Origin of the sequence: Candidatus Binatus sp., from assembly GCF_030646925.1 — a bacterium.
Taxonomy (GTDB): Bacteria; Desulfobacterota; Binatia; order Binatales; family Binataceae; genus Binatus.
The window spans coordinates 1-47,704 of record NZ_JAUSKL010000036.1 but is presented as its reverse complement, the minus strand read 5'-3'; the positions used below and the strand labels follow the sequence as shown (position 1 = coordinate 47,704).

The 47,704-nt window shown below is 60.3% G+C and carries 46 protein-coding genes and 1 tRNA gene; 22 read left to right on the top strand and 25 right to left on the bottom strand.

The features are described 5' to 3' along the window. Positions 1 to 200: 200 nt before the first annotated feature. Entirely contained in the window at positions 201 to 581 is a 381-nt protein-coding gene (locus tag Q7S58_RS06155; protein WP_304822085.1) for a hypothetical protein, read from the top strand. Here the strand turns inward: Q7S58_RS06155 and Q7S58_RS06150 are convergent. Beyond that, complete coding sequence (locus tag Q7S58_RS06150) at positions 578 to 1,366, bottom strand: hypothetical protein (protein ID WP_304822082.1); 789 nt, start codon at positions 1,364 to 1,366, stop codon at positions 578 to 580. The two genes, Q7S58_RS06155 and Q7S58_RS06150, sit on opposite strands and share 4 nt — an antisense overlap. 113 nt (positions 1,367 to 1,479) lie before the next feature. Continuing rightward, on the bottom strand, positions 1,480 to 2,292 hold the full coding sequence (locus tag Q7S58_RS06145) for an enoyl-CoA hydratase (RefSeq protein ID WP_304822078.1): 813 nt from the start codon (positions 2,290 to 2,292) through the stop codon (positions 1,480 to 1,482). Between the two features lie 124 nt (positions 2,293 to 2,416). Between Q7S58_RS06145 and Q7S58_RS06140 the strand changes: the two genes are divergently transcribed. Next, positions 2,417 to 3,154, top strand: coding sequence for a ZIP family metal transporter (locus Q7S58_RS06140; RefSeq protein WP_304822075.1), 738 nt, complete (start codon positions 2,417 to 2,419; stop codon positions 3,152 to 3,154). Positions 3,155 to 3,176: 22 nt separating this feature from the next. Here the strand turns inward: Q7S58_RS06140 and Q7S58_RS06135 are convergent, their stop codons facing one another. Both Q7S58_RS06135 and Q7S58_RS06130 read right to left on the bottom strand, forming a co-directional pair. Next, the gene (locus Q7S58_RS06135) at positions 3,177 to 4,001 is read right to left on the bottom strand and encodes an alpha/beta fold hydrolase (protein ID WP_304822072.1); all 825 of its coding nucleotides are present in this window, start codon (positions 3,999 to 4,001) and stop codon (positions 3,177 to 3,179) included. Between the two features lie 3 nt (positions 4,002 to 4,004). Continuing rightward, the gene (locus Q7S58_RS06130; protein WP_304822069.1) at positions 4,005 to 5,282 is read right to left on the bottom strand and encodes an NAD(P)/FAD-dependent oxidoreductase; all 1,278 of its coding nucleotides are present in this window, start codon (positions 5,280 to 5,282) and stop codon (positions 4,005 to 4,007) included. Between the two features lie 565 nt (positions 5,283 to 5,847). Between Q7S58_RS06130 and Q7S58_RS06125 the strand changes: the two genes are divergently transcribed. After that, the gene (locus tag Q7S58_RS06125; protein WP_304822066.1) at positions 5,848 to 6,144 is read left to right on the top strand and encodes a septum formation initiator family protein; all 297 of its coding nucleotides are present in this window, start codon (positions 5,848 to 5,850) and stop codon (positions 6,142 to 6,144) included. Here the strand turns inward: Q7S58_RS06125 and Q7S58_RS06120 are convergent. Continuing rightward, positions 6,133 to 6,492, bottom strand: a complete 360-nt coding sequence (locus Q7S58_RS06120; RefSeq protein WP_304822062.1) for a hypothetical protein — start codon at positions 6,490 to 6,492, stop codon at positions 6,133 to 6,135. The genes Q7S58_RS06125 and Q7S58_RS06120 overlap by 12 nt on opposite strands. A 112-nt stretch (positions 6,493 to 6,604) precedes the next feature. Between Q7S58_RS06120 and Q7S58_RS06115 the strand changes: the two genes are divergently transcribed. Next, on the top strand, positions 6,605 to 7,819 hold the full coding sequence (locus Q7S58_RS06115; RefSeq protein WP_304822059.1) for an MFS transporter: 1,215 nt from the start codon (positions 6,605 to 6,607) through the stop codon (positions 7,817 to 7,819). Positions 7,820 to 7,828: 9 nt separating this feature from the next. Then, on the top strand, positions 7,829 to 8,254 hold the full coding sequence (locus Q7S58_RS06110) for a CopD family protein (RefSeq protein WP_304822056.1): 426 nt from the start codon (positions 7,829 to 7,831) through the stop codon (positions 8,252 to 8,254). Between the two features lie 10 nt (positions 8,255 to 8,264). Here Q7S58_RS06110 and Q7S58_RS06105 read toward each other — a convergent pair whose 3' ends face one another. From Q7S58_RS06105 to Q7S58_RS06090, 4 genes are all read right to left on the bottom strand, one after another. Continuing rightward, entirely contained in the window at positions 8,265 to 8,657 is a 393-nt protein-coding gene (locus Q7S58_RS06105) for a nuclear transport factor 2 family protein (RefSeq protein WP_304822053.1), read from the bottom strand. Between the two features lie 19 nt (positions 8,658 to 8,676). Then, entirely contained in the window at positions 8,677 to 9,453 is a 777-nt protein-coding gene (gene gloB / locus Q7S58_RS06100; protein ID WP_304822050.1) for a hydroxyacylglutathione hydrolase, read from the bottom strand. Between the two features lie 61 nt (positions 9,454 to 9,514). Continuing rightward, positions 9,515 to 10,288 carry an enoyl-ACP reductase gene (locus Q7S58_RS06095; RefSeq protein ID WP_304822047.1) on the bottom strand — a complete coding sequence of 258 codons (774 nt, stop codon included), beginning with the start codon at positions 10,286 to 10,288 and terminating at the stop codon, positions 9,515 to 9,517. A gap of 60 nt (positions 10,289 to 10,348) precedes the next feature. Continuing rightward, a complete protein-coding gene (locus Q7S58_RS06090) occupies positions 10,349 to 11,122 on the bottom strand; it encodes an MBL fold metallo-hydrolase (protein WP_304822044.1) in 774 nt (257 codons plus the stop codon). A 60-nt stretch (positions 11,123 to 11,182) separates the two neighbouring features. Here Q7S58_RS06090 and Q7S58_RS06085 point away from each other — a divergent pair, with 60 nt between their 5' ends. Genes Q7S58_RS06085 through Q7S58_RS06075 form a run of 3 tightly spaced genes read left to right on the top strand, consistent with a single transcriptional unit; the run spans position 11,183 to position 13,344 of the window. Next, positions 11,183 to 12,136: an LLM class flavin-dependent oxidoreductase gene (locus Q7S58_RS06085; RefSeq protein ID WP_304822041.1), complete on the top strand. Its 954-nt coding sequence runs from the start codon at positions 11,183 to 11,185 to the stop codon at positions 12,134 to 12,136. Next, positions 12,126 to 12,713: a hypothetical protein gene (locus Q7S58_RS06080; protein WP_304822038.1), complete on the top strand. Its 588-nt coding sequence runs from the start codon at positions 12,126 to 12,128 to the stop codon at positions 12,711 to 12,713. Before Q7S58_RS06085 ends, Q7S58_RS06080 begins: the two co-directional genes overlap by 11 nt. Positions 12,714 to 12,720: 7 nt before the next feature. After that, the gene (locus tag Q7S58_RS06075; protein ID WP_304822036.1) at positions 12,721 to 13,344 is read left to right on the top strand and encodes a hypothetical protein; all 624 of its coding nucleotides are present in this window, start codon (positions 12,721 to 12,723) and stop codon (positions 13,342 to 13,344) included. Positions 13,345 to 13,423: 79 nt separating this feature from the next. Here the strand turns inward: Q7S58_RS06075 and Q7S58_RS06070 are convergent, their stop codons facing one another. The 3 genes from Q7S58_RS06070 to pstS form a co-directional block, all read right to left on the bottom strand. Beyond that, a complete protein-coding gene (locus Q7S58_RS06070; RefSeq protein WP_304822033.1) occupies positions 13,424 to 15,427 on the bottom strand; it encodes an ATP-dependent helicase in 2,004 nt (667 codons plus the stop codon). A gap of 112 nt (positions 15,428 to 15,539) precedes the next feature. After that, positions 15,540 to 17,135: a cell envelope integrity protein TolA gene (locus Q7S58_RS06065; protein ID WP_304822030.1), complete on the bottom strand. Its 1,596-nt coding sequence runs from the start codon at positions 17,133 to 17,135 to the stop codon at positions 15,540 to 15,542. 167 nt (positions 17,136 to 17,302) lie between these two features. Then, positions 17,303 to 18,340 (bottom strand): phosphate ABC transporter substrate-binding protein PstS, encoded by a 1,038-nt coding sequence (gene pstS, locus Q7S58_RS06060; protein ID WP_304822027.1) that lies wholly within the window; start codon positions 18,338 to 18,340, stop codon positions 17,303 to 17,305. Between the two features lie 240 nt (positions 18,341 to 18,580). Here pstS and Q7S58_RS06055 point away from each other — a divergent pair, with 240 nt between their 5' ends. The 6 genes from Q7S58_RS06055 (at position 18,581) to Q7S58_RS06030 (ending at position 24,302) form a co-directional block, all read left to right on the top strand. Continuing rightward, complete coding sequence (locus Q7S58_RS06055) at positions 18,581 to 20,896, top strand: CaiB/BaiF CoA-transferase family protein (RefSeq protein WP_304822024.1); 2,316 nt, start codon at positions 18,581 to 18,583, stop codon at positions 20,894 to 20,896. Between the two features lie 16 nt (positions 20,897 to 20,912). Continuing rightward, positions 20,913 to 21,473 carry a hypothetical protein gene (locus Q7S58_RS06050; RefSeq protein ID WP_304822021.1) on the top strand — a complete coding sequence of 187 codons (561 nt, stop codon included), beginning with the start codon at positions 20,913 to 20,915 and terminating at the stop codon, positions 21,471 to 21,473. Positions 21,474 to 21,559: 86 nt separating this feature from the next. After that, positions 21,560 to 21,778, top strand: a complete 219-nt coding sequence (locus Q7S58_RS06045; RefSeq protein ID WP_304822018.1) for a hypothetical protein — start codon at positions 21,560 to 21,562, stop codon at positions 21,776 to 21,778. A gap of 28 nt (positions 21,779 to 21,806) precedes the next feature. Next, on the top strand, positions 21,807 to 23,228 hold the full coding sequence (locus Q7S58_RS06040; RefSeq protein ID WP_304822014.1) for an amidase: 1,422 nt from the start codon (positions 21,807 to 21,809) through the stop codon (positions 23,226 to 23,228). A 217-nt stretch (positions 23,229 to 23,445) separates the two neighbouring features. After that, complete coding sequence (locus tag Q7S58_RS06035; RefSeq protein ID WP_304822011.1) at positions 23,446 to 23,889, top strand: Panacea domain-containing protein; 444 nt, start codon at positions 23,446 to 23,448, stop codon at positions 23,887 to 23,889. Further along, a complete protein-coding gene (locus tag Q7S58_RS06030; protein WP_304822008.1) occupies positions 23,886 to 24,302 on the top strand; it encodes a hypothetical protein in 417 nt (138 codons plus the stop codon). Before Q7S58_RS06035 ends, Q7S58_RS06030 begins: the two co-directional genes overlap by 4 nt. 108 nt (positions 24,303 to 24,410) lie before the next feature. On the opposite strand, the gene Q7S58_RS06025 is transcribed toward Q7S58_RS06030, so the two are convergent. The 6 genes from Q7S58_RS06025 to Q7S58_RS06000 all read right to left on the bottom strand — a co-directional run bounded on the left by Q7S58_RS06025 (position 24,411) and on the right by Q7S58_RS06000 (position 30,786). Next, positions 24,411 to 25,406, bottom strand: coding sequence for an IS1595 family transposase (locus Q7S58_RS06025; protein WP_304822005.1), 996 nt, complete (start codon positions 25,404 to 25,406; stop codon positions 24,411 to 24,413). Between the two features lie 81 nt (positions 25,407 to 25,487). Then, positions 25,488 to 25,585: transfer RNA gene (locus Q7S58_RS06020), tRNA-Pro, on the bottom strand. A 150-nt stretch (positions 25,586 to 25,735) separates the two neighbouring features. Next, positions 25,736 to 26,131, bottom strand: coding sequence for a hypothetical protein (locus Q7S58_RS06015; RefSeq protein ID WP_304822002.1), 396 nt, complete (start codon positions 26,129 to 26,131; stop codon positions 25,736 to 25,738). A 432-nt stretch (positions 26,132 to 26,563) separates the two neighbouring features. Further along, on the bottom strand, positions 26,564 to 27,658 hold the full coding sequence (locus Q7S58_RS06010; RefSeq protein ID WP_304821999.1) for a glycoside hydrolase family 172 protein: 1,095 nt from the start codon (positions 27,656 to 27,658) through the stop codon (positions 26,564 to 26,566). A gap of 77 nt (positions 27,659 to 27,735) precedes the next feature. Further along, a complete protein-coding gene (locus tag Q7S58_RS06005; protein ID WP_304821996.1) occupies positions 27,736 to 28,689 on the bottom strand; it encodes an endonuclease/exonuclease/phosphatase family protein in 954 nt (317 codons plus the stop codon). 9 nt (positions 28,690 to 28,698) lie between these two features. Then, a complete protein-coding gene (locus tag Q7S58_RS06000) occupies positions 28,699 to 30,786 on the bottom strand; it encodes a thioredoxin domain-containing protein (RefSeq protein ID WP_304821992.1) in 2,088 nt (695 codons plus the stop codon). A 232-nt stretch (positions 30,787 to 31,018) separates the two neighbouring features. Between Q7S58_RS06000 and Q7S58_RS05995 the strand changes: the two genes are divergently transcribed. Then, positions 31,019 to 32,797 (top strand): glycosyltransferase family 39 protein, encoded by a 1,779-nt coding sequence (locus tag Q7S58_RS05995; protein WP_304821989.1) that lies wholly within the window; start codon positions 31,019 to 31,021, stop codon positions 32,795 to 32,797. Between the two features lie 266 nt (positions 32,798 to 33,063). Next, positions 33,064 to 34,077, top strand: coding sequence for a DUF4331 family protein (locus Q7S58_RS05990; RefSeq protein ID WP_304821986.1), 1,014 nt, complete (start codon positions 33,064 to 33,066; stop codon positions 34,075 to 34,077). Positions 34,078 to 34,473: 396 nt separating this feature from the next. On the opposite strand, the gene dnaN is transcribed toward Q7S58_RS05990, so the two are convergent. Genes dnaN through dnaA form a run of 3 tightly spaced genes read right to left on the bottom strand, consistent with a single transcriptional unit; the run spans position 34,474 to position 37,267 of the window. After that, the gene (gene dnaN / locus Q7S58_RS05985; RefSeq protein WP_304821983.1) at positions 34,474 to 35,613 is read right to left on the bottom strand and encodes a DNA polymerase III subunit beta; all 1,140 of its coding nucleotides are present in this window, start codon (positions 35,611 to 35,613) and stop codon (positions 34,474 to 34,476) included. Positions 35,614 to 35,661: 48 nt separating this feature from the next. Beyond that, positions 35,662 to 35,853, bottom strand: coding sequence for a hypothetical protein (locus Q7S58_RS05980; protein ID WP_304821980.1), 192 nt, complete (start codon positions 35,851 to 35,853; stop codon positions 35,662 to 35,664). Between the two features lie 4 nt (positions 35,854 to 35,857). Next, positions 35,858 to 37,267 carry a chromosomal replication initiator protein DnaA gene (gene dnaA, locus Q7S58_RS05975; RefSeq protein WP_304821977.1) on the bottom strand — a complete coding sequence of 470 codons (1,410 nt, stop codon included), beginning with the start codon at positions 37,265 to 37,267 and terminating at the stop codon, positions 35,858 to 35,860. A 587-nt stretch (positions 37,268 to 37,854) separates the two neighbouring features. On the opposite strand from dnaA, the gene hemL reads away from it, so the two are divergent. The 5 genes from hemL to atpE all read left to right on the top strand — a co-directional run bounded on the left by hemL (position 37,855) and on the right by atpE (position 40,980). Further along, positions 37,855 to 39,156, top strand: coding sequence for a glutamate-1-semialdehyde 2,1-aminomutase (gene hemL / locus Q7S58_RS05970; protein ID WP_304821974.1), 1,302 nt, complete (start codon positions 37,855 to 37,857; stop codon positions 39,154 to 39,156). 6 nt (positions 39,157 to 39,162) lie between these two features. Beyond that, a complete protein-coding gene (locus Q7S58_RS05965) occupies positions 39,163 to 39,387 on the top strand; it encodes an AtpZ/AtpI family protein (protein ID WP_304821971.1) in 225 nt (74 codons plus the stop codon). 3 nt (positions 39,388 to 39,390) lie between these two features. Next, positions 39,391 to 39,789: a hypothetical protein gene (locus tag Q7S58_RS05960; RefSeq protein ID WP_304821967.1), complete on the top strand. Its 399-nt coding sequence runs from the start codon at positions 39,391 to 39,393 to the stop codon at positions 39,787 to 39,789. Positions 39,790 to 39,813: 24 nt separating this feature from the next. Continuing rightward, on the top strand, positions 39,814 to 40,509 hold the full coding sequence (atpB, locus tag Q7S58_RS05955; RefSeq protein WP_304821964.1) for a F0F1 ATP synthase subunit A: 696 nt from the start codon (positions 39,814 to 39,816) through the stop codon (positions 40,507 to 40,509). Positions 40,510 to 40,644: 135 nt separating this feature from the next. Next, entirely contained in the window at positions 40,645 to 40,980 is a 336-nt protein-coding gene (atpE, locus tag Q7S58_RS05950; protein ID WP_304821962.1) for an ATP synthase F0 subunit C, read from the top strand. Between the two features lie 104 nt (positions 40,981 to 41,084). On the opposite strand, the gene Q7S58_RS05945 is transcribed toward atpE, so the two are convergent. After that, positions 41,085 to 42,041: an STM4504/CBY_0614 family protein gene (locus Q7S58_RS05945; RefSeq protein WP_304821960.1), complete on the bottom strand. Its 957-nt coding sequence runs from the start codon at positions 42,039 to 42,041 to the stop codon at positions 41,085 to 41,087. A gap of 179 nt (positions 42,042 to 42,220) precedes the next feature. Further along, positions 42,221 to 43,036: a Smr/MutS family protein gene (locus Q7S58_RS05940; protein ID WP_304821958.1), complete on the bottom strand. Its 816-nt coding sequence runs from the start codon at positions 43,034 to 43,036 to the stop codon at positions 42,221 to 42,223. A gap of 172 nt (positions 43,037 to 43,208) precedes the next feature. On the opposite strand from Q7S58_RS05940, the gene Q7S58_RS05935 reads away from it, so the two are divergent. Further along, complete coding sequence (locus Q7S58_RS05935) at positions 43,209 to 46,595, top strand: AsmA-like C-terminal region-containing protein (protein ID WP_304821956.1); 3,387 nt, start codon at positions 43,209 to 43,211, stop codon at positions 46,593 to 46,595. Between the two features lie 43 nt (positions 46,596 to 46,638). Here Q7S58_RS05935 and Q7S58_RS05930 read toward each other — a convergent pair whose 3' ends face one another. After that, positions 46,639 to 46,938, bottom strand: coding sequence for a HigA family addiction module antitoxin (locus Q7S58_RS05930; protein ID WP_304821955.1), 300 nt, complete (start codon positions 46,936 to 46,938; stop codon positions 46,639 to 46,641). A 42-nt stretch (positions 46,939 to 46,980) separates the two neighbouring features. Then, a partial coding sequence (locus Q7S58_RS05925; protein WP_304821951.1) for a Smr/MutS family protein occupies positions 46,981 to 47,704 on the bottom strand: 724 nt, incomplete at its 5' end.

Here is a 47,704-nt window from a genome sequence, read left to right as displayed (position 1 = left end):
ATCCCTTAGCAGGATGTTGATTAAAGGGTGAATTTGGAAAATTCGCCTCCAATCGCGAAGCGTACAAGCCTCTTGAGATCATTCGAGATCAGTAAGTGTGTAGCTAAATCCAACAATTTGTATTTTTCAACAGCCTGCTAGAGCGGCGATACCAGGCAAGAGTCGATGCAACGACTTCGCATCTATTTTGAGGAAGTAAAATGGCGGACGACTCGACCCCTGTCAGGGCAAGAAAATTCAGAATCGAAGGAACGGGACGGATGCTTGAGGCGCTGGCTCGCGCGATCAATTCGGCGCTCAAAGAGGCTCGTGCAACTCCGTATAGAATGGGCTTGGGCAGTGTCGCAACGGATGATCTGACAATCGAGATCGAAGCGATCCCCGGCGAGGACAACCTAAGATACATCCCGACTAGTATCGACGAAGCTGCGGAAGTGACATCGGGATGGGCGGAGAAAAAACGTTGCGACGAATGTCAGGAGCTAGTGGCTTTGCTCCTCGACGACGCATATCTCGAAACTGGCGACGGAGGAGTAATCTGTTGCGAATGTTATCGGCGCATCGAGGATGGCCGTCGCTAAGCTTCGACCAGGAAATTGCTTATCGCTCTTGACCAGTCTCTTTGAGAATCAAGAGTGCGAGAAAGGTCTTTCCTTTCCATCCAACTGGTTCTGACGTACCGATTTGGCCGCTCACGAATCGTCTTGTTGTCGAAAGCAGCGATGTTAGCGGGATCAGAGAAGACCACTTGGAAAACGATGCCTATGTGGCGCGCCGCACGTTGATCTTCTGAGCTGTGGACAATTCCGACCGGGTCCAGCCGAGGCAAATCTTCCAACGAAAGCTCTTCGTGTAGTTCTCGTCTTAGTCCCGCCAAGACGCTGTCCCATTTTGACTTCGCGTGATCCAGATCCTGCTTTCTTACATGGCCCCCAGCCCAATTCCCAAGCGCGTCATGCAGCGACTCTCCTGGTTCGTGCCGCACGTTAGTGAGAAAACGGTCACCGTTTCGTATGATGCAGACTGGAACGACCTGCAGAAGGTCATCAGAGGACTCCGCGACCGATCGAGCAACATATGTTCCACGTCGATTGACAAGTTTGGAAACCGCTTTCCAACTCGGCGTCACCATCTTCCTTTCGGAGAGCTTAATCTGTCCTTCAAGAGACTTCCGCGGAACGCAGAGCACCTCTTCGTCCGCAAATAACCCTAGCCATTTCAGAACAGTCTTTGCGACTTCGGTGGCCGTCTTCATTTCGGTGCCTCGGCTGTTTTCAACAACAGTGATCGATTTGAACTCGCTTTTGTAACGGTCGGCGGCTTCCAAGTAATGCCGTCTGAGCTGTCCGAGGGTGGCAATATTCATATAGCCCCATGGCGGAGCGTGATTTGCTTTGCGTGTTTGGCCTGCACCCCGAAAACTCAGCCGAGATGCGTCCTCGTGCCGTCGACGCGACCTTCTAGCTTATCAAGATTCCCTCACTTCCCACTCCAGACGGGTTTGCGTTTCTGCAGAAATGCGCCGATGCCTTCCTGCGCGTCGGGCGCGATCGCGTTGCGGCTCATCACTTCCTTCGTGTAGTCGTAGGCGCCGGCCGTATCGAGATCGATTTGCGCGTAAAATGCCTGCTTGCCAGTCGCGACGGTCGCGGAACTCGCCTCGACGATTTGCATCGCAAGCTTGCGCGTCTCTGCAATCAGCTCGGAATCTGGCACGACGCGATTGACGAGACCCCACTCGGCTGCGGTGCGCGCATTGATCGGTTGTCCGGTCAGCAGCATCTCCATCGCATGCTTGCGTCCGACCGCGCGCGTCAGCGCGACCATCGGGGTCGAGCAGAAGAGCCCGATCTTCACGCCGGGGGTGGCGAAGCTCGCGCTCTCACCCGCGACGACGAGATCGCAGGTCGCCGCGAGTTGGCATCCGGCGGCGGTCGCGATCGCATGGACGCGCGCGATCACCGGTTGCGGAATCGCCTGGACGGTTTGCATCAGTTGCGCGCAGAGATCGAATTCGTAGCGGTAGAATTCCAGATCCCGTTTGGCAAGCTCGCTCAGATCGTGGCCGGCCGAGAAGGCCGGGCCGTTGCCTGCGATTATCACGGCGCGCGTCTCGCGACTGTCGCCGGCGGCACGCAGCTCCGCCATCAGGTCGGCCATCATCGCAGTGGAGAGCGCGTTGCGCTTCTCGGGGCGGCTCATCGTGATGGTGACGAGGCCGCCGTCGCGCTCGACGATCAGATTTTGCTGCACATTGTGCTGCGAATTGTTTTGCATTGCTTTTTCCGCCATCGAATTGTTCTCCCGATCTGGACTCTAGTGCGATTTCGCGGATCAACCATAGGCCCTTGTCATGGGCCCGCTTGTGACGCCTGAACGGCTATGTTAGCGAGACTCACACCCGAGACTGCTATCGATGTCACCCGGCTTTCTTCTATACCTCGCGGCGATCGCGATTGGATCGCTGGCCGGCGGATTGCTGCCGCTATTCGGCAACTGGTCGCGGCGATCGCTGCTGGTGCCGGTCGCGTTCTCGGGCGGAATCCTGCTCGGCGCCGCGTTCTTCGACATGATCCCCGAGAGCGTCGAACTCTTGCACGGCGCGCTCGGATGGCCGCTGCTGGCGGGCTTTCTCACCATCTTCATCATGGAGCGGTTCGTGCTCGTGCATCCGTATCCCGAGCATGCGGCAGAGCATGGACGCGCGCATCATATTCATCTCGGCTTGACCGCGTATGTCGGGCTTTCGTTTCACAGCCTGCTCGATGGGCTCGCGATCAGCTCGACCTACAATCGCCCCGAACTCGGCGGCGTGGTGCTGCTCGCGGTGATCTTTCACAAGATTCCGGACGCGTTTGCGCTGACCAGTTTACTGTTGCTCGATCGATGGTCGCCGCAGCCGATCATCGGCTGGATGACAGTCTTCGCGCTTTCGACGCCGCTCGGCGCGATGCTCACCTACTTCGCGCTGGCGAATGCGAGCAGCAAAGTCGCCGGCGCGGCGATCGCGATCTCGGCGGGGACGTTCCTCGCCGTCGCGACGTCGGACATCCTGCCGCAGATTCGTCACGAGAATAAACAGCGGATGTGGCCGCTGGTCGCGCTATTCGTTGGGCTGATCGTGAGTTGGCTAGGACGGATGCTGGCGGGCTAGCGCTATTCCTTATCGGCTAAATTTATTCCTGGGGTTCGTTTTTCCATTCCTCGGGATAGAGCAGGAGCAAATCCTGGCCGAGCGCGCGGACCAGAAAGCGCTGGGTCTGATGGATAGCGCGTTCGATCGCGCGGCCACCGATCAGCCAATGGCCGCGGCCGGCGATCTTGACGATGCTCGCGCCGATTGATTCCGCAAATTTCGACGCGCGATCGAACGGCGCGAAAATATCGGACTCGCCGGCGACGATCAGCCGCGGCCGCGGAGGATTCGTCGGCGTGAAATCGATCGCGCTGCGGACGACGTCGCTCGCAAGCGCGCCCGAATCGGGACGCATCGATTTGATCAGCGCCTCGCGCGCGAACGGCTCGAGATCGGCGACCAGTTCGAACAGCATCCGGCCGCGCGGCGGATTGATAGGACGGCCAAGCATCGCGGCGATTCGATTCGCGATTCCGCCGATCAGCGGCGTGCGGAATCCCGGTATCAGCGGGGCGAATGCGACCGACGCTTTGACTTGTCGATGCGCGCTGAGTTTGAGCGCGGCCAAACCGCCGACGCCGTGGCCGATGACGACGACTTCGCGGCCGATCGCATCGATCGCTTCGGTGCTCATCGCGATCAGATCTTTGAAATCAAATTTCGCGAGGCGCGACGAGTCGCCGATCGCGGCGCGCAAATCGGGCACATAGACTTCCCATCCGATGGTCGTGAGATAGCCGAGCAGAATCGCGAGTTGCGGCGGCGTCGCGAACAGTTCCGGCAGCAGCACGACCGGCCACGCGAATTTGATCGGCTCGGGAACTTCGTGCTGCGCCTTGATTCGTCCGAGATCGGCGAGGTCCATGACTCAAGCGGCGCGCGACGCTTTCGCCATCAGGCGCGCAAAGCGGAACGACGGAAACGAGCCGCGCGGCGTCAGCATCTGGGCAAATCGAATCATCTCGTCGGCCGCCCATTGCTCGCTCGCGGCGGCGCGATGAGCCATGCGGGTGCCCTTATCGAGCGCGAGTTCGCGCGAGACGCGCACGCTGGCTTTGTAAAATGGCATCAACTCGGCGTCGCGCCGGCGCGTGAATTCGGCGAGTGCGATCGCGGGAATTGTTTCGCCCCGCGATGCATCAAACCATTGCGGCGCAAGGTCGCCAACGATCGCTGCGCTCATCAGCGCGAGCGAATGTCCCTGCCCGAACAGCGGATCGACGTGCAGGCCGGCGTCGCCGAGCAGCAGCGCGCCGGCGGCAGCGGGATCGCGACAGGTGTTGCTTAGCAGGCCGGACGAAAAAACTTTGCCGGCGAGAGTCGCGCCTTCGAGTATGCGGCCGACGGCGAACGAGCGATCGAGATAACGGCGCAGATTGCCCTCGAGATCGATGCGAAACGAGTGCAATTCGACCGCGTCGAATGCGGTTGCCGCAACGATGCGCCCCTGTTCGCATCGACAAACCAGGTTGCCGGCGCCAGGACTCGATTCGAACTCCGTGACCAGCTCGTCGCCAAGCCGCGATTCATCGACGCCATCGAAGTATGCGTAGTAGTAGGCGCGCGCGCAGGGCACGTCGATGCGCGGGAATGCGCCGAGCTTTTCTTCGCCGCGCCGCGCGATCGTGCTGCGCATCCCGTCGGCGCCGATCGTGAGCGGCGCGCGGAATTCGTGGCGGTCGGTCGAGTCTTCGGCGCGGATGCCGGCGATCGCGCGATTCTCGATGATCAGATCGGTCACGCGCAGGCGGTCGCGAAACTGAATCGATTCGAAACTCCGCGCCGCCTCGATCATCTTTGCATCCATGATGATTCGCGACAGGCAAAGGCCGCGCTCGTCGAGGCCGTCGTGCACGAGATCGCCGCGGTAGTCGAAATCCGGACCGATCGAGCGCATGCGAGAGAATCGCACGGCGCCGGATTGTTCGAGCATCTCAAGCACGCCCAATTGTCCGAGCACGCGAGCGCCGCCGCTTAACACGATGTGCGTGGAGATCGTGTCGGAGGGGAACGACGCTTTGTCGATCAGTAATACGCGCCGATGCTGGCGCGCGAGGAAAATCGCGGCGGCGGTGCCGGCCACGCGAGCGCCGACGATAATCGCATCAAAATTCTGCGCGTCGAAATGTTGGCGAGACTCAGGCATCGAAAATCCACGACCTCGAACTTATCACGCAATCACACGCGCATGCGCGAGCGCCGACAAAGAAAGAGCCCCCTCTTGCAAGGGGGCTCTCCCGTGTTGCGAGGCCTCACCGCCTCGGCTTATTCCAGCAGCAATCCTGGCAGCCTTAGCCAGCCCCCGGGGGTACTGCCCCCGGAGGTAAACTCGTTAAGTGGTTACTTCTTTTTGGTCTTTTTGACCGGCTTCTTTTTCGCCATTTTGCTCTTCATCATGGGTTTGGACTTGGTGGCCTTTTTGGCCTTCTTCATAACTGGCATAGGTACCTCCTGTCTCCTAGGCTGCTGCTGGACAAGCACCCTTTTCTAATGAGTGAGGGTCCATCCCTCACATTGACTGCCGCGATTATAGAAATGTGTTATTCTCAAATCAAGAGATGCGAAGAGATTTATAAACAAATTTTAAAGCGAGAAGATGGCCGACGAACAATCGGTTATCCGGCCTTTAAAATGGTGTTGCCGAGCCGCGAAGCTTGCAACACCTCATACGCTCGACTAATCTCGGCGGGATGACGAGGTTAAGTTTCTTAATGCGCCGCGAATGGCTCAGCCTAATCTTCGGCGCGGTCCTCGTCCTGCTCACGGTCAACGTTTTGGTGGAGCCGTCGGGTCCGTCGGACCTGCTGGCGCTCCAGCGGCATCGCGCTGAACTGGAAGCCCGGCAGGCGAATCTGGCCGCCGAGAACGCTACATTCAGAACGAACGTTCAGAAGCTTCGTTCAGACGATCGGTACCTGCAAACATTGATTCGGCGGGAGCTTGGATATGCGCGCCCCGACGAGTTGGTGTACAAGTTCACCGGCAATCGCGATAGTTCATCGCGCTGATTTCGGCGCTCGAATCCGCCGGGAAAAATCACCGCAGTTTTTTCGATCAAGAATTTTTTCAACGCTCAGAAAATCGCGCGCGATAGAAGATTGTACTCGCGCGCCTGGCGCTCGAGCGCGTCGCGAAAATCCGGATGCGCGATCGATATCAGCGCACGAGCGCATCGCGAGGCAGCCGCGAATTTTGATGCGCTCGAGATGCGCAACCCGCTCTGCCAGTGCGCGATCGAACGCGTTGGGTTGTCCGAGGCCGAAGCCGTATTCGACCCAGTCACCCGACCTTACTTTGGCCGCGGCTTCTTCTGCGCCGATCTTTTTGCGTTTAAGCTCGCCGTCGTAAATCGCCATCGAGGTCAATTTCTCCCGGTGCGGATCATTCGCTTAAAGGCGCGAATCGCGTAGGATTTGCTGGTTTCGCGCGCGCAAAACCGACCGCGCATTTTTCATCGCAACTCGATCAATGGCAAGTATCGAATCACTCAAGCAAGGCCCCGACCATGTCGAGGCGGGCCGCGCGCCGCGGCTGATTTTATTTCTGACGGTGTTCATCGATCTGCTCGGTTTCGGAATCGTGATTCCGTTTTTGCCGATGTTCGCCGAGCGGATGGGAATCGGCGCCGCGGGCATCGGGCTGATTTTTTCGAGCTACTCGCTGATGCAATTTATTTTCGCGCCGATCCTCGGACGAATGTCGGATCGCTTCGGGCGCAAACCGATCATCATGCTCGGCTTGATTGGATCGTCGCTCGGCTACCTGGTTTATGGATTCGCCGATTCATTTTTCTGGCTGCTGGCGGCGCGCGCGATTCACGGCGCATGCGCCGCGACGATTTCGACCGCGCAGGCATACGTCGCCGATACGACCGACGAGCGCGATCGCGCGAAGGGGATGGGGCTGATTGGCGCGGCGTTCGGGCTGGGATTCGTGCTGGGGCCGGCGGTCGGCGGGATACTCGGACATACGAGTTTGCGCGCGCCGGTTTTTTTCGCGAGCGCGCTGACCTTCGGCAATTTTCTGTTCGCCGCGTTCCGGCTGCCTGAATCGCATTATCCAGATCGTTCGAGGCGGCTCGATTTGCGCCATTTCATCGCACCGGTGCTGGCGATTCCGCGCGAGCTGGTACAACATCGATTGGCGCGGATGTTCGCGATCGCATTTCTGCTGACCTTCTCGTTCGCCACGCTCGAGGCGACGTTCGCGCTGATGGTGCCCGCGATTTACGGCTACGGCGCGTTCGGCATCGGCGTCCTGCTCGCGTTCACCGGATTGATGCAGGCAGTCGCGCAGGGTTATCTGCTCGGCGTGATCGTGCACAAAGTTGGCGAGGCACGCCTGGTGCGGCTCGGTCTCGTCGCGATGGCGATAGGGCTCGCACCGATGGGAACGATCGCATCGCGCGATGCGCTGCTCGCGATGCTCGCGATAATCGCCGTGGGTTACGGACTCGCGAGTCCGTCGATTGCTAGCCTCATCTCGCGCAATACGGAGCGGCACCTGCAAGGCGAAGTGCTCGGCGTGAATCAATCGGCGTTGTCGCTCGCGCGAATTTGCGGTCCGATCGCGGGCGGCATTCTATATCAATTGATGGGGCCGTCGGCGCCATACTTCGGCGGCGCCGCGATCGCGCTGCTGGCGTTCGCGCTCTGCAATGGAATCGAAACCGGCGGCGTCTAGGGGGACACGATGGGGGCACGCGGCTTCATAACCGCATTGCACATTTTCGGCGTTATTTACTGGCTCGGCGGCCTGTTGATGATCGCGAGCCTGCTCGCGCGGGTGCCCGAGGAAGTCGGCCTGACGAAGGAACGGTTGCTGGGCGCCGCGCGCAGCCTGTTCGAGATCGGCACCAATGTTGGCGCCGCGATCACGATCGCGCTGGGCATCCTGTTGGTGCTGATGGAGCCGTCGGTGCTGCGGCAGGGATGGCTGCATCTGAAGCTGTTGATGGTCGCGGTGTTGCTCTTTTATCACGTGCGCTTTTATCGCCGGATCATGTTTCTCGAAGACAATCCAAGTCAGGCGACGCATCGCGAGTTCAGCATCATCCACGGCGCAGTCAGCCTGTTGCTGATCGCGATTCTGCTGCTGACGGTGCTGAAGCCGTTCTAGCTCGCCGCGATTACATCGTGGTGCTGGCGATCGACGCGTGGATGTGCGCGATGCGCCAACCAGACGCGCCGCGGCGCATCATGAAAGTGCGGCGATGGAGCGGTCCCGCATTGGGCTGCAAATGAAACGTGATCAGCGCGACATCGCCGTGCTCGCGGATGTTCAAATCGCGCGGCTCGATCTTGAGCGGCTCAGGCGCCTGCCTTACGAAGTCGGCGATCGCTTTGAACTGGGCCATGATGGCGGCGCGGCCGTCGAGTCTTGCGGGAAAGGCTCCGAGTGGCGAGAACATCTGCGCGTCCTCCTCGAAGAACGGCGCGACGCTCTCGAGCTGCAACGACTCGACCGATCGAAAAAAACTGTTCAGCGTTTCCGCAACACTGGCATTGGACGACGCGGCCATAACGTCACCTCGCAAAGAGTTAGAAGTTGTCTTTTAGTTCGCGGGCCTTGGCAAAGATCGCGACCGGATCGTCAGGAATCGAGGGGTCGCGTTTTTTCAAGTTGGTGCGCAACTCGGGACTCGAGGTCCTGAGAAACGGATTGGTCTTTTTTTCATCGCCGATAGTCGACGGCACGGTGAATTTGTTCGCCGCCCGAGTCTTGAGGCTCCATTCGTGACGCGCCCGCAATGCCTGATTGCCGGGTTCGAGCGTCAGCGCGAAGCGCAGATTTTTTTCCGTGTACTCGTGGCCGCAATATACTTCGGTCGAGTCGGGCAGGCTGGTGAGCTTGCCGAGCGATTCGACCATCGTCGCGGCCTTGCCTTCGAACACGCGGCCGCATCCGCCGATGAACATCGTATCGCCAGTGAAGACCGCGCCGAGTGCGGGGAAGTAGTACGCGACGTGTCCGTTGGTGTGCGCCGGGATGCCGATCACGCGTCCTTCGAGCGCGCCGATTTTCACCGTGTCGCCATCTTTGACGGGATTGGTCAGCGCCGGGATTTTGCCGCCCTCGGCGCTTGCGCCGAACACCTTGATGCCCGCGACTTTCGACGCGATGTCCTGATTGCCGCCGCAATGATCGCCGTGCCAATGCGTCGTCAGCACCGCGCTCAGCTTGAGGCCGTGCGCTTTGGCGGCCGCGATCACCTTGTCGGCCTCGGCGCAATCGACCACCGCGCATTCCATACTGGCATCGTCAATCACCAGGTACGCGTAATTGTCGGAGAGCTGCGGGACTGTGACTATTGCCATCACGATGCTCCTTTTTTGAGGCCTGTCGCGAATCCGGCTCGAGGCGACGACGCGACGCTTTCTAGAATCCCATGATATTGAAGCCGACGTCCACGTAAATCGTCTGGCCGGTGACGCCGCTGGAAAAATCGCTCAGCACCGCCGCCGCCATCGTGCCGACTTCCTCGGGCTTCATGCCGCGCCGCAGCGGCGAGCGCTCTTCGACCTGATGCGTCATGGTGTGAAAATCGCGGATGGCCGACGATGAGAGCGTCCGCGCGGGGCCGGCGCTGAGCGCATTGACGCGGATATTCTTCGCGCCCAGATCGATCGAAAGATAGCGCACGCAGGCTTCCAGAGCCGCCTTCGCGACACCCATCATGTTGTAATTGGGAATCGCGCGGACCGCGCCGAGATAGGTCAGCGTGATGATCGAACCGCCGCCGCACGCTTCCATCAGCGGCTCGGCCGCACGCGCCAGCGCGACCAGCGAGTAGGCGCTGATTTCCATCGAGCGGGCGAAGTTCTCGCGGCTGACGGTGAGGAAGCGATCGCGCAGGTTCTCGCGCTCGGCGAACGCCACCGCATGCACCAGCAGATCGAGGCCGCCCCACTTTTCCTTCAGCGCGGCGAACACCGATTCGATCTGCGCGTCATTGGTGACGTCAAGCTCGCCGATCACGGTCGCGTCGATTTGCGCCGCGAGCGGACGCACGCGCTTCTCGAGCACTTCGCCCTGATAGGTGAGCGCGACTTCGGCGCCTTCCTTCGCGAGCGTTTGCGCGATTTGCCACGCGAGACTTTTGTCGTTGGCGACGCCGACCACCAGCGCCCGCTTGCCCTGAACTATTCCCATCGCGAATCCTTTTTCATCGATAAGCTGCGACGCTCAATGATGGTGTGCGTGCTGAAAAAATCAGATTTCGATCTTCATCCCGTCGAAGCCCATCTCGATCGCGACTTCATTTTCGCGATTCAGGACTTCGCGCCCAAGATGCGTCAGCACCATCCGGCGAACCTTGAACTTATCACGGTTGGCGGCGAGTAGCGGATAGTTGAGATGAAAGGTCAACTGTGCGCTTTCGTAATAGGTGCATTCGCAGAGGAACAGATCGGCGCCCTCGCTGAGCTTGACCAGGTGATCGTTCCAGCCGGTGTCGCCGGAGAAAACGATCGACTTGCCGCCGCCATCGACGCGCAACGACAATGAAATATCGGGCTTGGTGTGCGGACTTCGAATCGCGGAGACGCTGAACTTGCCGAGGCGCGTGGTCGTGCCGGGTTCAAGCACGACGAATTTGAGCTTATGCTTGATCTGGTCGAGGTCGAAATGCGGGAACATCGTGCGCATCAGGCGCCAGGTGCGCTCCTCGAGTTGCCGTGGCCCCGCGATAGTGAGCACGCGCTTGCGTTTGGCCTCAAACATATATTCGAGGATAAGAAAGGGAAGGCCGCCGTAATGATCGCCGTGCAGGTGGCTGATGAGAAGGAGATCGAAGCTGTCGGTCGGGAAGCTATTTTTCTTGAGTGCGGCGAGGAGGCCGGGCCCGGCTTCGAGCAGGACGCACCCCGCCGGCGCATCGATCAGATAGCCGGCCTGCGAGCGTCCGCAACTCGCAAAAGCGTCGCCCGTGCCCAACAGTGTCACTGTGACGGGCGCGCCATTCGAAGAGCCGTGGTTCAGACCCATAAAGGCTGCCTATGCTAATATTCTTGGACGGTATGCGCAAACAAAGGAACCTATTGCCTAATGAAACAAGTTAAAATCGGTGTCGGATTCGGACTCTGGCGTCTCGGGATGCCCTCCACGGACATGATTGTACGCGTCGCCGAGCACGCTGAAGAGTGGGGGCTCGATTCGTTCTGGCTCTCGGATCACCTGCTCGCGCCCTCGCCGGAACTCGACGTGGTCGCCACGCTCTCGCTGCTCGCCTCGCGCACGACGCGGATGAAACTCGGGCCGAGCGTGCTGCTGCTCAACTTGCGGCATCCGCTGCTGGTCGCGAAATCGTTCGCGTCGCTCGATTATCTGTCGCACGGCCGGATGGTGATGGCGGTCGGCACCGGCGCCAACCTCGCCGACTACGCGGCCTGCGGAATTCCGCTCGAATCGCGCGGCAAGCGCCTCGACGAAGGAATCGAGGTGCTACGCACCGTGTGGCGCGAACCGAACGCGAGCTATCACGGCAAGTTTTTCAACTTCGACAACGTGACGATCGATCCGCGGCCAACGCCGCGCACCAACAATGATTTCGGCACGATGGATATCTGGGTCGGCGGCAAATCGGATGCGGCGCTGAAGCGCGCGGCGCGGCTGGCCGATGGATTATTCGCGTCGTTCCAGACGCCAGAGGAATTCGGCGCGAGCATGGCGAAGGTTCGCGATTATGCAGCCGGCTACGGCCGCGCGAATGCGCATATCGAGTCGGGACTGATCCTGCTCTGCCGAATCGCGGCGACGCGCGAGAAAGCGCTCGAAGAGATGCGCCCGATGCTCTCCGCGATGGGCCGCGGGGCGGAGCAATTCCTCGAGCGATCGGTTTACGGCTCGGCGGAAGATATCTTCGCGCGGCTCAGCGAATACGTCGCCCAGGGGCTCGACAAGTTCGTGCTGTGGCCGATCGCGGAGCCGGCGGCGTGGCCGCAGCAAATCGAGCTGGTGGGACGCGAGATCGCATCGCATTACAACGCCCGTGCGGCTTGAGCGATTTGCGCGCGGCGCGCCAAGGCTCGCGCTCGCATTGATCGCGCTCGCGATCGTTGACTGCGCGAAGCCGGCGCCGCCGCCGAAGGCGCCACGGCGAATTTTTGCGAGCGCGGAAGAAGTCGAAATAAATTTCCGCAATCGCCAGTTCATCCTCGGCGACAACAACCTGGTTGCCGAGGTGCGGCCCGTCGATTGGCCCAAGGATCGCGTTCTCAAGCTGCCGTTCTGGTTCGGCGTGAACATCCTGGTGCCGGGCGTCACGGCGCCGAAGGAGGGCGATTTTTTCGTCATCAGCGAGGCGGTGCTCGGCAAGCAGCTCGATACGCCGGGCGAATGGATGATCGAGGCGGGTAGCTCGCTAGTCAAGCAGGAGACCGTTTTCGTCACGACGCGGACGCGGTATCTTACGCCGGGAAAAATTCTTCCGACCATCGTTCAGTATATCGGCAAGCGCGAATTCAAGCGTGCCGACGGCAAGACCGTGCAGTTCCCGGTGTTGCGCGAAGTATCGCTGCCGATGAAGTGGACGCTCGGCGGGCGAGTGCCGGAGAGCTACGCGAGATTTCGAAAATGAATCGCAAATGAAACGATCGACGCGCAAAGTTGCAATCGTCGCGATGCTCGCGATCGCAACTGCGTTCGCATCATCAGGATGCTCGCCGGAATCTGCGCTCGATTTCGGCACCGCTCCTGAAGTTACCGCGCCGCCCGCCGATCAACTGAGCCGCGACATCCTGCGCGATTACGCCGGCAAGCATTTTCTGCTCACCGACAACGATCACGAGGCGCACGTGAGCCTCGCGGATGCACCCAACAGCTTGCATATCGTGCTGCCCTTCTGGCTCGGCGTGAATCCGCTCTATCCGGGATTTCTGCGCCCGACGGTCGGACACATCTACGTGATCAGCGAGGCGACGCTGACGCGCCCGCTCGGCAACAACGAGTACCTCATTCGCGCGGGCTCGAAACTGTTCAAGAGCGACACCGTGTTCGAGGCAACGCATACGCGCTACGTCGATACCGGCGGGATTTTGCCGACGATCGTGCGCTTCGTCGGCACGCGCGTGATCACGGTGCCCAAGGACGCGCCGGCGACCGGCACGATCACCGAGAAGGTGCCGGTGCTGCGCGAGGTATCGTTGCCGATGCAGGTGCCCGAGATGGAGATTGGCTACGCGAAGTTCGAAGTGCAATATTCAAAGTGATCGACGCGCCGCGAACGTCCAGCCCGGTGTCGCCGACGCCCGGCGCGAGCGATCGAAGTTCGCGGGCTCAATCGGGGACTTAATCGGGGTCTTCGGATTCCTGAAGGGTCGCGGTCTGCAGTAATTCGGCGGGCACGTCTTCCAGAAAGCGCGACACGCGGCCCATCACGTACCCCATCGCGCGATCGAACATATAGATCGGATACGAGAGATACAGTTCGTCGCGGGCGCGCGTGCTCGCGACGTACATCAGGCGGCGCTCCTCCTCGATGTCATCGTCGCCGACGCTTTGCGGCGCGGGGAAGCGGCCCTCCGCCGCCCAAATCAGGAACACCACCTTCCACTCGAGGCCCTTGGCCGAATGAATCGTGCTGAGCGTCAGATATTCGTCCTCGGATTCGACCGCCAGCACGCCGCCGAGTGAATCGCTCGGCGGTTCGAGCGCCATATCGGCCAGCATCCGCTCGAGACTCTTGTAGCGCTCCGTGATGTTCTGAAAATGTTCGAGGTCGCGCTCGCGTCGGGGATGATCGTCGGCGTACGCCTCGCGCATCACGGGTAGATAATATTCGAGCGTCATCGCGATCTGATCGGCGGGGCGCTGGCCTTCGCGCCGCAGTCCCTCGATCAACGTCGCAAGGCGCTTGAGGCCGCTCTCAGAGCCACCGCGCGCACGGGCGGCAAGTTTCGCAATCGCGGCTTCGGGATTGTCGTCGGAGATCAGGCTGTCGATCGCGCGCTCGGCCGAGCGATGGCCGATGCCCTTCACCAGCGTCAGCGCGCGCAGCCACGAGACCGCATCCTGCGGATTCACGATGATCCGCAGATGCGCCAGCACATCCTTGATATGCGCGGTCTCGATAAACTTGAAGCCGCCGCGCTTGATGAACGGAATATCGCGGCGCTGGAGTTCGAGTTCGAGATCGAACGAGTGGAAACCTGATCGGAACAACACCGCGATTTCGGCCAGCTCGACGCCCTCTTCGCGCAGTTCGAGAATCCGCTGCGCGACGAAGCGCGATTGCATGTGCTCGTCCTGCGCGCGCACGAGAAACGGCCGGAAATCGCCGCGGCGGCCGGTAAACAGCGCCTTGGCGTATTTCGCGCCGGCGCGCGCGATCACGTCATTGGCGAGATCGAGGATGCCCTGCAACGAGCGATAGTTTTCTTCGAGCTTGACGATTTTCGCGCCAGGAAAAATCGCGGGAAAATCCATGATGTTGCGGAAATTGGCGCCGCGGAAAGAGTAGATCGATTGCGCGTCATCGCCCACCGCCATCACATTGCGATGCGTCATCGCCAGCAGCCGCACCAGCTCCGCCTGGATCAGGTTCGTGTCCTGGTACTCGTCGATCATGATGTAGCGATACGTGTCGGAAAGGCGGCGCCGCACGTGCTCGAATTTGTCGAGCAGCTCGGCGAGCCGGTACAGCAAATCGTCGTAGTCGAGCAGGCCGCGCTCGCGCTTGTAGCTCTCGTAGGCCGCCGCGAGTTTCAGGATTTCGGTGAGATGTTCGAGCAGATGCGGGAAATCCAGCTCGATTTCCTCCGGCAGCGCGCGGCGCTTGTTGCGCGCCATGCTGATCGCTTCCGCGACGGCGGCCTTCTTCGGAAAGCGGCGCTCGCGCGTCCCGAGTCCCATCCGGGTGCGGATGAGATTGACCACATCCTCCATGTCGGAGCGGTCGAGAATCGTGAAGTTCGGCTTGAGCGAGATGGGAGCCCCGTGCCGTCGCAGCACGTTATTCGCGAAGGAATGAAAAGTACCGCCCGCGACCGCGCCCGCGCGATCGCCGACCAGTTGCTCCGCCCGGCGCAGCATCTCCTGCGACGCGCGGCGGGTGAACGTGAGCAATAGAATCGCGGCCGGCGGGACGCCGCTCTCGATCAATCGCGCGACCCGATAGATCAGCGTGCGAGTCTTGCCGGAGCCCGCGCCCGCGACGACCAGCAGCGGACCGTCGCGATGAGTGACGGCCTCGAGTTGCGCGGGATTCAGCAGCTCCGCGTATTTGATTTTGTAGTTGCGCTCGTCAGCCGCAGAAGCGGGCTTCTCGCGCAGATAGATTACCTTGTCGGCCACAGCGGGAGAGATTCTATCACGATTGCGAATGATTCTGAGCGGGTGGTTCAGCGCAAAAAAATGCGGGCGTCATTGCTGACGCCCGCGCGGCCGTGCCCGTCTTCGATTCGGGTTAGTATTTGAACTCCATGTTCAGCATCAACGCGTGAGTGTCGCGCGGCACCGCAAATTCAGTGTCCTTTTGCCCCTTTCCGGAGAGAGCCGTTAACTCGCTGCCCGGGAACGTGAACTGGTCGTGATAGTAAGTCAGGTTCTGGCTGTCAATGGCGAAACGCAGGTTCTTGTTAACCAGGTACTGAACACCAGCTACCCATCGGTAGAAGTCGAGCGGGTTCTTGCTCGCGTTGGTATTCGGCAGGAACTGCTGGTACATGCCGAATATCGTAAACGGAGTGTGCGGGATGTCGTAGTGGCCGAAGAAATCCCATCCTTCCTGGTTCGCCTGGCCGTTGTCGAGGATGCCTTTCGCCATCGTGTCGAATTGCGCAAAGCCCGTAGGCTTCGCCGGCGTCGTGAACTGATCGAGTGGACCGCTGCCTGAGAACATATTGCCGCTGCTGAACGCGTTGTGGCCGCTGTCGCACTCGCCCGCGATTCCCCAGGTCTCCGCCGTATAGTGCATCAGCACTGCGATGCGCTGCAGATTGCCGGTGCGGCCGGCGTTGTTGGGGCCGCCATTTAGATCGGCCGGCTTATTAGCATAGCCGTAGTTGTAGAAGCCGGTGATGCCCAGGCCTTGGAAGCGCGACTTGGCGCCAAAGGGGTAGGCTGAGATTCTACCCATCACCTGCTTGTAGTTGCTCTGCTCGAACTGATGGAAGTTCGCGTCGTTGAACACGCCGATGTCATAGTCGGCGTACTGCAACTCGTTGAACTTGATCGGACCCTTCATCGAGAAGCCGTCCTGCGTCGAGCTTAGGCTCAGATAGTTCCACGGAATCAGATTGACGTAGCGGAAGCCATAGAGGGCTTCTTCCCAATCGACTAGCGGGTTCTGCTCCTGGCCGAAAGTGAACTTGTCTTCACTCATCGGCGCGACCTTGAGCACTTTCTTGAAGAAGGTGTTGTAGTCGAGATAGGCGTACTTCAGACGGATACCGAGGTTACCGTCGAGCTGACTCCCCCAACTGGTGTTCTTGCCGACTGCATCGCCGCTGGCAGTCCCGATGGTCGCGTAAGCGTCGGTGGTAACGCGCATCATGAAATTGTCGTCGGGCGTGAACTTGAAATCCAGATAAGCTCGCGAAATGTCGAACGAACTAAAGCTGTTGTTCCCAACCCCCGGCCAGGTCTGCGGGGTATCGAGAAACCCTGGCCCAAAGCCGGTGTGAGTCATGTAGCGATAGTCGGCGAAGACCAGCGTGCCGACCGAGATCTTCTTGTACCAACGATCGCCGAACTCGCGCGCGAACGGCTGTATCTCGCCGACCTGCTTGGCCATCTCGGCGTTCCACTGCTGCTGCTGAACGCGGCGCTGCTCCATCTCGGCCTTCATCGCATTGCGATCTTGCTCAAGCTGCTGCTGGGTCTTCATCTCGATCCGGCGCTCGATCTCCTGCGTCGATTGCGCCGGGATGTAGTCGCCGATCCTGACGCGATTGCGCGCCGGCTTCATGAAGACCTGGCCGGTAGCCGGATCGGCGTAGAGCGTGACCGTCTTGTCGCTGGCAGCCTGCACGATAGCTGGCGCTAGCAGTCCGGCAAGCATCAGCAAGACGCCAAGGATCCCGACAGAGCTCCTTTTGCCTTTTCTAGCGAGTCTCACACCTATGATCATTTTTCCCTCCCACGTCCTGATTTCCTGAATCGCGGACACACCTCCGCGATGCGGCCAAAGGCCGTTATCGATTCACTTCGATTGTCGCTACCTACTGCCTAAGGAACCTGAATTGTCTGCAGCTGTGCCTCTTCCTTTTGAACCACTGCCGCCGGTAGCGGCGCGTACTTCAGTTCGGGCGCGTATTTTTGTCCGTCGTGCAGCGCCCACTGCAGAAATTTCTTGATCTGCTCGCCGACGTCCTTCTTGGTCTGCTTCTGATAGACCAGCAGCCACGTGAAGGATGAGATCGGATAAGCGTCGGCTCCCGGCGCCTCCGTGATCGACACGCGAAAATCGGCCGGCATATTGCCTGAGCCCGATGCGGCCGCGGCGGTCACACCTTCAAGGCTCGCCTGCACCCAGTTACCCGCCTTGTTCTGAATCTCGGCGAACGGGATCTTGTTGTTGAGCGCGTAAATCAACTCGACATAGCCGATCGCGCCGGGCGTCTGCTGGACCAGGGCGGTAACGCCTTCATTGCCCTTGCCGCCTAGTCCGGCCGGCCACTTGACCGAGGTGCCTTTGCCGACATCAGACGACCAGCCAGGACTAACCTTGGATAGGTAGTCGGTGAAGATGTACGAGGTGCCGCTACCGTCCGAGCGATGGCATACCACGACGTCGGTCGAAGGAATCGACGCGCCGGGATTCAGTGCCTTAATCTTGTCGTCGTCCCATTTGGTGATCTTGCCCATGAAGATGTCGGCGATGACCGGCCCTGTCAGGCGCATCGTGCCGCTGAAGTCCGGCAGGTTGTAGGCGATCACATCGGCGCCCATTACGGACGGAAAATGCAGGATGTTTGCCGGAGCGGCGGCGAGCTGTGCGTCGGTCAGGGGCGCGTCGGTCGCGCCCACATCGACGGTGCGATTCGACAGCATCCGAATGCCACCGCCGGAGCCGATCGATTGATAGTTGAACTTGATGCCGGGATTTTCTTTCGCGTAAACGTCGAACCATTTCGAGTAGATCGGATACGGGAAGGTCGCGCCAGCGCCGTTAATCAGCAAATCGGCGCGAGCCGATCGCTCGAATCCGCCGACCGCGATCGCGATCACACCAAGTAGCACCGGTAACAGTCGTCGTTTCTGCATCGTTTGCTTTTCCCTCAGGTTAGTCATCTGCCTCCACGCAAGGTGGTGCTCGCCGACCAAGTTAAGGATTCAAGGTTAAGGGATGATGAACCGGCGATGTCCCTCACTTGAATAATTCTCATCTCGAACGCGAGATTTGAACAGTGTGCAGCGACTCCACGAGTCCCCGCGGAGACCATTTGCTATTTTGACGCCTGCTCGACGACAATCCAGACCGAAATTTCCCCGAGTGAGCCCTCGATGAGTCACGCCCTCGATCGCATGAATGTTGTCGAATTCGACGCGAACCTCGGTTCCGCGTACGCGGCGATGCTGCTCGCAGAAAATGGCGCGCGCGTTATCAAGGTCGAGGCGCGCGGCGGTTCGCCGTCGCGCGGCACGCCGCACTTCCACGTGCTCAATCGCTCGAAACGCTCGCTCGAACTGGATTTCGATTCGCCGTCATCGCGAGCACGCGTCGAGCAACTGCTCCGATGGGCCGATATCGTCATCACGGGCTTCACCCCGAAGCGGCTCAAGGAATTGGCGCTCGACTACGATTCGATTCGAGCGATCAATCCGCGCGCGATTGCGCTCGAGGTGCCGGCGCTCGGCAGTCGCGGGCCGGATGCGAACTTCGATGCGCACGACGACCTGGTCGCGGCGCGCTCGGGCATCACGGGCAGTCAATGGGCGCGCAGCGCTAATCCGGTCGCATTGGTATTTCCGGCGGCGAGCTATTCCGCGGGAGTGATGGCGGCGACGGCGGCAGTCGCGGCGATTCTCGCGCGCGGCGCCGACAGACCCGGCCAGCAAGTCGAGGTCTCGCTGCTCGCGGGTGCATTCTCGCTGCAAACCGGCGGCATCATGCGCCACGAAAAGATGACCAGCATGTATCACGGTCCGCAGGATCCGCTGGGACCGATTCCCGTGTACCGATTGTTCGAAGCGTCGGACGGCAAGTATCTGTTCGCCGCGTGCGGCAACCCGACCTTCTGGGGCAAGTTCGCGATCGCAATCGAGCGTCCCGACCTCGTCAGCGACGAGCGTTTCGAGCAGGCGCCGTGGGGAATCCCGACCGAGCACTGGCAGACGCTGAAGGACATCATCGAGCTGATCATCCGCACGAAGCCGCGGCACGAATGGCTTCGAATCCTGCGCGAGGCTGACGTTCCCTGCGCGCCGGTGCTGACGCGCCAGGAATTTATCGAGCATCCGCAGACCCGCGCGCTCGAGATGCGCGTCGAGATCGACGATCCGGCGCTCGGCCGCACGATCCAGATGGGCCTGCCGGTGCGGCTGAACGACACGCCGGGCGAGATTCTCGGGCCTGCGCCGGCGCTCGGCGACGATCGCGGGGCGCTCGAATGGCTCCGCGATGCCTCCGGATCGGAGACAGTGATAGGCGCTCATCACACTGAAAAAAGCCCGCTCGCCGGAGTCACCGTGCTCGATTTCGCGAGCTACATCGCGGGTTCGTACGGCCCGATGATTCTCGCGCAACTCGGCGCCAACGTGATCAAGGTCGAGAGCCTCGAGGGCGATTCGTTTCGGCATTTCGGCTTTGGCTTTCTCGGCTGGAACCAGGGCAAGCGCGGACTCTCGCTGAATCTCACGACGCCCGAGGGCCTTGCGATCATTCACGAGCTCGTCGGCAAGGCGGATATCATCGTCGAGAATCTCCGGCCCGGACGGATGCGCAAGTATGAACTCGACTACGAGCGCCTCGCCGCGCGCAACCCGCGCATCATCTATATGTCGGTGAATGCGTTCGGCAATCGCGGCCCCGAGCACAATCAGCCCGGCTTCGATCCGCTGCTGCAGGCGAACTCCGGCGTGATGGCGGCGCAGGGCGGTCCGCACGGGCATCCGGTGTATTTGACCTGCGCGATCTGCGATTACGGCGCGGCGATGCTCTCCGCGTTCGGATGCGTGCTGGCGCTGCGCGCGCGCGAAATCACGGGCCGCGGCCAGTTTTGCGAAACTTCGCTGCTGCAGGCGTCGATCGCGTTCCAGGCGGGCGAGTTCATCTTCTACGACGGCCGCCCCGACATGGAAAATGGTGCCGCCGAGCATCGCGGTCGTTCGGCGCTCGCGCGGGCGTATAAATGCCGCGATCAGGAATGGCTCTTCATCTCGATCGTCGATGAGCCGGGGTGGAAAGCGCTGCGCTCGACGCTGCCTGCGCTGCCGAGTCTGTCGTGGAACGATGCGTCGCGCGAGCCGAACGAGGGCAAGCTCGCAGCTTCGATCGCGGAAGGGTTCGCGCGGCTCGATCGTGCCGACGCGCTCGCGGCGCTCGCGAAGAATGGCGTGGCGGCGAGCGTCGTGAATCACTTCAAGGACCTGTTCGACGATCCGCAAGTCGCCGCCAACGAATTGATCGCGGAGTTGCCGCACTCGGTGTGGGGCCGCGTCAGACAAACCGGGATGCTCACCAAATTTTCGGCGACGCCCACTGTGATCCATCGCGCCGGTCCGGCGCTCGGCGAGCATACTGACGAGGTGCTGCGCGAGATGCTCGGCTATTCGCCCGAGAAAATCGCGGTGCTGCGCGCATCGCGAATCGTGCAGTAACTGCGGCAAGGCAAACGTGGAGCCCGACGCCGCCGAGGCCATCGGCCCGCATCTGCTGGCGGGCGAGCGAATTCTCTGGAGTGGCCGTCCGCGCGATACCTCTGGCTTGATTCGCCGCGCCGTGCTGATCGTGCTCGTCGGCGTCGCGGCGTTGGTGTTCCGCGCGATGCCGCCGGATGAAAGCCTCGCCACTCAGGCGCAGGTCAATTCGATCGTGCTCGCGGCGATCGTGTTCGCGCTGATCGCCGAGGCCTTCGTGTTCCATGCCTATCTCGCGACGACATCTTACGGCGTCACCAACCTGCGCGTGTTGATCGTATCGGGCCTGCGGAGCCGCGAACCGGCAAGCGTCTTCCTCGATCGATTGAACGCGGCGCAGATTCGCCTGTCGCGCCACGGCAGCAATCTCGAATTTCGCCGGCCAACCGACCACGTTCGGCGCGCGTCTTATTGTCCCTTCACGAATCCCTCGATTCCGCCGGAAATCCTTGGCGGCGAGCAATATCGGCTCGTGGGTCTGTCCGACGCCGGCCACGTGTATCAGGTGATTCTCGACGCGGCCGAAAAGCTCGCGTAGCCGATTCCGCGTCGCCTCATCGCGGACTATCCGATATCGCGCGACCTGCGCTACATTTCGCGCATCGCAATCGCGGGAGTGAAAAAATGCCGAATGTCACAGGCGAAACCGTGAAGCAGGTTTTGCGCGATCTCTTCGGTTACGAAGTCTCCGACGCCGACGCGCAATCGATCGCTCATAGCGCGGGCGCGATGCTCACGCTGTCGAGCCAACTCGGCGCGGTCGGCCTTAAGGAAGTCGAACCGCCGTTCGGCTATCCGACCCTGTTCACGGAGGCGGCGCGGCTGAACAAGATCAAATCGTAACGACGAAAACAATCCCGAGGCATTTTCGATGTCAACGCTATTATCCGAATTGCTCGATTTCGACGTAGCTACGCTCTCGGCCAAACTTCGCGATCGCGATATCTCTCCGGTCGAATTGACTGAGGCCTACCTCGCGCGGATCGAACGGACCGACGCGACGCTCCGCGCATACATCACGGTCACCGACGATCTCGCGCGCAAGATGGCGAAAAAGGCCGAGGCCGAAATCGTCAAAGGCAAATGGCGCGGGCCTTTGCACGGCGTTCCGATCGCGCTCAAGGATCTTGTCTTTACAAAGGGCATCCTCACCACCGGCGGCTCGAAGATTCTTGGCGATTTCAAACCCGACCACGACGCGACGGTATGGACGCGGCTCGCGCGCGCCGGCGCGGTGCTGCTCGGCAAGACCAATCTGCACGAGTTCGCGTACGGGATCACGTCGTCGAATCCGCACTGGGGAATCGTGCGCAATCCGTACGACCACGAGCGCATTCCCGGCGGATCGAGCGGCGGCTCCGCGGCGGCGATCGTCGCACGCAGCGCCGCGGCGACAATCGGCACCGATACCGGCGGCTCGATTCGCATCCCGGCGACGCTCTGCGGATGCGTCGGCTTGAAGCCGACCTGGAGCCGCGTCAGCCGCTACGGCGTATTGCCGCTCGCATACACGCTCGATCACGCGGGTCCGATCACGCGCACCGTGCGCGACGCCGCGCTGATGCTGCAAGTGATCGCGGGCGTCGATCGCAACGATTCGACCTCGAGCCGAGAACGCGTGCCCGACTATACCGCCAATCTCGAACGCGGGATCTCCGGGATGCGCGTCGGCGTGATTCGCGAACTCAACGACAAACTCAGCGCCGAGGTCTCGACTTCATTCAACGCGGCGCTCGACACTTTGCGATCGCTCGGCGCGACTATCGATGAAGTCAGCATCCCGATGCTGCGGCATACCGGCGTCATCACCGGCATCATCACGTGGGGCGAGGCGCTCGAAATTCACGAAGAATGGATGCGCACGCGGCCGCAGGACTACGGCGACGACGTTCGGCGCTTGCTCGAAATCGGCATGATGACGCCGGCGAGCAGCTATGTTCGCGCGCAGCGCGCACGTGCGCGGGCATTGGCGCAAGCGCAGGCCGCGATGGCCGATCACAACGTGCTGGTGGCGCCGGGCAGCGCGATCGTCGCGCCGAAAATCGGCGGCGGCCGCATCTTCGATTCGCAAGAGCAGGCAGTTGACGTGATCGAGGCAATTCTGCGCTTCACGTCGGGCTTCGACGCCACGGGACAACCAGCCTTGGCGATTCCGACCGGGCTATCACCCGAGGGCTTGCCAGTCGGGATGCAGATAATCGGCCGTCCGTTCGGCGAGGTGGAAGTGCTGCAAGTAGGAGCGGCATACGAGCGCGCCCGCGGCGCGCTTCCGCCGCCTCCTGAAATTCAATAGCGGCGCTTTTCCCGGTGCGTGCTCTCGCACTTTGTCATTCGAAGAGTCCGGATCCTTGTTTGCCTCGCCCGCTTTGTTGGGGGAGTGTGTACTTGACGCAATTAGTGTAGGATGAACCTTGCGCTTTTAATTCGCTTAGCATAAGTAAGTCGGTATTGAGATGTGTGGAGGGGCAGGCGGCGGTTAACGACGGCAAAGTTTCGAGGTCTGCCCCGCAATGTATCCCGCCAGTTTAATAGCCAAGTACATTCTGACGTTCTCTGATCCAGACAACGCGGGTGAACTTGTGACTAATATGAAGCTCCAGAAGCTTCTTTACTACGCTCAGGGATTTAGCCTCGCGATAAACGAACGCTCGATCTTCAACGAGCCAATTGAGGCTTGGGTTCATGGCCCAGTAGTTCCCAAGGTGTATCGCGAATACTCCCACTATGGTGCCGCAGGCATCCCCGTACCGGAAGATTACGATTCTTCGCAGATAAGTCCTGCGGATCGCGACCTGCTTGACGAAGTGTGGAGCGTCTACGGCCAGTATTCCGCTTGGAAGCTCAGGAACATGACTCACGAAGAAACGCCTTGGAAGCAAGGACGAACGAGATCGGATAGGCTGATTACCGAAGATAGTTTGATGGATTTTTTTCTCACGCTCGTTGAAAAGTGAGCAGCAAATTCAAACGCCCCCGCGAAGATACCAGCAAGCACATCAAAGGGCAGCAGCAACCGAGCGTTTCCACCGATCAGCTTCCACCTATCTTTGCCCTACATCAAATGAACGATGGGCGATATTGCTTGCCGAGTTGCCAGCAAAGTGATCAGGCCCAATTCGCGCGCGCTCTCTTGGAGCGTTCTCGACTAACTTGGGCGCAACTGAAATGTGCTCCTCGACACGGTATGGGATTTGAGAAGATAGAACCCTCTCAAGTCAGGCAATCGTTGCCATCCAGCGTCACCGAGGACGTCAACCTAATTGCATTCCGCTTTTCCGGAAAAGCTCCGATGGTGGGCTACCGTGATGGCCAGGTGTTTCATGTTTTGTGGCTCGATCACGATTTCTCGCTTTACGACCACGATTAATCTGGCTTCGGCCACCCTGCATCCGGGCGCTTTTTCTTGAGCGCCTTTTTCATTGCGTTTTTCCAGTCGCCCTCGATTTTCAAGACTTCGGGCTTTGGCCCCGGAGTCTTACGCGGTTTTGGTTTCGGTTTGTCCGATTTGTTCGGCATAGGTCAGACGCTTCCCGTTGGCGCTTCGGATTGCCATCGCGGCCCGCTCGCCATCCTCGATCTTACGCGCGTTGTAGCGAAAATCGAACTCTCCCAAATAGCGATGCAGGTGCTTTCGGCTGACGCTGTGGAAGGTGCCGTAAAGACCGCGCTTCAAAAGCGAGAACGCGCTTTCGATGCTGTTGGTTGTAACGTGCCCGCGTACATATTCCTTTTTCCGATGGCTGACGGAGTGATGGCCGCCTGCGAATTCTGGCCCCACTGTGCGATAGAGCGAAGTTTCATCCGTCATCAGAGTCGATGCTGATGGATTTACGTTTGCCCGAATGATCGCGCCAACATTGTGCATATTCACATCAGGAACATGCCAAGAACGGATGTTCCCGCCACGCTCGACCATCGCAATCACCGTTGCCTTGTCCCATCCGCCCCGGCGCTGTTTCAATGCGCTGGCGTGGCGATTCTTCGCTTGGCCACCGATATAGGTTTCGTCAGCTTCGATTGTTCCCGTCAATTTCCGCGCGGTCTTCAAGTCTGGCGTCATCGCGAATCGAATTCGGTGCATCATAAACAGCGCGGATTTGTACGAGAGTCCCGTCATGCGCTGGATCTGTTTTGAGCTAATTCCCTTCTTGCTCGCGGCTGCGGCCCAAAATCCGTAACACCAATGGCGAAGCGGGATTCGGCTGTCCTCGAATACCGTGCCGACGCGCACGGTATATTGTTTTCTACAGCCATTGCAGAGCCACAGGAACCGCTTGTTCCGCTCCGCCGTCTTGCGATCCTTCATCTTGTAAACGTCGGTATCACCGCAATGCGGGCAGCATGCGCCCATTTCCGACCAACGCTGTTCTTCAAGAAACTCGACAGCCAAAGTTTCATCGGCGCAAGCGCGTGGTAACTGCCGAACGATCTCCGACTTCGCCTGAGCGACTGAGCCTTGATTCCTTGCCATGACAAGACTATCTCATAATTCGATACTTGAGTCAAATATTATGTTGCTACATATAGAAAGATTTGCTAGATGTAGCAAGTGTCGGAGCGACGGGATTTGCACCCGCACGGGCACCGCGCTAAACGGTTACTGCCCACTGGCTCCCAAGGCCAGCGCGTCTGCTATTTCGCCACGCTCCGGTTGTTCCGGTGGAGCGGCGGAGATTCGAACTCCCTGCGGCATGCTTGGCTAGGGCTACCCGCAGAAACCATAACCGCCCCACGCTTTTCTGACGGCTCAGACGGTCCTTGAGAGATGCGGTCTGAGCCGTCGTTTTTTCCTTATTCCTCTTATGCCTCCTCGCTCTCTACATGCTGAGAATTGGCCGCACAAAATTTACCTCGCGCTGAATTCACAATTCGCCCTTTCTTCGCTATTCCCCAGAGGGTACTACGAACCGTATGCATGCGTTCGTATGGAAGGTGAAGTTCTTTCACTACATCGCCAGCAGAAAACGCGCGATGCGGGTTACGATTCAAAAGGCCGATCACTTGTTCAACCAAATTCCCCGATCCAGTCTGAGCTACTTGCGCCTGCTGCGCTTGCCCATTTCGTTCCTGGACTGTCGTTTCCCTGATTAGAGGCATCGATCGATCTAGCTCGCGCTCCGCTTCGCGCAGCTCCCCCCGCAGTCGAAGAACTTTCTCTACAAGCGCAATAAGGCGTTCTCTTTCGGCAGTTTCCATAAAGTTGACCCCCGACTCTCTCCACTCTACCAAGGACATAGTCCCGCCGCAAGTCGCGATTGAATGCGGCGCAATAAGCGTGTTTGGATTATAGGCACGCTGGAATCGAACCGCAACTAGCTTATGTGCCAGCTGCTGGCATGCATGCGGTATGCATGTGGGAATTAAAGAGATTGCGTTAAGTACACACTCCCCCTTTGTTGCGGGAGAGGCAGATGAGGCGCGCAGCGCCGAGGCGGTGAGGGTGCAGTCGGCGCGAAGAAAAGATCCGGGATTCTTCGGCTCCGCAGACTCCGCCTCAGAATGACAACAATGGTGAGTCGCACGCACTTCGAAAAAACTCACAGGCGCTGATGACGGAAGAAAGAAGCCAAACTTCACGGGCTGAAGCCCGTGCCACAAAAGGATCCTCGACCTACCATCACCATCAAGTCAAATCACTTGCAAATAATCCGGCGGCGGCAGGGCAGGGAACGGAACGGCCGGCAGGGTCTGATACCAGTACGCAACCGACGCGATGTCATCCTGCAGCGGCAGGAACTCGGCGCCCCTTCGAGGATCGCCGCGCCATCCTAGCGCCTGGATCGTCACGCGCAAATCGCGCCCGAACCGAATCGGATCCGCGATATGCCAGCGATACATCCCGAAGCGCTGCTGTGAATTATAAAGCCCGTCGGGCCGAATCACCTGCGCGAGTCCCACGTATGGCGTCGTGAACTCGCGGTATCCGCCATGCTCCTTGCCGACGTCGAAATTGTACGAGCCGCAAAAATAATCTTCGGTGCCGGTTCCGCAAATTGTCGGGAACTCGGCGTCGCCGTCGATGAAAAATTTGATCTCGCCTTCGCCCCACCATCCGCTGTTGTTCACGCCCCACGCGAGGTAGGTGCCGACGTACTGTCCGCGGCCGCGCACGCCGTCGAGAATCGTGTACACATTCTTGTAGGGGAGCGGATTCACGCGCCTGAACTGCGCATGAAAATACGCGGCGTCGGCGGGAACTTCGGTCAGCGTGTAATTGATCTGATAGTAGAGCACCATCGCGGTTTCGGCGGTGTTAGTCATCGTGATGCGGCATCGGCGGCGAAACGGCATCTCCCAATAGCAATTGAACGCGCTGCCCGGATTGACGCATACGGCGAGCGACGAAATCTGCGCGTACTTGTTCCATCCGCACGCGAAAAAATCGCCGACCGGGCACTCGACCGACGGCGCCGGCTCGTCATCCCAGTAAATCCTGAGGATGCTCGAGCGCCAGGCTCCGGTCGGCGTCATCCAGATTTGCTGAATCGCGCCGGCGCCCGCGATATCGGCGATCGATCGCACTTCGCCCGGCTGTATTACAATGTATGGCGAAACCTTCCAGCCCTGGCCGAGCTTGCGCGCCGGGCTTTTTTCATCGGGCATCGCCATCCCGCCCTTGCCGGGTTCGCCGGTCGGATTTTCGGGTGAGATGGAACGGGTGATTGCCGACGAAAGCATCGGCAGGTTGCCGAGATGCATCCCGAGGCCGTTGAATGACGCCATCGTGCGGTCCCTCCTCCGAACGCCGCGCATTCTAGTCTGGTGGCGATGCGATGCGGAAGGATAATGCCGCGAGCGATCTAAAGCGCGACATCGACGGCGATGAAATCGTGATCGGACGCGCGCCGCGAGAAGATCGATAACCGCGGCGGGACGACCCGCGCGGTGCGCGGCAACGGACGCAAGTCGCGGAGCGCCAGCCAATCGAGCTTCGGCCTGAATACGCGCGGGATGATGCCGGAGAACGTGAAGGTGCCGCGATTGTCGGCGTTCGCGCCCTCGATTCGAAGTTCGCGCTCGCGCATTCGATCGAACAACGGCTCGTGCCGGACGGGCGAGCGAAAACGCCGTGAGTTCAGCAGCATCGCGGCTCCGAGTCGCGCTACGGAGGACGCGCTCAGAAGGTCGGTCGTCGTGGTGTTCAAATCGCCGCCGAAAATCGCGCGGCCCGTGGCGGGGAACGCGGCCATGTATGCGGCTAGCTGCCGTTCGCGCTCAGCCGGGGTGCATCGGCTATGCAGATGCGCCAGTCCGATCGTCAGCTTTTCGCCGCCGAACTTTGCGGTCGCCAAAATTCCCGTCGGCATCCCCGTGTACGAGTAGCGCTTCATCTGGCGGCTCATCACATGCGTGAACGCACTCGGCATCGCGACCGCTTCAACATCTTCGAATGGCGCGGAGCTTAGAATCGCATTGCCCATGAACGCGAGGCCGTCGCGGCCAACCTTGTATTCGGGCACGTACGCGCAACTCATCCCGAGGCTCGCAGCCAGATCGCCGGAAACGTCGCGCACGCCGGATCGACGGATTCCGCGATCGGCCTCGCACAGCAGGATCACGTCGGCGTCGTCGAGCGGCGGACGCCGGAGACACGCCTCGATCACCGCCAATTGCGCGCCGCCGGCGGCATTCAGCAGCACGATTCGCAACCGCGACGAACGCCGCGCGAGCGCCGGCCGATTCGTGACGATCGGCGAAATGAACGGCGCGGGCGTATTGCGGGCAGCAGTCAGATCGCGCGCTCGGCCTTCCATCGCTGCAAACTAATCGGCCAGCTCCCGCGCGAGTTCCTTGAATGAAGCGATCGGCGCGGTGCAGGTATGCTCGCGGCAGACGTACGCCGTCGTGCGGCCGTCGAGCTGGCGTTTCCCGCGCACCTGCTCGGGAACGAAACCGCCATCGGCGCCGGCCGGATCGGCGATGAAGAGCGCCATGTTGGGCACATAGATCAGCCCGAGCCGCTCGATCCATTCCTGCAACTCGGCGGAATCGCGACCGCCGACCAGCACGATTTCCGTCGGTCCGCGCTGATAGAGATCGACCGCCTCGAGCATGTGCGAAAACCCGAACGGCTGCTTCTCGATAAACTCGCGGAACAATTTGAGCGTGCGCTCGGCCTCGACGCGATACGATTTTTCGCCGGTGTAACCGTGCAGCCTGAGCAGCGCCATCACCGCGGCGCTGTTGCCCGACGGCGTCGAGCCATCGAAGGCGGCCTTCGAGCGCGTGATCAGCGCTTCGTGATCGTCGGAGGTGAAGAAGAACCCACCCTTTTCGCGATCGATAAAACGCTCGAGGATCACGCCCGCCAGCGTTCGAGCCTGCGCGAGATATTTTCGATTCAGCGACGCCTCGTAAAGATCGAGCATCGCGCTGGCTAGCTCAGCATAGTCTTCGAGGTAGGCATTGTGGCGCGCAACGTCATCCTTGTATGAGCGCTTGAGCGATCGCCCGTCCCACATTTTCGTCATGATGAAATCGGCGGCGCGCTCGCCCGCCTCGAGATAGCGCCGGTCGTGCACGGCGCGGTAGCCCTCGGCAAATCCGCCGATCATCATAGCGTTCCACGCGACCAGGATTTTGTCGTCGCGGCCCGGCTTCACTCTTTCTTCGCGTGCGGCGAACAGCTTCTCGCGAATCTGGTTCAGCTTCGCCGCGAGATCATCTTCGGAGATCTTGAACATCCGCGCCGCGTCAGCCGGCTCGATCGTGCGATGCAGAATATTCGCGCCTTCGAAATTCCCCTCGACCGAGAGGTCGAAATATCGCTCCGCGATATCGCTCAAGCCAGGCCCGAGAATAGCCTCGGCCTCCTCGACGCTCCAGACGAAGAATTTTCCTTCCTCACCTTCGCTGTCGGCATCCTGGGACGAATAGAAACCGCCACCCGGACTCGTCATTTCGCGCAGGACATAGTCGAGAATTTCGCTCGCGACGCCGATGAACTCCGGCTCGTTCAGCGCGCCGCCCGCGTCGAGATACAGCCGCGACAGCAGCGCGTTGTCGTAGAGCATCTTTTCGAAATGCGGCACCAGCCATCGATCGTCCACGCTGTAACGATGAAAGCCGCCGCCGATCTGATCGTACATCCCGCCGCGCGCCATCTTGCGGAGCGTGTGCCGCACCATTTCCGCCATCGACTCGTCGCCCTCGCCGGCATAGACGCGAAGAAAGAGCGAGAACACGAACGTGTTGGGAAATTTGGGCGCGTGGCCGATTCCACCGTGGATACTGTCGTAATGCGTCGCGAGCGCGCGCGCCGCCTCGGCGGGCAGACCAGGCTTCAGGTCACCGCCGGTCGGTTGATAATCGGTCAGCGCGCCGAGCGCCTGCGTGAGCTTCTCGAGATTGTGTACGACCTCTTTCGCGCCGTCGCGATACGCCTGCGCCACCGCGAGCAACAGCCGCGGAAATCCCGGCATCCCCTGGCGATCCTCGGGCGGGTAGTAGGTGCCGCCAAAAAACGGACGCCCATCCGGCGCGAGGAACATCGTGAGCGGCCATCCGCCGCGCCCGGTGATCATCTGCACCGCGTCCATGTAAATCTGATCGAGGTCGGGGCGCTCTTCGCGATCCACCTTGATCGATACGAAATTATCGTTCATCAGTTTCGCGATCGCTTCGTTCTCGAACGACTCGCGCTCCATCACGTGGCACCAGTGACACGCCGAGTAACCGATCGAAAGCAGGATCGGTTTGTTCTCGGCCTTCGCCCGCGCGAGCGCTTCCGGACCCCACGCGTACCAATCGACCGGGTTGTATGCGTGCTGGCGCAGATACGGGCTCTGCTCTTTGATCAGCCGATTGGGTTTGCGATCAACGTGGCTCGCAGATTTGTTCTCGTCGCTCATCGAGTCTCTCGGATTTTTTCTTTGCTGTCTCTCTAACGAAACTATCACGCAAGGTGAATCGTCGCGACCGACACTCGGTTCACCTTCTTTTACGAACAGGGCGAAGCCCGCATCTTTTTTACAACGGGAAGCTCGAAACCTGCGTGAGGTTTCGAATATTTTTCTTCCCGCTTTCCGCGCATCGGCGATGCGTATGGCGCAGCGGCGAGCGCGACGGTTACAATTCTCCGCGATGGCATCGGCATATCCATCGAATCCCGCGACGCCGCCGTTAGCGACGCCTCGAACCTCCGACGAATCGACGTTCCGGATCGGCGCCGCACTGGTGCTCGTCGCCGCTGCGATTCTGTACTTCGCGCGGCTGGGCGCGCGCGCTCTCTGGTCGTCGGAATTTCGATGGGCCGAAATTGCGCGCGAGATGCTCCTCACGCGCAACTATTTCTGGCCGACGATCAACGGCCACGTCTATTACGACAAGCCGCTCGGCTCGTACTGGCTCGTCACGCTTTCGACGCCGTTCACCGGCGGGATGAACGAAACCGCGGCGCGATTGCCGTGCGCGATCGCGGGCTTGCTCGCGGTCGCATTCCTGATGCTACTGGTGCGGCGACTCTACGATTCTCGCACCGCGATTCTGTCCGGATTCATCCTCGCGACCAGCTTCAGCTTCGTTTTTTTTTCGCGCCACGCCTCCGCCGATGTCGAAACCCTGACCGGCGAACTCGCAGCGTTGGTGCTCTTCGAGCGTTACGAGAATCGCGCCGGCGGTCCATGGGTCATCGGCCTCTGGCTGATCATGGCGGCGACGTCATTGACCAAAGGCCTGCTCGGATTCGCGCTGCCAATACTCGTGATCGGCGCGTTCTCGTGCCTGAAAGACGGATGGCGCGGCCTCGCCGACGGGATCGGACGCGGCGCTCTGCGCGAGCGATGGCGCTGGCTGGTGTCGCACAACCTCTGGTTCTTTAACTGGTACTCGGTACCGGCGATCGTGCTGGGGATCGCCGTTTACGCAGCGCCGTTCGAGATATCGAATCGCCTGATGGGCTCCGAGAAAGGCCTCGCGATGGTTTATCGCGAGAACGTGGTGCGATTTTTTCACCCGTTCGATCATCGCGGACCCATCTATTTATACGTGTACGTCATTTTCGCGCTGATGGCGCCGTGGTCCGCGATGCTGCCGGCGGCGCTGGTCGAGACGCATCAGCGCCGACGCCTGCACGACGAGCCCGCGCGCAGCGATCGTTTCGCGCTGGTTTATTTTTGGGCGACCTTCCTGTTTTTCACTCTGTCCGGATCGCGCCGCAGCTATTATATCTTGCCGATTCTTCCCGCCGCCGCGATTCTGGTGGCACGCACGCTGGTGTTTTCTGCGGATTTATGCTCGACGTTCGCCGGGCGATTGTTGAAGCTCGGCTACGCCGTAATCGCGATCGCCGCGGTGTTCGGAATCGCGATGCTGATTCCTGCGTCGCTGATTCTGCCGGGCAAGCTTGCGCAATTTCCGTCGATGCCCGACAAATTCGTCTTCCTCGTTTTCTGGATTCTCTCGGTCACGGGCGTGTTCTACGCGGTTCGAAAATTCAGCCCGGCGCGAGCCGCGCTCTCGATGGGAATCATCGCCTACGGCCTGCTCGCCTACATCTATATCTTCGCGATGCCGGCGGCGGAGAGTTATCGTGGCGAGAAGCGATTCGCGCGGGCGACGATCGAGAAGACCGGCAATCGCGTTGATCAGATCGCGATGTTCCGCACCCAAGGCCCGCTCTTCTATCTCGATCCGCCCAAGCCGACGCCCTGGTTTCAGAAGAAGCAGGACCTGCTCGACGCGATCAATCGCGGCGAGGTGCGATGGTTTATCGCGCGCCAGCGGGATATTCCGCAACTCGGCTTGCCGACCACGCTCGAAGTCAGCGAGGCGACGTATCCGTGGGAGACCGAGTACAACCTGCGCAACAAGATTCAGCTCATGCGAGTAGAGGGCGGCGGCACGCCGCCACCGGCTCAATAAGGCCGACCTTTCGGGAGGCTCGAGCGCCGCGGAGCCGATTCGGGCCGGAGGGCCGAATCGCAATTTAATCGAGTCCCGAGTCCGGAGCGTAGCGGAGGCGAGGGTGACTACCGACTTTAGAATCAAAAACTAACTTGAGCCTGCGATGCCAATCCGCCATTCTGGTTCTCGATCAACACCCGCTCATCGTTAAATTCCCGCCACTCAACGTCTCGGCGTTATAGATACTGCGCGGACTTTGGGGTTCAAAACGAAGGGGAAAAATTATGTCGAATCATTTCACCGGCCTTAACCTCGGCCCTCCGCTCGGGGACCAACGACTCGACCTCTGCGATCTCTACGCGTTCCAGGCACCCGTCGATCCGACAAGGACCGTGCTGATCCTTAATGCCAATCCGACTGCAGACGCGCTCCATCCCGACGCGATCTACCGCCTCAACATCGACAACGACGGAGATTGCCTGACCGACATCGCGATCAGTTACGTGTTCTCGAAGCCGCAGAACGGCAAGCAGACGGTGAACGTTTTCGTGGCGAAGGGCGCGGAGTCGCGCTCAGTCGAAGCGGTTGGGACGAAGATCATCGCCGACGCCGAGGTCTCCTTCGGCGCCAAACCCAACATCGTCAAGTCCGGCGGCTACACGTTCTTCGCCGGCAATCGCAGCGACGCTTTCTTTTTCGACTTCGACGGAATCAAGAATCTGTTCGACACCAAGGGCGGCAGAAATTTCACGGCACCGCATCTTGGCGGCAAGTCACCATGGACGGGCGTGGACTCAAATACTGAGGCGAATGTGTTCTCGACGGTGCTCGAGCTGCCGACATTCGAACTCGGCGCCAACCCTGCGGTCCGCATCTGGGGGCGATGCAGCGTGCGCCGCGATGGCAAGCTCCTCCATGTCGATCGCGCCGGCCACCCGTCGGTCAGCAGCTTCTTCAACACCGACGACACCAAAGAGGAGTACAACGCCAGCGAGCCGGTTAACGATCGCAAACGCTGGCTCGATCAGTTCGTCCATTTGATGGGGCATACCGGCAACTACACCCGGGAAGAAGCAATCGCCGCGATCGATGCCGACGGCCTGCTGCCCGACATGCTGAGCTTCGATCCGTCGAAGCCCGCGAAGTATCCCAACGGGCGCGCTTTTACCGACGATGTCATCGATCACCGCCTCGCCTTCCTCTCCAAGGGAGACATCCCATCAGACGGCCTTAAGCCGCACACCGATCTTCTCAAGGAGTTCCCGTACATCGGCACGCCGCATCCCAAGGCGGGCTAGTGCGAGGTTTGATTCGCGCCGCGCACCTCGGCAGCAAGGGCGTCATCCCCTGCTGCGATGCTCTGCGTACAGGTCGAGCGCATCTCTGTCCCTCGCCCGTTATTTTACGGGAGAGGAAGCCGAGTCGCTGTCAAGCGACGAGGTAGGTGAGGGTGCAGGATCGTGAGCAGCGCACTGATGCTCGCATTTTCGTCCGGAGCACGCCGCGCGGACGACATTTATGTCACGGAGCTATCTAGAATCGATGAAGATCGTGAATCTCTAAACATCGAACCAGCGTGCGATCCAGAACCCTCACCCACCCGCCGCAAGAGCGGCGGGCTCCCTCTCCCGTAAAATAACGGGCGAGGTTTTCGGAGCGGCAGCCTTCAACGCGATCGCGATCGCACCGATGATCTAGAGCCGCATCGGCATCACGACGTAGGTGTACTGCGAGTCCGCCTCGGGCGCGCGGATCACGCCGGGACTCACGTCGTCGCTGAGCCCCAACTCGACGTTGGCGCCAGCCGGAATCACGCCGAGCACCTGCGAGACGTACGAGGCGTTGAAGCCAATCGCGAAATCTTCGTTGTTGAAATCGACGTCGAGCGATTCGCTGGCCTCGCCGGTCTCGGGACTCGTCGATGACACCGTGAGCAATCCCGGCGAGAGCGAGAACTTCACGCCGTGATAGCGCTCGCTTGAGAAAATCGCGGCGCGCTTGATCGCCGCGAACAACGCGTCCCTCGGGACCGCGATTTTGTATTTCGACTGCTTCGGTATGACGCCGCGATAGTCGGGAAATTCTCCTTCGACCAGCCGCATCGACACTTCGGTGTTGCCGCGCTTCAGATATGCGAGCTGCCCTTCGAGCGAGAGCCGCACTTCGGTGTCGCCGTCCTGGTCAAGGATTTTGCGCAGCTCGGCGAGTCCTTTTCGCGGAATGATCGCGCCGCCATCCATCGAGAAGCCCGCGACTTCGCGCTCGATCATCGCAAGGCGATGGCCGTCGGTGGCGACCATCCGCGCGGAACCAGGCGCACTCGATTCGACGAACACGCCGCTCAGATTGTAGCGCGCTTCATCGGGACTGACCGCGAACAGAGTCTTGTCGATCATGTCCTTCAGTACCGTCGCCGGAATCACGAGCTCGGCCTTCAACTTTTTTTTCGCGCCGTCCGCTTCCTTGCCAACGCTCTGACTGGGCATCGCCGGAAAGCTGCGCGGATCGAGGCCCATCATTTTGAATTTCGCGCGCCCGCACTTGAGTTCGACCCAATCGTTGTCGAGCGTCGTCAGCGCGACCTCTTCGCCTTCCGCCTCGCGCACGATCTCGAAAAGTTTGCGCGCGTTCAGCGTCAGGCTTTTTTCCTTGCCCGAGCAGGCGACATTGGTGCGGATGCCGACCTCCAGGTCGGTCGCGCTGAGATTTAGCCCATTGCCATTGGGCTCGATGAGAACGTGGCCCAGGATCGGCACCGTCGTTCGCCGTTCGACGATTCCCTGCACCAAACCCAAACCACCAAGCAGAGACGTGCGTGCTATCGAGAGTCCCATGAATTAATTCCCGTCTTCCTATTCCTGATCTTAAGATCTCTAAAGACTTTAGCAGTAACCGTAGGAGTTGTGGATTTGTTTATGACTCGGCCAAGCGATTGATTTTGCACGCACTTCCGCGGCTGAAAAGTTGTCGGTGAAGCGGCGGCTCGATCGCCTTGCGCGGGCGCAATCGGCCGAGCCTGTCGAAAACCCGCTCTTCATCCGCATACCGTCCACAAGCTCCTGCACAAGCTTCATCGAGTCACGCCGCGTTGCGAACCGACTTCAGCTCGCGCTCGATTTTTTCGATCGACAAACGGAAAGCGGAGTCGCTCGAGACGCGCCGCAGGATCAGATTATACGCATGGATCACCGTCGAATGGTCGCGGCCGAAGTGATCGCCGATAGTCGGAAACGAAGCGTCGGTCAGCTTGCGGCTGAGATACATCGCGACCTGCCGGCAAAACGCGATGTGCTGCGTGCGTTTTTTCGATTTGAGGTCGGTAAGCCGGATGTGGAAAAAATCCGAAACAGTTTTCTGGATTGAATCCACGTCAGGCTTCGCGTCGTGATTCCGAATCAGATCGTGCAGGGCCTGGCGCGCAAATTCGACGGTGATCGCCGCCTTGTTGAGCGAGGCCAGCGCGCCGAGCCGCGTGAGGCATCCTTCGAGCTCGCGCACGTTCGAGGAAACGCTCTGCGCGATATACATCGTGACCTCGGGCGCCAGCTTGAGATTTTCGAGCACGGCCTTTTTCTGGATGATCGCGACGCGAGTCTCGAGATCGGGCGGCGCGATATCGGCAATCAGGCCCGATTCGAAACGGTTGCGCAGCCGCTCCTCGAGGCCCGGAATTTCCCGCGGCACCTTGTCCGACGTGAGCACGATCTGATGGCGTTCCGCGTGCAACGCGTTGAAGGTGTGAAAAAATTCCTCCTGGGTGCGCTCGCGGCCGGCTAGAAACTGGACGTCGTCGAGGATCAGCGTATCGACGCGGCGAAATTTTTCCCGAAACTCGCCCATCTTGTCGCGTCTCAGCGAATTGATCAGTTCGTTCATGAAAATCTCGGCGGGCATGAAGAGAACTTTGCGCGGCCGATCGCCCGTCGTCCAGATACGATGGCCGATCGCTGTCACCAGGTGCGTCTTGCCGAGGCCGACTCCGCCGTAAATGAAGAGCGGATTGTATTTTTCGCCCGGCTGATTGGCGACCGCCTGCGCCGCCGCGTGCGCAAACTGATTCGCCGAGCCGACTACGAACTCCGCGAACGTGTAGCGCGGATTGAACTGCGGATGCCGATCGCCGCGGCCGCCGTCGGACGTCGATCCGCGCGGCGCCGCGACTTTTCCGTTGCCATGACCATTGCTATGGCCATTGCCGCTGGCGGTGCCGTTCCCGTTCTTGTGCGCTTGTTGCAGTGCTGCAACTCCGCCATTGCCCAGCGTCAGGTTGATCTCCATTTCTTCGCCGGCTTCCGCCGCGAGCGCGCGGCGCAGCAAATCGAGATAGCGTTCATTGATCCAATCGCGAAAAAATCGATTGGGCGCCTCGAGTGTAACGGTCGTTTCCTGCTGCGCGATAAACTTGAGCGGTCCGATCCAGGTTTCGTAGCCGACCTGTCCGAGTTCCTCGCGCATCCGGTCAGCAGTGCGCTGCCACAAGCCAGTCATATTTTGGAATCCCCCATCGATATCCGGCGCGCGCGCAGGCGCGCCCGGAGTCAAGCCGGCAAGCCGATTTGCCGGGAGAATTACGCACAAGCTTATCCACACTTGTGGATAAGTATCTTTTCCCTTGCTGGAGACGGAGATTTGGCGGCGCGGCGCCTCCGATTATCAACCTTTCCAGCTTGCGATCGGTTCTGTTGGCCCTGAGATTTGAATCGAAACAAAAGGCGGATTGCACGCGCTGCGAGGCCATTAGTGAAACGCGCTCACCATCGATGCGATCAGGACTGTTGTTTTTCGTTCGAGTCGGAATACTGCGACAAGGAATGTTGTTAAACATTTTTGGCGATGGTGACAAGCGCGGAAAAACACTTTCAGCTATGCACTTGGATCGAAAGAGAAATTTCGCGCGGGAGCGATCGCGCCGCGCGCAGCGGAAAATTCGCCGCGAACACGCGATCGCTCACGATGGCTCTAGAAGCCATCACGCGCGATCGAGCCGATGCGCGACTTGACGCCGCCGCAGATAGTCTGTCTCGATTCCGCGACGCCCGATTGATAGAATTTTCAACAGCCGTCAGGAATAAGCGATGCAAAATTCAGAAACCTCCCGTGAACTTTTCAACCGCGCCAAAGTTAAGATTCCTGGCGCGGTGAATTCTCCGGTGCGCGCGTGGAACGCCGTCGGCGAATCTCCGCTCTTCATCGAAAGCGGCGCCGGTGCGTCGCTAACCGACGCCGATGGACGCCAATTTCTCGATTACGTGTGCTCTTACGGGCCCGCGATCCTCGGCCATGCGCATCCGCGAGTCACCGCGGCGCTCGCGCATCAGGCACGCTCCGGATTGGGATTCGGCGCGCCGACGCGGCTCGAAGTCGAGCTCGCGGAACTGATCTCGTCGGCGATTGGATGCGCCGAAAAAGTTCGCCTCGTCAGCTCCGGCACCGAAGCCGGCATGACCGCGCTCAGGATTGCGCGCGCCGCGACCGGCCGCCCGAATATCGTCAAGTTCGACGGATGCTATCATGGCCACAGCGACTCGCTGCTCGTCCGCGCCGGTTCCGGCGGCATGACGCTCGGACAGCCCGATAGCGGCGGCGTTCCGGCTGCCCTGGCGGCGCTCACGATGGTGGCGCGCTACAACGCGATCGAGAACGTCGAGAATGTTTTCCGCGCGGCGCCGGATAAAATCGCAGCCGTGATCGTCGAGCCGGTCGCCGCGAACATGGGCGTGGTGAATCCGCTGCCCGGCTTTCTGCACGCTCTCGCGGAGATCGCGCATCGCAATGGCGCGCTCCTGATTTGTGACGAAGTTATCTCCGGATTCCGGCTGAATTTCGGTTCGGCCAGCGAAGCGATGGGCGTGACGCCCGATTTGATCATGCTCGGGAAAATAATCGGCGGCGGGATGCCGATCGGCGCGGTCGCCGGACCGTCGCGCCTGATGGATCTGCTCGCGCCGATAGGACCGGTTTACCAGGCGGGCACTTTGTCGGGAAATCCGCTCTCGGTGCGAGCGGGACTCGAGACGCTGAGCGAACTGCGCGAGACGAATCCCTACCCGCGGCTCGAGGAGTTGGGCGCGCAGCTCGAGCGCGGACTCAGCGCGGCGCTTGACGCGAATCGCGAGCCGGGATGCGTCAATCGCGCGGGTTCTTTGCTAACGATGTTTTTCGGGCCGGAGCGCGTGACCGATGCTGACGAAGCACGCACCTCGGATTCCAAAAAATTTGCGAAGTTTTTCCACGCGATGATCGCGCGCGGAATAAATATACCGCCGTCACAATTCGAAGCGATGTTCATCTCGACCGCGCACACCGACGCTGATATCGATCGCACTATCGCCGCCGCCACCGAAGCGCTCCGCGATACAAACCAGGGGCGAGCGTAATCGCCGATGCCGCTGATCTCCGGCAAATACGCGCGCTCGCTTGCGATGGCGCTCGAAATTCCGATGTCGCCGATCGCAGGCGGCGTCTTCGGGCATTACATCGACGTGTACTTTCACACCGAGCCGTGGTTCACCGGCATCCTGGCGTTATTCGGATTCATCCATTCGATTGTGACCATCGTGAGGATCGTGAGGATGGAGACGCAAATTCCGCCGGGCCCGCCGAACTGATCGGTGTCGATAATGCTCAGCGATCGAATCCCCACGATTCCCGCGATTCAGCGCACCAACATTTTGCTGGTCGCGATCACCGCCGCGATCCTCGGCTGGTTCGATTCGATGCCGGCTGCTTACGGATGCATCCTCGGCGGCGTGGTCGTGATCGCCAATCTGTGGATTCTAAGCTTGATGGGCGGGCTCATTCTCGCGGCCGCTGGCGCCGGCGTGTCCGGCACGATGGCGAAGTTCGGCGTGCTCGCGATTCCGCTCAAGATGCTGATCGTGGTCGGACTGGTGTACCTGCTGTTCACCCGATCGCACATCGACGGCTTCGGTTTTGCCCTCGGCGTCTTGACTCAGATGACGGCGGCCATTATTGAAACCGGGCGTGCCTCGCTGCGCGGTTCAAGCTAGAATCGCTGCGGCGGAGAAACTGGTTTGCAGAAATCGATAAATTTTCTAGAAATACTTGGCGGCGGCAAGATCCCCGAGGTGGTCGTCGGTGCCTGGCTGGTGATGGGCGTGCTGCTGATCTTCGCTTTTCTTGCGCGCCGATCGCTCGAGACCGCGAATGATCCGCTGCTATCCGACGACAAGATAAGTCTGCGCTCGATTTCCGAGACCATCGTCGAGTGGGCCGACGGCTTCGTCCACGAAGTCACCCAGCTTCATCATTATCGGAGCTTCGTGCCGTTTTTCGGAAGCCTGTTCCTGTTCATCCTGTTGGCGAATTTTCTTGGATTGGTTCCGGGGATGGAACCGCCGACCGGCGATTCCGATCTGACTTTTGCGCTCGGCACGATCTGCTTCATTTTTTACATCTACCACGGGATGAAAGCGCAGGGCGTCGGCGGCTATCTGCGAACGTTCCTCGGACCGATGATCGCGATCGCGCCGCTGATGCTCATGATCGAAATCGCCGACAATGTGTTTCGGCCGTTTTCGCTCGGCGTTCGTCTCTACGCCAACATGTTCGCCGACCACATGGTGCTCGGCATCTTCACCGGCCTGACCAAAGTGATCGTGCCGCTGGCATTTCTGACGCTCGGCTCGATCGTGTGCATCATCCAGGCGATGGTGTTCATGATCCTTGCGATGTCATACGTGCGGCTCGCCGTCAGCCACGAACATTAAACGAAACAAATTTTCTGAATTAAATTTCAGCATGTGAAAATCGCGCCAGGGATGTAGTCCCGAACGGTGGTGGTAGAGGAAAGAGATGCGGCGGGTAACGCACTCGAAGGCGCGCGCAAACCAGGAGGAACGGAAATGGTTCGACGGTTAGGTACGGTTCTGACGATGGCGTCGATGGCGATTCTCGCGTCGCCGCTGCTCGCGATGGCGGCGGATGACGTCGCGGCCGGCAATGGCGCACCGCTGCGCGCGGGCTTGATCGCGCTCGCGGCGAACCTCGGCGTGGGTATCGCGGCATTCGGCAGCGCGCTCGGCCAGGGACGGATGGCGGCATCGGCGATGGAATCGATCGGGCGCAATCCCAACGCGGCGGGTCAAATCTTCACGCCGATGCTGCTCGGTCTCGCCTTCATCGAAGCGCTGACGCTGTACGCATTGGTGATCGGATTTTTGCTGCAGGCGAAGATCTAGTCGAGGAAGAAGGTTTAGCGATCATTTCGCAACGACGGGGCTCCTCGCGGAGCCCCGTTTCTCATTTTGTGCGAATTCGGTGAAAAGTACTCGGTGGAACGACTTTAAACACGCCCCACGCCATTGAAAGCCTCGACCAGCATGACGATGTTCGATGCCGCGAGATGTAGGGCATACGCGACTAGGTGCGAGGGGACCTGTCGCATCTGCTCGCCTCGACCATGCGCGGCAATTTTATTCCTTAAGGTTGCCAGCCCTTCCATTGAGGTCTGCAAGAACGGGGGTATTAGACCATTGTCGATTACGGTCTTGATCAAAGGGGCGGCCGTAGCATTCGCGGGGCAATGCCATTTCTTCAGGCCGCATATCACTTTGAGGGTGCTCTCGAACGCTTTGAGCGACCCCGTAATGGCATCCTCGCGCTTTTGATGCTCGTCCTTGCCGGCAGTCCTGTACAATTCGTGAGCGTGCAGAAACTCTTCACGTGGTCCCTTGAATCGAGGATCAGCTAACAGGGAAAGTGCGGGCTTGACAGCTTCGCTATGTAAGTACTGACTATCAACTCGAATTATATTTCCGCTATCAAACTGGTAGCCGAGTTGAGCCTCCCGAAACCGATAATTCAGTTCAGAAATGGCGTCATCTGGAGCTTGCTTCAGACCTCTACTTCTCACCTCGGATTGCCATTTATAGTCATCTAAGTTCGCGAAATTCCAAATGATTCGGAACGTCAATTCGATGACATCTAATGCGTCCTCGATCGGTGCATCCAGCAAGTAGTTAGAACAACGCGCCAGAGAGTTATCGCCGGTCGCCAACCGAAATACGCCTTTTTCTTTTGACAACACGGATTCGATCTCGTGCCACAGATCATTGCTATTGGGCGGATCGGGCTGCCAACCGTACGGATCAGGATTCGCATAGCGGCCAATTGCTGCGCGCCAAATGTGGATTATCTGGATGCGGAGAGGGTTCGGTAGGGCGTCATACTGATAAACTTCGGGTTGCCCGGCTTGTTCAGCACGTCGCTTCCGCCTCGAAAACAGATCCTGAACGGACATCCTGCTCCCCTCCTAGCAACTAATTATATCATCTCTCAGTTTATTCGAATTGCGGCTGACAAGTCTGATGACGTGATAGGTTGGCAGTCGGCGTGCGTCGGTATCTCGAAATTTCAATGACGCCGACTTCGGTCACTATCCGTAGACCGTACGCCGCTAATCAGTGACAGCGCGAAACGTTAGCTGCGTTTCGCGCCCTGCAGGATGTCGAAGGGTTCGCGGCGGCGCTCGCGCCGCAGCAATACGTACATTGCGCCCGCCCCGCCGTCGGCGGGACGCGCGCTGGTGAACGCCAGCACGTGTCCTCCGATCGAGCCGTGAGACAGCCATCCGGCGCACGCGTGTTTCAGCACCGCTCGTCCGCCCGGAGATCCGAGCCCGCGCCCATGCACGACCAGCACGGTGCGCAGGCCTTTGCGAACCGACCTCAGGATGAAATCCTTCAGCGATTCTTTCGCATCGGGCTGGATCATCCCGTGCAAATCGAAATGATCCTGGACCGCGAACTCGCCGCGCCGCAGTTGCGACACCAGGCGCGGATCGAGGCCGACGCGCCGCCCCTCGACGTATTCCTCGGTCTCGCTGATATCGAACGGCGCCTGGCCTGAGACCAAATCCGACAGTTGCGCGATTACTTCCGCGTCTTCATCGACGATCGTGTGACCGACCGGCGGCTCGACCGGCATCCTTGCGCGGCGCGAACCGTTGAGCGGCCGCACTCCTTCGAGCGCCTGCTTCAGGATCGCGTCGTCGTCGAGTTCCGCGGTGATCGCACTCGCCGCGGCGATCGAGGTCGTCGCGATTTTCGCGGCCGTCGCTTGAGCAGGCGCCTGAAGCGGCGTTTTGTTCGCGGCGATCCCGGGCGCAGGCTGGCTCAGCTTGCGCTCCGCGAGCATCTTTTTGAGATCCTTGAACGGCGACGCGAAGATCGGTTTGGGCGCCGCGGCTTTGGCGGCTGCGGGTTTCGCCGGCGCATGCTTTCGCTTCTTGGCCATCTGAAAGTCCGGATCCGTGAACCTGAGCGAGAGGCCACCAGCTTACGCTGAAGCACGAGGATGGTTCAAATCACGCTATCGCGAGCGACCGCATCGGCGTTTTACTTGGTGCGGCGAGCGCGCATCGATTAGACTTGGCTGCCGTATCTCGAGATCCGAGAGGGGGCCGACCATGCGCCGTATCGTGATAATCTCAGCCGCTGTTCTCGGAACGATCGTGATCGTGGCCGCGGGCGTGCTGTTCTACGCGGCGACCAACCTGAATTCGATCATCGCGGGCCACAAGCAGGGCCTGCTCGATCGCGTGAGTCTCGCGCTCGGCCGCGAGGTGCAGGCCAGCGACATCACGGTGTCGCTCGGATGGGGCATCACCGCCGATTTGAAGAACGTCAAAATTGGCGACGACCCGACGCTCGCGCAGATGCCGTTCGTCGAGGCGAGCGACGTTTACGCCAAGCTGCAACTTGCCCCCCTGCTCGCGCGCCGGATCGAGGTGGACGAAGTTTCGCTCGAAAAGCCGGTGATTCGAATCATCCAGATGCAGGACGGGCGGCTGAACGTATCGACGGTCGGCAAGAAGCCCGAGGGTGGCGACGCCGCGCGCGAGGCCGCGGAGAAGGAAAAGCGGCTCCGCGCCAAGCCGTCGCCGCTCGGCTCGCTGTTCGTGAAGAATTTCTCGATTCGCGACGGCACGCTGATTTATCAGCAGGAAGGCGCGAAGCAATCCGCGATGCTGAACGCGATCGATCTGAGCGTGAAGGATTTTGGCTTCAACGCGCCGTTCACGGTCGCGCTCACGATGGCCGCGTTTGCCGACAAGCAGAATCTCGATATCGACAGCACGCTCGGCCCGCTGATGAAGAACGGCGTGATGGACGTGTCGGCGATTCCATTTTCGGTGAAAGCCAAAGTCGGACCGATCCTGCTGAGCCAGTTGCGCGCCATCCAGCTGATCGCGAAATCGATTCCGCCGAAACTCGTCATCCCTCAGCCGATCAGCGCGGAGGCGCAGGCCGACGGCACGATCGAATCGCTCAAATTCGTGGTCTCGAGCGATTTGAGCGACGAGAAGATCACGTTCGGCAACACGTTCAACAAGCCCGCCGATATCAAGCTCAAGGTCGATGCGGAAGGTTCGCGGATTGGCTCGGCGATCGATGTGAAAGTCGCCAACGTTTCGCTCGGCGACCTCGATTTGAAGGCGACGAATATCAAGGTTGGCGGCGGCAGTACTTCCGCGCGCATCGATACCAATAATTTCGATCTGACGGCGCTCGCGAAGATGATTCCCGATCTCGCGAAGTACGATCCGCGCGGCAAAACCGAAATTCACGCCGATGTCGCGCTGGCGGACGGCAAACCCGCGGTAAACGGCAACGTGACGCTCGCGGTCGGCGATCTCAATCTCAAGGCGACCCGGATTCGCGTCGGCGGCGGGCAGATGTCGGCGCGTATCGATACCAACAGCTTCGATCTCGCCGCGCTTCCCAAAGAGGAGCCCGCGATCGCCAAGCAGGTGGCGGTGCTCGCGAAATACAATCTCGGCGGCAAGGCCGAGATTCATTCCGACGTCACGATGATCGGCAGCAAGCCGTCGGCCAAAGGCACGGTGTCGCTGACCGACGTTTCGGCCGCGCAGCCCGACGCGAAACTTCCGGCGCTCAGCAAACTCAACGGCAATATCCGGCTGGCGGGCAATAGCGCCGACGTTGGCCCGATGACGTTCAACCTCGGGCCGGCGCACGGGACGCTCAAATCGCACGTCGTGCAGCTTCAACCGCTGCTCGCGAATTTCGATCTCACCGCGGGATCGATTCATCTGGCGGATTTCGTGCCGACGCGTCCGCCCGAGGACCAGGTGAATCAACTCGCTGCGACGGGCGGAGTCGCGATGCAACCCGGCGGACTTTCGGTGAACTCCAAGGTCACGTCGGCGTCGGGCGATCTTTCGGGCGTGGCGTACGAGAATTTGAACCTCAACGCGTCGCTCGACGGCAAGCGCGCGCGCGTGCAATCGCTCAACGTCAAGGCGTTCTCCGGCAACGTTGCTGCGACGGCCGAGGCGATTCTCGATACGGCGTCGCCGTTTTCCGCGACGGTCAACTTTTCGAATGTCAATCTGCAGCAAATTCTCGCGGCGCAAAAATCCAAGATGGCCGAGACTGCGCGCGGGATGATGACCGGCTCGGCGAAAATCGCGGCCACCAGCGGCGATCGCATGATGCAGACGCTGCGCGGCGACGCGAAAGTGTCGATCCTCGACGGCAATTTGGCCGACGTGCCGTTCCAGAATCTCGACATGGTCGCGGTTGCCAACAACGGGAGCGCGCGCCTGCAATCGCTCAGGCTGAAGGCATTCGCGGGCGACATATCGGCGACCGGCGAGACGCGGCTCGGGCCGTCGGCGCCGTTTTCAGCGGCGATGAATTTTACGAACCTCGATTTGCAGCAGATGCTCGCGGCGCAAAAATCGAAGTCGGCGGGAATTGTGCGCGGGACGCTCACCGGCAACATGAATGTCGCCGCGGTGGCGGGTCCATTCGATCAGATGAAGCCGACGTTCAAAGGCGACGGGCGCCTCAACGTCGTCAACGGCAAACTGATCGGCGTCAATATCGGCGGCGAATCGCTGCAGAAGCTGACGAACCTGCCGGTGGTCGGCAACCTGGTGCCGCTCGGCGTGATCCAACGTCATCCGGAATTGTTCAACAACCCGAACACGGACATCCAGAATGCGAGCCTCAGCTACGTGCTCGCCGGTCCGCGAATTACCTCGCACGATATCAAGGTGCAGACGGTCGATTACAATCTGCTCGGCGACGGCTGGTTCGACCTCGATCGCAATATCGATCTCGCGGTGCGGATGGTGCTCTCGCAGCCGTTCAGCCGCGAACTGGTGCAACAGAATAAAAACGTCGCGTATATCGTGAACACCCAGGGACAGGTCGATTTCCCGGTGCAGATTAGCGGCCAGTTGCCCAAGCCGTCGGTGCTGCCCAACGTGTCCGAACTCGCGCAGCGCGCCGCGATGCATGAAGCGCAGAACCAGGGCGAGAAGTATCTCGGCAAAGTGCTCGGCAAGAAGGGCATGCCGGGAGGAGCGGCCGGCGGACTGATAGGCGGATTGCTCGGCGGCGGATCGGGCGATACGTCGGGCGGCAGTACCGGCGGCGCGCCGATGGGAAGTGCACCGATGACGGGACCGTACGGCAGTGCTCCTGCGCCGGCCGCGCCGTCGGGCGGCTTATTCGGCAAGAAGGGATTGCCGGGAGCAATCGGCGGCTTGCTTGGAATGCCCAGCGACACATCGGGGACGAGCAATCCCGGCGGCGCGCCGGGCTATGCTCCGGGTGCGAGCCCGAACAGCAATCCGGGCTATGCGGGCGCGCCACCGGCAGGATCGAACGCCAGCACGCCCCCGAGCGATCCGTATGGCGGATACGCGGGGCAGCCGCCTCCGTCGGGCGCTGGTCGCAAGGGCGGTGGCGGTCGCAATCGGCAGCAGCAAAAGCCGCAGAATCCGCCGAACCCGCTCGATCAGTTGCAGAAGCTGTTCTGATCAGCGCTGCGGACGTCGCGAACTGATTCGGCCAGATCAGTCCTCAGGCTGCCCGCTGTGCTTTGATCCGCGCTGCCGCCGCGGGCGCGAGATTCTTGCGCGCCATCTTGAGATCGTAGTGGGTCTGGAGATTCAGCCAGAATTCCGGGCTGTTGCCGAAATACAAGCTGAGACGCAGCGCCGTATCAGCGGTAATCCGGCGACGGTTGTGCACGATCTCAGCAATCCGGTTTGGAGAAATGCCGATTGCCTTCGCGAGCTGGTTCTGCGACAGGCCGTATTCGGCCAGAAATTCCTCCTTCAGCATCTCGCCGGGTGTAACCGGCGCAAATTCTTTCTTCATGATATCCGCGACTGCAAGTCTGCATCAGCGAGTTGCTGCAGGCTACAGGTTCATCTGCACGATCGTGGCGCCGGCGCCGCCCTGATGAGGCTCGGCTTGCCGAAACGACGAGCAATATGGCGACGTATCGAGATATTCGGCGACGGCCTTTCGAAGCGCGCCCGAGCCGATTCCGTGCACGATTCGGACTTCGGCGCGATTCGTAAGGAACGCCTGATCGAGGAAGTCCTCGAGCTTGCGGAGCGCGTCGCTGGTGCGCATCCCGATCAGATTCAGTTCGCTGCGCTCACTGGCGTCGCTGCTGAAACTGATCGCGGGCGTCCGTTCGCGCGGCGCGCGCTCTTCGCTCCGAGCCGGGGCGGCGCGCCTGAGCCGCTCAGGCGAAACTTCGATCCGCAAACCGCCGCGGCTGATCACCGCGCGGTTCGCTTCGAGCAGTGTCAGTTCGCCGCGGATGTCGCCGACCTCGACGCTGTCGCCAACCTTGAGCGGCGCAGTTGATTCGGGCGCGGGCGATGGCGACGGCGCCAGCCGCTCGAGCCGCGCCGCGGTCTCGGTGATGAACTCCTTCACGTCGGCGCGCGATTTCGAGCGCTGCTTCAGTTCCTCCAAGATGGTCGCGCTTTCGCGCCGAAAATCCTCGACCATCTCCGCGGTCTCAGCGCGGAGCCGCTTGCGGTCGTTCTCCGCGCGTTCGCGCGCGAGCTTTGCCGCCGCACGCGCGTCGGTCTCGACCTCGGACAAGTTCGCTTCGCGCTCGCGGAGC

Excerpts from the sequence above, each read along its gene's own strand:
- Q7S58_RS06045 (WP_304822018.1), top strand. The coding sequence starts at position 21,560 with ATGCCGAATGTCACAGGCGAAACCGTGAAGCAGGTTTTGCGCGATCTC.
- Q7S58_RS06155 (WP_304822085.1), top strand. The coding sequence starts at position 201 with ATGGCGGACGACTCGACCCCTGTCAGGGCAAGAAAATTCAGAATCGAA.
- Q7S58_RS06105 (WP_304822053.1), bottom strand. The coding sequence starts at position 8,657 with ATGGCCGCGTCGTCCAATGCCAGTGTTGCGGAAACGCTGAACAGTTTT.
- Q7S58_RS06115 (WP_304822059.1), top strand. The coding sequence starts at position 6,605 with ATGGCAAGTATCGAATCACTCAAGCAAGGCCCCGACCATGTCGAGGCG.
- atpE (WP_304821962.1), top strand. The coding sequence starts at position 40,645 with ATGGTTCGACGGTTAGGTACGGTTCTGACGATGGCGTCGATGGCGATT.
- Q7S58_RS05965 (WP_304821971.1), top strand. The coding sequence starts at position 39,163 with ATGCCGCTGATCTCCGGCAAATACGCGCGCTCGCTTGCGATGGCGCTC.
- Q7S58_RS06010 (WP_304821999.1), bottom strand. The coding sequence starts at position 27,658 with ATGGCGTCATTCAACGGCCTCGGGATGCATCTCGGCAACCTGCCGATG.
- Q7S58_RS05930 (WP_304821955.1), bottom strand. The coding sequence starts at position 46,938 with ATGAAGAAAGAATTTGCGCCGGTTACACCCGGCGAGATGCTGAAGGAG.
- Q7S58_RS06065 (WP_304822030.1), bottom strand. The coding sequence starts at position 17,135 with ATGCTTGCCGGACTGCTAGCGCCAGCTATCGTGCAGGCTGCCAGCGAC.
- Q7S58_RS06040 (WP_304822014.1), top strand. The coding sequence starts at position 21,807 with ATGTCAACGCTATTATCCGAATTGCTCGATTTCGACGTAGCTACGCTC.
- Q7S58_RS06015 (WP_304822002.1), bottom strand. The coding sequence starts at position 26,131 with ATGGAAACTGCCGAAAGAGAACGCCTTATTGCGCTTGTAGAGAAAGTT.
- Q7S58_RS06140 (WP_304822075.1), top strand. The coding sequence starts at position 2,417 with ATGTCACCCGGCTTTCTTCTATACCTCGCGGCGATCGCGATTGGATCG.
- Q7S58_RS06110 (WP_304822056.1), top strand. The coding sequence starts at position 7,829 with ATGGGGGCACGCGGCTTCATAACCGCATTGCACATTTTCGGCGTTATT.
- Q7S58_RS06055 (WP_304822024.1), top strand. The coding sequence starts at position 18,581 with ATGAGTCACGCCCTCGATCGCATGAATGTTGTCGAATTCGACGCGAAC.
- Q7S58_RS05995 (WP_304821989.1), top strand. The coding sequence starts at position 31,019 with ATGGCATCGGCATATCCATCGAATCCCGCGACGCCGCCGTTAGCGACG.
- Q7S58_RS05945 (WP_304821960.1), bottom strand. The coding sequence starts at position 42,041 with ATGTCCGTTCAGGATCTGTTTTCGAGGCGGAAGCGACGTGCTGAACAA.
- Q7S58_RS06090 (WP_304822044.1), bottom strand. The coding sequence starts at position 11,122 with ATGGGTCTGAACCACGGCTCTTCGAATGGCGCGCCCGTCACAGTGACA.
- Q7S58_RS06150 (WP_304822082.1), bottom strand. The coding sequence starts at position 1,366 with ATGAATATTGCCACCCTCGGACAGCTCAGACGGCATTACTTGGAAGCC.
- Q7S58_RS06125 (WP_304822066.1), top strand. The coding sequence starts at position 5,848 with ATGCGCCGCGAATGGCTCAGCCTAATCTTCGGCGCGGTCCTCGTCCTG.
- Q7S58_RS05940 (WP_304821958.1), bottom strand. The coding sequence starts at position 43,036 with ATGGCCAAGAAGCGAAAGCATGCGCCGGCGAAACCCGCAGCCGCCAAA.
- Q7S58_RS06075 (WP_304822036.1), top strand. The coding sequence starts at position 12,721 with ATGAAACGATCGACGCGCAAAGTTGCAATCGTCGCGATGCTCGCGATC.
- dnaN (WP_304821983.1), bottom strand. The coding sequence starts at position 35,613 with ATGGGACTCTCGATAGCACGCACGTCTCTGCTTGGTGGTTTGGGTTTG.
- Q7S58_RS06005 (WP_304821996.1), bottom strand. The coding sequence starts at position 28,689 with ATGGAAGGCCGAGCGCGCGATCTGACTGCTGCCCGCAATACGCCCGCG.
- Q7S58_RS06085 (WP_304822041.1), top strand. The coding sequence starts at position 11,183 with ATGAAACAAGTTAAAATCGGTGTCGGATTCGGACTCTGGCGTCTCGGG.
- Q7S58_RS06120 (WP_304822062.1), bottom strand. The coding sequence starts at position 6,492 with ATGGCGATTTACGACGGCGAGCTTAAACGCAAAAAGATCGGCGCAGAA.
- gloB (WP_304822050.1), bottom strand. The coding sequence starts at position 9,453 with ATGGCAATAGTCACAGTCCCGCAGCTCTCCGACAATTACGCGTACCTG.
- Q7S58_RS06145 (WP_304822078.1), bottom strand. The coding sequence starts at position 2,292 with ATGGCGGAAAAAGCAATGCAAAACAATTCGCAGCACAATGTGCAGCAA.
- Q7S58_RS06135 (WP_304822072.1), bottom strand. The coding sequence starts at position 4,001 with ATGGACCTCGCCGATCTCGGACGAATCAAGGCGCAGCACGAAGTTCCC.
- Q7S58_RS06025 (WP_304822005.1), bottom strand. The coding sequence starts at position 25,406 with ATGGCAAGGAATCAAGGCTCAGTCGCTCAGGCGAAGTCGGAGATCGTT.
- Q7S58_RS06095 (WP_304822047.1), bottom strand. The coding sequence starts at position 10,288 with ATGGGAATAGTTCAGGGCAAGCGGGCGCTGGTGGTCGGCGTCGCCAAC.
- Q7S58_RS06035 (WP_304822011.1), top strand. The coding sequence starts at position 23,446 with ATGTATCCCGCCAGTTTAATAGCCAAGTACATTCTGACGTTCTCTGAT.
- Q7S58_RS05990 (WP_304821986.1), top strand. The coding sequence starts at position 33,064 with ATGTCGAATCATTTCACCGGCCTTAACCTCGGCCCTCCGCTCGGGGAC.
- pstS (WP_304822027.1), bottom strand. The coding sequence starts at position 18,340 with ATGCAGAAACGACGACTGTTACCGGTGCTACTTGGTGTGATCGCGATC.
- Q7S58_RS06130 (WP_304822069.1), bottom strand. The coding sequence starts at position 5,282 with ATGCCTGAGTCTCGCCAACATTTCGACGCGCAGAATTTTGATGCGATT.
- Q7S58_RS05935 (WP_304821956.1), top strand. The coding sequence starts at position 43,209 with ATGCGCCGTATCGTGATAATCTCAGCCGCTGTTCTCGGAACGATCGTG.
- hemL (WP_304821974.1), top strand. The coding sequence starts at position 37,855 with ATGCAAAATTCAGAAACCTCCCGTGAACTTTTCAACCGCGCCAAAGTT.
- dnaA (WP_304821977.1), bottom strand. The coding sequence starts at position 37,267 with ATGACTGGCTTGTGGCAGCGCACTGCTGACCGGATGCGCGAGGAACTC.
- Q7S58_RS05980 (WP_304821980.1), bottom strand. The coding sequence starts at position 35,853 with ATGAAGCTTGTGCAGGAGCTTGTGGACGGTATGCGGATGAAGAGCGGG.
- Q7S58_RS06000 (WP_304821992.1), bottom strand. The coding sequence starts at position 30,786 with ATGAGCGACGAGAACAAATCTGCGAGCCACGTTGATCGCAAACCCAAT.